Annotated in this window: 43 protein-coding genes, 2 tRNA genes, 1 pseudogene and 2 riboswitches (1 of these 48 only partly in view); of the genes and pseudogenes, 32 read left to right on the top strand and 14 right to left on the bottom strand. The window is 72.7% G+C overall.

Annotated elements, in window-relative coordinates; genetic code table 11:
• From RM590_RS30465 to RM590_RS30455, 3 genes and pseudogenes are all read left to right on the top strand, one after another.
• A pseudogene (locus RM590_RS30465) lies at positions 1-786 on the top strand (SAM-dependent methyltransferase); the annotation flags it as partial.
• A gap of 87 nt (positions 787-873) precedes the next feature.
• Positions 874-1,416, top strand: coding sequence for a hypothetical protein (locus RM590_RS30460; protein ID WP_311707992.1), 543 nt, complete (start codon positions 874-876; stop codon positions 1,414-1,416).
• Complete coding sequence (locus RM590_RS30455; protein ID WP_311707991.1) at positions 1,413-2,669, top strand: serine/threonine-protein kinase; 1,257 nt, start codon at positions 1,413-1,415, stop codon at positions 2,667-2,669. The genes RM590_RS30460 and RM590_RS30455 overlap by 4 nt, the downstream gene beginning before the upstream one ends.
• Positions 2,670-2,695: 26 nt before the next feature.
• Here the strand turns inward: RM590_RS30455 and RM590_RS30450 are convergent.
• Positions 2,696-2,767: transfer RNA gene (locus tag RM590_RS30450), tRNA-Gln, on the bottom strand.
• A 29-nt stretch (positions 2,768-2,796) separates the two neighbouring features.
• On the bottom strand, positions 2,797-3,618 hold the full coding sequence (locus RM590_RS30445; RefSeq protein WP_311707990.1) for a hypothetical protein: 822 nt from the start codon (positions 3,616-3,618) through the stop codon (positions 2,797-2,799).
• 153 nt (positions 3,619-3,771) lie between these two features.
• On the opposite strand from RM590_RS30445, the gene RM590_RS30440 reads away from it, so the two are divergent.
• From RM590_RS30440 to RM590_RS30395, 10 genes are all read left to right on the top strand, one after another.
• A complete protein-coding gene (locus tag RM590_RS30440; RefSeq protein WP_311707989.1) occupies positions 3,772-5,109 on the top strand; it encodes a sensor histidine kinase in 1,338 nt (445 codons plus the stop codon).
• The gene (locus RM590_RS30435) at positions 5,102-6,328 is read left to right on the top strand and encodes a cytochrome P450 family protein (RefSeq protein WP_311707988.1); all 1,227 of its coding nucleotides are present in this window, start codon (positions 5,102-5,104) and stop codon (positions 6,326-6,328) included. The genes RM590_RS30440 and RM590_RS30435 overlap by 8 nt, the downstream gene beginning before the upstream one ends.
• A gap of 215 nt (positions 6,329-6,543) precedes the next feature.
• Entirely contained in the window at positions 6,544-7,338 is a 795-nt protein-coding gene (locus tag RM590_RS30430) for a transglycosylase family protein (protein WP_311707987.1), read from the top strand.
• A gap of 319 nt (positions 7,339-7,657) precedes the next feature.
• A riboswitch (cyclic di-AMP (ydaO/yuaA leader) is annotated at positions 7,658-7,809 on the top strand.
• Positions 7,810-7,812: 3 nt separating this feature from the next.
• Positions 7,813-8,463: a LysM peptidoglycan-binding domain-containing protein gene (locus tag RM590_RS30425; RefSeq protein ID WP_311707986.1), complete on the top strand. Its 651-nt coding sequence runs from the start codon at positions 7,813-7,815 to the stop codon at positions 8,461-8,463.
• A gap of 205 nt (positions 8,464-8,668) precedes the next feature.
• Complete coding sequence (eno, locus tag RM590_RS30420) at positions 8,669-9,949, top strand: phosphopyruvate hydratase (protein WP_311707985.1); 1,281 nt, start codon at positions 8,669-8,671, stop codon at positions 9,947-9,949.
• Positions 9,950-10,018: 69 nt separating this feature from the next.
• Entirely contained in the window at positions 10,019-10,531 is a 513-nt protein-coding gene (locus RM590_RS30415) for an FtsB family cell division protein (protein ID WP_311707984.1), read from the top strand.
• A 42-nt stretch (positions 10,532-10,573) separates the two neighbouring features.
• Positions 10,574-11,080, top strand: coding sequence for a DUF501 domain-containing protein (locus RM590_RS30410; RefSeq protein ID WP_311707983.1), 507 nt, complete (start codon positions 10,574-10,576; stop codon positions 11,078-11,080).
• On the top strand, positions 11,077-12,027 hold the full coding sequence (locus RM590_RS30405; protein ID WP_311707982.1) for a Ppx/GppA phosphatase family protein: 951 nt from the start codon (positions 11,077-11,079) through the stop codon (positions 12,025-12,027). Before RM590_RS30410 ends, RM590_RS30405 begins: the two co-directional genes overlap by 4 nt.
• 329 nt (positions 12,028-12,356) lie before the next feature.
• Complete coding sequence (locus tag RM590_RS30400) at positions 12,357-13,778, top strand: NAD(P)/FAD-dependent oxidoreductase (RefSeq protein WP_311707981.1); 1,422 nt, start codon at positions 12,357-12,359, stop codon at positions 13,776-13,778.
• 202 nt (positions 13,779-13,980) lie between these two features.
• Positions 13,981-15,288, top strand: coding sequence for a cyclopropane-fatty-acyl-phospholipid synthase family protein (locus RM590_RS30395; RefSeq protein ID WP_311707980.1), 1,308 nt, complete (start codon positions 13,981-13,983; stop codon positions 15,286-15,288).
• 66 nt (positions 15,289-15,354) lie between these two features.
• Here the strand turns inward: RM590_RS30395 and RM590_RS30390 are convergent, their stop codons facing one another.
• Both RM590_RS30390 and RM590_RS30385 read right to left on the bottom strand, forming a co-directional pair.
• Positions 15,355-17,901, bottom strand: coding sequence for an ABC transporter permease (locus RM590_RS30390; RefSeq protein ID WP_311707979.1), 2,547 nt, complete (start codon positions 17,899-17,901; stop codon positions 15,355-15,357).
• 312 nt (positions 17,902-18,213) lie between these two features.
• A complete protein-coding gene (locus RM590_RS30385) occupies positions 18,214-18,993 on the bottom strand; it encodes an ABC transporter ATP-binding protein (protein WP_311707978.1) in 780 nt (259 codons plus the stop codon).
• Positions 18,994-19,369: 376 nt separating this feature from the next.
• Here RM590_RS30385 and RM590_RS30380 point away from each other — a divergent pair.
• Together RM590_RS30380 and RM590_RS30375 are read left to right on the top strand one after the other, a co-directional pair.
• A tRNA-Leu gene (locus RM590_RS30380) sits at positions 19,370-19,451 on the top strand.
• Between the two features lie 263 nt (positions 19,452-19,714).
• A complete protein-coding gene (locus RM590_RS30375; RefSeq protein ID WP_311707977.1) occupies positions 19,715-20,575 on the top strand; it encodes a Bax inhibitor-1/YccA family protein in 861 nt (286 codons plus the stop codon).
• Between the two features lie 56 nt (positions 20,576-20,631).
• Here the strand turns inward: RM590_RS30375 and RM590_RS30370 are convergent, their stop codons facing one another.
• The 4 genes from RM590_RS30370 to RM590_RS30355 form a co-directional block, all read right to left on the bottom strand.
• On the bottom strand, positions 20,632-20,970 hold the full coding sequence (locus RM590_RS30370; protein WP_394814005.1) for a hypothetical protein: 339 nt from the start codon (positions 20,968-20,970) through the stop codon (positions 20,632-20,634).
• 4 nt (positions 20,971-20,974) lie between these two features.
• Positions 20,975-21,886 carry a hypothetical protein gene (locus tag RM590_RS30365; protein WP_311707976.1) on the bottom strand — a complete coding sequence of 304 codons (912 nt, stop codon included), beginning with the start codon at positions 21,884-21,886 and terminating at the stop codon, positions 20,975-20,977.
• A 265-nt stretch (positions 21,887-22,151) separates the two neighbouring features.
• Complete coding sequence (locus tag RM590_RS30360; RefSeq protein ID WP_311707975.1) at positions 22,152-23,372, bottom strand: acetyl-CoA C-acetyltransferase; 1,221 nt, start codon at positions 23,370-23,372, stop codon at positions 22,152-22,154.
• A gap of 70 nt (positions 23,373-23,442) precedes the next feature.
• Positions 23,443-24,486, bottom strand: a complete 1,044-nt coding sequence (locus RM590_RS30355) for an SGNH/GDSL hydrolase family protein (protein WP_311707974.1) — start codon at positions 24,484-24,486, stop codon at positions 23,443-23,445.
• A 125-nt stretch (positions 24,487-24,611) separates the two neighbouring features.
• Between RM590_RS30355 and RM590_RS30350 the strand changes: the two genes are divergently transcribed.
• Positions 24,612-25,997, top strand: a complete 1,386-nt coding sequence (locus RM590_RS30350; RefSeq protein ID WP_311707973.1) for a cystathionine beta-synthase — start codon at positions 24,612-24,614, stop codon at positions 25,995-25,997.
• A gap of 304 nt (positions 25,998-26,301) precedes the next feature.
• Here RM590_RS30350 and RM590_RS30345 read toward each other — a convergent pair whose 3' ends face one another.
• Positions 26,302-26,739 (bottom strand): hypothetical protein, encoded by a 438-nt coding sequence (locus tag RM590_RS30345; RefSeq protein ID WP_311707972.1) that lies wholly within the window; start codon positions 26,737-26,739, stop codon positions 26,302-26,304.
• Positions 26,740-26,814: 75 nt separating this feature from the next.
• Between RM590_RS30345 and RM590_RS30340 the strand changes: the two genes are divergently transcribed.
• A complete protein-coding gene (locus RM590_RS30340) occupies positions 26,815-27,657 on the top strand; it encodes a MurR/RpiR family transcriptional regulator (protein ID WP_311707971.1) in 843 nt (280 codons plus the stop codon).
• Between the two features lie 42 nt (positions 27,658-27,699).
• Here the strand turns inward: RM590_RS30340 and RM590_RS30335 are convergent, their stop codons facing one another.
• Positions 27,700-29,010, bottom strand: a complete 1,311-nt coding sequence (locus RM590_RS30335) for a type III PLP-dependent enzyme domain-containing protein (protein ID WP_311707970.1) — start codon at positions 29,008-29,010, stop codon at positions 27,700-27,702.
• Between the two features lie 103 nt (positions 29,011-29,113).
• Between RM590_RS30335 and hutU the strand changes: the two genes are divergently transcribed.
• The 6 genes from hutU (at position 29,114) to RM590_RS30305 (ending at position 36,358) form a co-directional block, all read left to right on the top strand.
• On the top strand, positions 29,114-30,772 hold the full coding sequence (gene hutU, locus RM590_RS30330) for a urocanate hydratase (protein WP_311707969.1): 1,659 nt from the start codon (positions 29,114-29,116) through the stop codon (positions 30,770-30,772).
• A 44-nt stretch (positions 30,773-30,816) separates the two neighbouring features.
• The gene (locus RM590_RS30325) at positions 30,817-32,001 is read left to right on the top strand and encodes an allantoate amidohydrolase (RefSeq protein ID WP_311707994.1); all 1,185 of its coding nucleotides are present in this window, start codon (positions 30,817-30,819) and stop codon (positions 31,999-32,001) included.
• On the top strand, positions 31,992-33,344 hold the full coding sequence (locus tag RM590_RS30320) for a formimidoylglutamate deiminase (RefSeq protein ID WP_311707968.1): 1,353 nt from the start codon (positions 31,992-31,994) through the stop codon (positions 33,342-33,344). The genes RM590_RS30325 and RM590_RS30320 overlap by 10 nt, the downstream gene beginning before the upstream one ends.
• Positions 33,345-33,358: 14 nt before the next feature.
• Positions 33,359-34,534 (top strand): imidazolonepropionase, encoded by a 1,176-nt coding sequence (hutI, locus tag RM590_RS30315; RefSeq protein ID WP_311707967.1) that lies wholly within the window; start codon positions 33,359-33,361, stop codon positions 34,532-34,534.
• A 92-nt stretch (positions 34,535-34,626) separates the two neighbouring features.
• The gene (locus RM590_RS30310) at positions 34,627-35,913 is read left to right on the top strand and encodes an MFS transporter (RefSeq protein WP_311707966.1); all 1,287 of its coding nucleotides are present in this window, start codon (positions 34,627-34,629) and stop codon (positions 35,911-35,913) included.
• 58 nt (positions 35,914-35,971) lie between these two features.
• The gene (locus RM590_RS30305) at positions 35,972-36,358 is read left to right on the top strand and encodes a VOC family protein (RefSeq protein ID WP_311707965.1); all 387 of its coding nucleotides are present in this window, start codon (positions 35,972-35,974) and stop codon (positions 36,356-36,358) included.
• Here RM590_RS30305 and RM590_RS30300 read toward each other — a convergent pair.
• Both RM590_RS30300 and RM590_RS30295 read right to left on the bottom strand, forming a co-directional pair.
• Positions 36,348-37,028: an MOSC domain-containing protein gene (locus RM590_RS30300; RefSeq protein WP_311707964.1), complete on the bottom strand. Its 681-nt coding sequence runs from the start codon at positions 37,026-37,028 to the stop codon at positions 36,348-36,350. The two genes, RM590_RS30305 and RM590_RS30300, sit on opposite strands and share 11 nt — an antisense overlap.
• A 58-nt stretch (positions 37,029-37,086) precedes the next feature.
• Positions 37,087-38,034, bottom strand: a complete 948-nt coding sequence (locus tag RM590_RS30295; RefSeq protein WP_311707963.1) for a zinc-binding dehydrogenase — start codon at positions 38,032-38,034, stop codon at positions 37,087-37,089.
• 137 nt (positions 38,035-38,171) lie between these two features.
• Between RM590_RS30295 and RM590_RS30290 the strand changes: the two genes are divergently transcribed.
• Positions 38,172-38,900, top strand: coding sequence for a TetR/AcrR family transcriptional regulator (locus tag RM590_RS30290; RefSeq protein ID WP_311707962.1), 729 nt, complete (start codon positions 38,172-38,174; stop codon positions 38,898-38,900).
• Between the two features lie 22 nt (positions 38,901-38,922).
• On the opposite strand, the gene RM590_RS30285 is transcribed toward RM590_RS30290, so the two are convergent.
• Positions 38,923-39,855 carry an RNA polymerase sigma factor SigF gene (locus RM590_RS30285; RefSeq protein WP_394814004.1) on the bottom strand — a complete coding sequence of 311 codons (933 nt, stop codon included), beginning with the start codon at positions 39,853-39,855 and terminating at the stop codon, positions 38,923-38,925.
• Positions 39,856-40,075: 220 nt separating this feature from the next.
• Here RM590_RS30285 and RM590_RS30280 point away from each other — a divergent pair, with 220 nt between their 5' ends.
• From RM590_RS30280 to RM590_RS30265, 4 genes are all read left to right on the top strand, one after another.
• Complete coding sequence (locus RM590_RS30280) at positions 40,076-40,456, top strand: STAS domain-containing protein (protein WP_311707960.1); 381 nt, start codon at positions 40,076-40,078, stop codon at positions 40,454-40,456.
• A 170-nt stretch (positions 40,457-40,626) separates the two neighbouring features.
• Positions 40,627-41,115, top strand: coding sequence for an ATP-binding protein (locus RM590_RS30275; RefSeq protein WP_311707959.1), 489 nt, complete (start codon positions 40,627-40,629; stop codon positions 41,113-41,115).
• A gap of 63 nt (positions 41,116-41,178) precedes the next feature.
• Positions 41,179-41,856 carry a response regulator transcription factor gene (locus RM590_RS30270; protein WP_311707958.1) on the top strand — a complete coding sequence of 226 codons (678 nt, stop codon included), beginning with the start codon at positions 41,179-41,181 and terminating at the stop codon, positions 41,854-41,856.
• 13 nt (positions 41,857-41,869) lie between these two features.
• Complete coding sequence (locus tag RM590_RS30265; RefSeq protein WP_311707957.1) at positions 41,870-43,114, top strand: ATP-binding protein; 1,245 nt, start codon at positions 41,870-41,872, stop codon at positions 43,112-43,114.
• Between the two features lie 6 nt (positions 43,115-43,120).
• Here RM590_RS30265 and RM590_RS30260 read toward each other — a convergent pair whose 3' ends face one another.
• On the bottom strand, positions 43,121-43,612 hold the full coding sequence (locus RM590_RS30260) for a GtrA family protein (RefSeq protein WP_311707956.1): 492 nt from the start codon (positions 43,610-43,612) through the stop codon (positions 43,121-43,123).
• A gap of 183 nt (positions 43,613-43,795) precedes the next feature.
• Between RM590_RS30260 and RM590_RS30255 the strand changes: the two genes are divergently transcribed.
• From RM590_RS30255 to RM590_RS30240, 4 genes are all read left to right on the top strand, one after another.
• A complete protein-coding gene (locus RM590_RS30255) occupies positions 43,796-44,938 on the top strand; it encodes a 5-(carboxyamino)imidazole ribonucleotide synthase (protein ID WP_311707955.1) in 1,143 nt (380 codons plus the stop codon).
• Positions 44,935-45,456 (top strand): 5-(carboxyamino)imidazole ribonucleotide mutase, encoded by a 522-nt coding sequence (gene purE, locus RM590_RS30250; protein ID WP_311707954.1) that lies wholly within the window; start codon positions 44,935-44,937, stop codon positions 45,454-45,456. The genes RM590_RS30255 and purE overlap by 4 nt, the downstream gene beginning before the upstream one ends.
• Complete coding sequence (locus RM590_RS30245; RefSeq protein WP_311707953.1) at positions 45,453-46,649, top strand: dipeptidase; 1,197 nt, start codon at positions 45,453-45,455, stop codon at positions 46,647-46,649. The genes purE and RM590_RS30245 overlap by 4 nt, the downstream gene beginning before the upstream one ends.
• 335 nt (positions 46,650-46,984) lie before the next feature.
• Positions 46,985-47,168: riboswitch (cyclic di-AMP (ydaO/yuaA leader) on the top strand.
• A gap of 3 nt (positions 47,169-47,171) precedes the next feature.
• Positions 47,172-47,720, top strand: partial view of a M23 family metallopeptidase gene (locus tag RM590_RS30240; protein WP_311707952.1) — the 5' portion only. The gene runs 315 nt beyond the window's last position; only the first 549 of its 864 coding nucleotides appear in the window; it begins with the start codon at positions 47,172-47,174; its stop codon lies beyond the right edge, outside the window.

Raw genomic sequence — 47,720 nt, 5'->3', positions numbered from 1 at the left:
CGCAAACCCGGCCCCACCCCCACCCCCGACCCCCGACTCCTCGTCATCGACGCCGCCACCACCCACCGCCCCCCCGACCGCGGCCGACTCGACTGGACCACCCTGAACCGCACCATCCTCGACGCCTGGACCACATTCGACCGCGACGGCGACCTCCCCGAACAACCCGGCATCCACCGCTCACTGCCCGTCATCGACCTCCTCGACGACGAAGTCGACCTTGCCCCCGGCCGCCACCTCCCCCCACCCGCCGAAACCACCGGCACCGCCGCCCTCGCCACCGTCCACCAAAACCTGCGCAACACCCTCCGGCGCACCCACGACCTCGCCCCCGGACCCACCGCCCCCACCCAGGCAGACACCGACACCGCCCCCCACTGGTCCACCATCACCATCGGCGAACTCGCCCGCACCGGCGCCCTCGAAATCCACACCGCCACCACCCGAGTCATCACCGACCAGCCGGAGACCGAGCAACCCGACCGCCACACCTGCCTGCTACGCCCCGACCCCGAAGCCCTCGACCCCTGGTTCCTCGCCGGCTTCCTGCGCTCCACCGCCAACACCCGCCAAGCCAGCAGCTACGCCTCCACCGCCACCCGCATCGACGTCCGCCGCCTCAAAGTCCCCCGGCTCCCCCTCACCGCCCAACGCCGCTACGGCCGCCGCTTCCAAGACCTCGCCGCCTTCGAAACCGCCCTCCAACACGCCGCCGACCTCGGCCGCCAACTCATCCAAGGCACCGTCGACGGCCTCACCGACGGCACCCTGACCCCCGGCGACTGAACCGCACCCCCACCAATCCGGATATCATCCTTTCCCCAATACAGCGGAACGAACGGGCTCCAACGGAACCCGAGGGGGAGTGTGCTGATGTACGGCCCGCCACCCGCACAGGAACCCACGCTCCCGCACCCCCGCCCGCCGGCACACCCCCCGACAGACGCCAAAACCCTCATCGTCCGCTGGCTCTTCGCCCTCATCCCCATCGGCACCCTCGGCCTCCTCGCCTGGGTCCCCTCACTCCGCTTCGCCATCCTGCGCGGCCGCGGCATCGACTGGGCCGTCTTCGGGCTGTTCTGCTCCCTCACCGCCGGCGAAATCCTGCTCATCGCCTTCGTCCCCGACGACGAAAGCAACTACAGCGCCTTCGCCGGCTTCTACGCCCTCAGCTTCTTCATCGGCGCCACCATCCACGCCGTGCGCGCCGACCGCTTCCCCCGCCACCCACCCGCGCACCACCCCTACGCACACACCCCCGCGCCCGCACCCCCGCACGCCCACACACTCCCCACCGCACCGCTCCCCGCCGCGCCACAGGCTCCCGCGCCACAGCCCACCTCGCCGCGCATGCGCCAAGTCGCCTCCGAACTCGACGAACTCGGCGCCTACCTCCGCAAACAGGAGGGCAGATGACCGGCCGGCTCCTCGCCGGGCGCTACGAGCTCACCGAACCCCTCGGCAAAGGCGGCATGGGCGAAGTCTGGGCCGGCCACGACACCGCCCTCGGCGGCCGACGCGTCGCCGTCAAACTCCTCCACGCCGACCGGCTCGCCTCCCTCTCCGGCACCAACGACCCCGACGAACTGCGCCGCAGATTCCTCCGCGAAGCCCGCGTCACCGCCCGCATCGACCACCCCGGACTCGTCGCCGTCCACGACGCTGGCCAGGAAGGCGAGGAACTCTTCCTCGTCATGCAACTCGTCGACGGCTGCGACCTCGGCGACCACCTCGCCGAACACGACCCCTACCCCTGGCACTGGGCCATAGCCACCCTCGCCCAGCTCTGCTCGGCCCTCGCCGCCGTCCACGCCGTACGGATCATCCACCGCGACCTCAAACCCGGCAACGTCATGATCCGCCCCGACGGCCGCGTCACCATCCTGGACCTCGGCATCGCCGCCGTCCGCGGCGACGGCGAGGACACCCGCCTCACCCGCACCGGCACCCTCCTCGGCACACCCGTCTACATGGCCCCCGAACAAGCCGTCGGCGAACCCCCCGTCGGCCCCGCCGCCGACCTCTACGCACTCGGCGCCATCGGCTACGAACTCCTCACCGGACGCGTCCCCTTCACCGCACCCAACGCGGCCGGGCTCCTCTACAAGAAGCTGCACGAAGAGCCCGTTCCACTCGCCCACCTGCGCCCCGACGCCCCCGCCGGCCTCACCGCGCTGATCGCCCGGCTGCTGCACCGGGACCCCGCCGCGCGGCCGGCCGACGCGCACCAGGTGTTCGCCGCCCTCACCCCGCTACTGCCGCCCGCACCGCCCCACGCCGAGGCGGTCCCGATGGACCCCACGCGCCCGTTCTGGCACCCCCTGACCCCCTGGCCCGCCCCCCGCCACCGGGAGCCGGACCTGGCCGATGCCCTGGAGCGGATCAAACAACTGCTCGCCCTCGGCCAGTACCCGCAGGTCGCCGACCTCCTCAGCCGCACCCTGCCGCTGGCCGTGGCGCGTTACGGCGACGCCTCCCCGATCGTGCGCAGCCTGCGCAAGCAGTACGCGGCGACGCTGCTGGACCTGGGCCACTACGCCCACGCGCTGCCGGAAATCCAGCGCCTGGCCCACGAGTTCACGCTGGAACGGGGCCCCTACGACGCGGTGGTGCTGCAACTGCGGGCGGATGAGCAGCTCTGCCTGCGGCAGTTGGGCCACACGGTCTGAAGTCGTGTGGCCCTCGGCAAAAGGGGCTCCCCTGCCAGGACTCGAACCTGGACATACGACTCCAAAGGACGCAGTGCTGCCTATTACACCACAGGGGATGGCAAATCGGACAAAGCGCCCTGGTGGGTCACGAGGCCCGATCGACACCCAACACTATGCCAGTCCACCAGCCCTCGATGCGACGGTAAAGATCGGCCCCGTTCAGTACACGCACGATCAGACAGCCGCGATAGCCGTCTCCCACGTTCTTCCGGACGGTCCGGGGGTTGTGCTTCTTCAGCGTGGTCTTGCCGAACTGCGCCGGCTCCGCGCCCGTGAGCTCCGCCCAGTACCGCTCGGCCGCCGTCACGTCCGCCGACTCATGGATCTGGACCGAGAACCGGAGGCGCTCCCGTTCGACACCGAGGAGCCGCAGCCAGGCCAGATACACGGTGATCATGTCCGGGTCGCTGTTGATGAAGGCGACGATCTCGCGCACGGCGTGCGGCTTGCTCTTCGATCCTTCCGACCAGTAGAGCCCGACCCCGATCAGGAACAGCTCCCGGTCACTGAGGCGGCCGACCTCGGCCTGGGCGACAAGGGTGGTGGCGCGGCGCCGGAGCGCCTGTTCCCTGCGGTGCGGGGCCCAGCGCGCTTCCGCCATCCGGCGGGCGCGTTCGGGGGAGGTGGTGGGCTTCGGCAGGTCGCGGACCCAGAGTGAGACGGAGCTCTTGGCGACGCCCAGTTCGGCGACGATCTCGTCGTAGGTCTTCCCGGCGGTCCGCAGCGCGCGTGCCTGTGTCCGCAGGTCATCCTTCGCGTTGGGCCGCTTTGTCCAGGCGGCCGGTGGTTCGCCCGCGAGTAGCGGGGTGAGGGAGCCGGTGCTGCGGAGTCCCAGCCGGGCGGCGATTTCTCTTTTGCTCAGCCCTTGGTGGCGGAGGGTGATGGCTTGGTCGCGGAGTTCGTCCATGAGGGGATGATCGCTGGGTGGGGGTGGGGGGTGGGTCGAATCGGGGAGCGATTCAATAGTTCGAGTGAGGGGGGGAACGCTGGGTTGTCCCGTTGCGTGACCTCCTGGCAGCCCGACTGAAAACGGGTGGATCTCGCCCGTAGTCTGGTGATTATGAATGCGACGGGGGCGGCGGCCACGGCGGAGCGGGGCTTCGAGCTGTGGTGGTGGACGCGGCGGCGCAGCGTGGCGTTGGACGGTGGGTTGGCGCTGGCCTCGGCGGTGGAGTGTGCGCTTCGGGGGGTGGCGTTCGCGGACCGGACGGGGTTGCCGGTGTGGCTGGTGGTGGTTCCGGGGGCGCTGGCGGGGTTGATGCTGATTGTTCGGCGTCGCTGGCCGTTGGCGGTGGTTTTGGTGTCGGTGGCGGTGCTGCCGGCGAATATGGGGGGGATGCTGGCCCTGGTGGGGCTGTACACGCTGGCGACGACGGAGGCGCCGCGGCGGATCATCGGCGCGGTGGCGTGTATGGAGGGCGTCGGGGCGATCATTGTGATGTTCCTGTTGCTGGACCAGGATCCGGGGTTGCGGGAGCAGTCGTTGCCGGTGTGGTTCCGGCCGTTGATGTCGGTGTTGTTCGGGGTGGCGTGTGTGGTGCCGCCGGTGTTGCTGGGCATGTATGTGCGGGCGCGGCGGCGGTTGGTGGAGTCGTTGCGGGATCGGGCGCATGGTTTGGAGCGGGAGCTGTCGTTGTTGGCGGAGCGCGCGGAGGAGCGTGCGGAGTGGGCGCGAGGTGAGGAGCGGCGGCGGATCGCGCGGGAGATGCATGACGTGGTGGCGCATCGGGTGAGTTTGATGGTGGTGCATGCGGCGGCGTTGCAGGCGGTGGCGGCGAAGGATCCGGAGAAGGCGGCGCGGAATGCGGCGTTGATCGGGGATATGGGTCGGCAGGCGTTGACGGAGTTGCGGACGATGTTGGGGGTGTTGCGGGCGGGGGAGTCGGGGTCGTCGGGTGGTGAGGGGTCGGATGCGCCGTCGCGGTTGGCGGAGATCGTGGCGGTGGGTGCCTCTTCGGCGCCGGCGAGGGTCCGGCGGGAGCAGGTGGAGGAGCGGGGGCCGTCGTTGACGGAGGTGGCGGTGTTGGTGGATCAGTCGCGGGCGGCGGGGATGTCGGTGGATCTTGCGGTGGAGGGGGAGCCGCGGGGTTATGCGGAGCAGGTGGAGTCGACGGCGTATCGGGTGGTTCAGGAGGCGTTGACGAACGTGCACAAGCATGCGGCGGGTGCGGCGGCGGAGGTGCGGTTGGCGCATCGGGAGGGTGAGGTGGCGGTGCTGGTGCAGAACGAGGCGCCGGTGGGTGGTGGTGGTGCGCGGTTGCCGAGTGGGGGGAATGGGCTGGTGGGGATGCGGGAGCGGGTGACGGCGTTGGGTGGGGGGTTTGTGTCGGGGCCGACGGACAGTGGTGGTTTTCGGGTGTCGGCGGTGATTCCGGACCGGCGGTCGGCGCGTGGGTGAGCGGCCGGCGCTGTTCGGCGAGGGGTTCGCGGCGGATCCGTATCCGGCGTACGCGTGGTTGCGGGAGAACGCGCCGGTGTATCGGGCGGTGTTGCCGAGTGGGGTGTCGGCGTGGTTGGTGACGCGGTATGCGGATGCCCGGCGGGCGTTGGCGGATCCGCGGTTGAGCAAGGATCCGGGGCGGCATCGGGCGGCGGAGCACGCGTCGGGCCGGGTGGGGATTCCGGGGGAGCGTGGTGCAAATGTGATGACGCATCTGCTGAATATTGATCCGCCGGATCACACGCGGTTGCGGCGGTTGGTGTCGAAGGCGTTCACGCCGCGGCGGGTGGCGGAGTTCGGGCCGCGGGTGCGGGAGTTGTGCGATGGGTTGGTGGATGGGTTCGCGGGTCGGGGTGCGGCGGATCTGATTGACGAGTTTGCGTTTCCGCTGCCGATTTACGCGATTTGTGATTTGTTGGGGGTGCCGGCGGAGGATCAGGAGGACTTCCGGCGGTGGGCGGGGATGATGCTGCACACGGCGGGGAAGCGCGGTGGGGTGGGGCGTGCGGTGCGGCGGATGCGGTCGTATTTGGGGGAGTTGATTCATCGGAAGCGGGGTGAGTTGGGGGATGACCTGATTTCGGGGCTGATCCGGGCGTCGGATCATGGGGAGCAGTTGTCGGAGGAGGAGGCCGCGGCGATGGCGTTCATTCTGCTGTTCGCGGGCTTCGAGACGACGGTGAATCTCATTGGCAACGGGATGCTGGCGTTGTTGCGGAATCCGGGTGAGCTGGGGCGGTTGCGGGCGGGGGTGCTGGCGGGGGATGAGGGGTTGCTGGCGTCGGCGGTGGAGGAGTTGTTGCGGTTCGACGGGCCGGTGGAGTTGGCGACGTGGCGGTTCGCGAGTGAGCCGTTGACGCTGGGGGGTGCGCGGGTGGGGCGGGGGGATCCGGTGCTGGTGGTGCTGGCGGCGGCGGATCGGGATCCGGAGCGGTTCGCGGCGCCGGATGTGCTGGATCTGGGGCGGGTGGACAATCCGCATCTGGGGTATGGGCACGGGATTCATTACTGTCTGGGGGCGCCGTTGGCGCGGCTGGAGGCGCGGACGGCGTTGGGTGTGTTGTTGCGGAGGCTGCCTGACGTGCGACTGGCTGTCGATCCGGGGGAGTTGAGGTGGCGGGGTGGGCTGATCATGCGGGGGCTGCGCTCACTGCCGGTGGAGTTCGGGCCCGAGTGATGACGGCGCGTCACCGGTGTGATCTGCGTGTGATCTCCATGGGATCGGCTTGTGATCGTGTGTGGGGAGGGCTAGGTTCCCCCTCAACCGCATCACTGTTCGCTTGGGAGGCCCATCAGATGCGCTCCGGGACTGGTCGTCATCGTCGTCCGCGACAGGCTCCGGCCTTTATTGTCGCCGCGGGCGTCACGGGCGCGGGGATCGCGCTGCCGTTGATGAGCGCGGGATCGGCGCAGGCGGTGGGGGACGAGACGTGGGACAGGGCCGCCGAGTGCGAGAGCGGCGGGGTGTGGAGTGCGAACACCGGCAATGGCTATTTCGGTGGTCTTCAGTTGACGCTGGGCATGTGGGAGGAGTACGGCGGGCTGGAGTTCGCGGCGCGGCCGGATCTGGCCAGCCGGGCGCAGCAGATTTCGGTGGCGGAGCGGATTCTGGAGGATTTGGGCAAGGAGGCGTTCCCGGCGTGCGGGGTGCTGTCGGGTTTGTGGCAGGAGTTCCGGGAGGAGCGCGGGGACGAGGTGGACCGCGCGGAGGAGGCCGAGGAGGCGCAGGCCGAGGAGGAGATCGGCGGCGCGGAGGAGTCGGCGGCGCCGGAGGCGGGGGCGGGCGAGGAGGAGGCGGGGCCGGCCGGGCCGGCGGAGAAGGAGCCGGAGGGGTCGGCCGGGGAGCCGGATCCGTTGCCGTGGGAGCGGCCGGAGGAGGCGCCGGCGGAGACGCCGGAGGCGGGCGGGGGGCTGCCGGAGGGGGAGCGCGCGGAGTCGTCGGGGAGCGGGCGGCACCGGGGTGAGCCGGACCCGGCGGAGGCGGAGAGGGCGGGTGAGGCGGGTGAGGGGAGGCACGCGGAACGCCATGAGGTCCGGCGGGGGGACACGTTGTCCGCCATCGCGGTGGAGTACGGGGTGCCGGGGGGTTGGCCGGCTCTCTACGCGATGAACGAAACGGTCATAGGTGATGATCCGGACTACATACTCCCGGGTCAGGAGCTGGACTTGACGGTTACGGGCCGTTAGGGGCCGGTCCGCCGGAGCTATTTCACTTCATGCCAAGTGTGACCATCATCTCCTTGTTTCCCGGGAGTGCCCGACTCGTCCGCCCTGTCTCTCCCGTCACTGACCTGCACTGATGTCCCTTTTGGTGCGTCAAGGGCCGCCACGCCGACGATCTTCTTCGTTCTTGAATCGTTAGCTGGCCTGTGTTTAGTGTCCCTCCGCCCGGCTCTCATGTCGGGCACCGAGGCCGTAACGCCGAATCCTGCCGCCGGCCGAGGGGACCACCATCGCGCACCACCGCAGGCAGGAGCGGGGGACCCAGACCACGACCCGGCGCACCACGAGCACCGGGCCGCGGACGCCGCGGCGGACCGTTCACCGGTCCGTAGGCGGCTTGGGGTGAAGCCCCGAGGGCCGCGAGGCTCCCGGGGCCGGGCAACTCACCTGACCCGAACCCGACAGCTCACCTCGCAGGCGTCGGTGAGAAGGAACGTCATGCTGTTCACGGGCAAGGGCCGTCACCGCCGTCCGTCCAAACCGACCCGGTTCGCCGCGGCCGCCACCGTCACCGGTGCCGCGGTCGCCATCCCGTTCATCGGCGCCACCGGCGCCAGCGCCGCCTCCGTCGAGACCTGGGACGCCGTCGCCCAGTGCGAGTCCGGCGGGGACTGGTCCATCAACACCGGCAACGGCTTCTACGGCGGCCTCCAGTTCACCCAGTCGAGCTGGGAGGCGGCCGGCGGCACCCAGTACGCGGCGCGCGCCGACCAGGCCACCAAGGAGCAGCAGATCGCCACCGCCGAGCAGCTCCTCGCCATGCAGGGCCCGGGCGCCTGGCCCGTCTGCGGCGCGCAGGCCGGCCTGTCCGCCGGCGGCCCGGCCGCCGAGGTGGACACCAGCGGCTCCGCCGCGACCGAGGAGCCCGCGGAGGAGGCCCCGGCTCCCGAGGCCCCCGCCGAGGAGGCTCCCGCGCCCGAGGCTCCGGCCCCGAGCTCCGGCGGCGACTACACCGTCCGGTCCGGCGACACCCTCTCCGGCATCGCCGAGGAGCACGACACCACCTGGCAGCAGCTCTACGCCGACAACGCCCGGGTCATCGGCGACGACCCGGACCTGATCATCCCCGGCCAGGAGCTCAGCCTCTGACCGAAGTGCCCCGGTGCGGGCGGCCCGCCCGCACCGGGTTTTCTTCACCTTGTAAACAAAAAGATGAGACCCGCTCTGAGCAGGGTTTTTGGCCCCGCTTCAGACTCTGACGGCGAGCTGACGGGCGGTGCCGGTCCGGAAGGCGGTTAGGCTCAGAGGGCTTAAGACGCCAACTGAAGAACCACTCGGACCTAAGGAGAACCTCGTGCCGTCCATCGACGTCGTCGTAGCCCGCGAGATCCTTGACTCGCGAGGCAATCCCACGGTCGAGGTCGAGGTCGGCCTCGACGACGGCAGCACCGGCCGCGCCGCGGTGCCCTCCGGGGCGTCCACCGGCGCCTTCGAGGCGCTGGAGCTGCGCGACGGGGACCAGAGCCGTTACCTCGGCAAGGGCGTGGAGAAGGCCGTTCTCGCCGTCATCGAGCAGATCGGCCCCGAGCTGGTCGGCTACGACGCCACCGAGCAGCGGCTGATCGACCAGGCGATGTTCGACCTGGACGCCACCGCCGACAAGTCCTCGCTGGGCGCCAACGCCATCCTGGGCGTTTCCCTGGCCGTCGCGCACGCCGCCTCGGAGTCCCGCGATCTGCCGCTCTTCCGCTACCTCGGCGGGCCGAACGCGCACCAGCTTCCGGTCCCGATGATGAACATTCTGAACGGCGGCGCGCACGCCGACTCCAACGTGGACATCCAGGAGTTCATGATCGCGCCGATCGGCGCGGAGTCCTTCTCCGAGGCCGTGCGCTGGGGCGCCGAGACCTACCACACCCTCAAGAAGGTGCTGAAGGAGCGCGGCCTGGGCACCGGGCTGGGCGACGAGGGCGGCTTCGCGCCGAACCTCTCCTCCAACCGCGAGGCGCTGGACCTGATCGTCGAGGCGATCCAGAAGGCCGGTTACACCCCCGGCCAGGACATCGCGCTCGCCCTGGACGTCGCCGCCACCGAGTTCTACTCGGAGGGCGCCTACACCTTCGAGGGCAAGTCCTACAGCGCGCAGGAGCTCACCGCGTACTACGCCGAGCTCGTCGCGGCCTACCCGCTGGTGTCCATCGAGGACCCGCTGAGCGAGGAGGACTGGGAGGGCTGGCAGGCGCTGACCGCCGAGCTCGGCGGCAAGGTGCAGATCGTCGGCGACGACCTGTTCGTCACCAACCCCGAGCGGCTCCAGCGCGGCATCGACTCCGGCGCGGCCAACGCCCTGCTGGTGAAGGTGAACCAGATCGGCTCGCTCACCGAGACCCTGGACGCCGTCGAGCTGGCCCAGCGCAACGGCTTCAAGTGCATGATGTCCCACCGCTCCGGCGAGACCGAGGACGTCACGATCGCCGACCTGGCCGTCGCCACCAACTGCGGCCAGATCAAGACCGGTGCGCCCGCCCGTTCCGAGCGGGTCGCCAAGTACAACCAGCTCATGCGGATCGAGGAGATCCTCGACGACGCCGCGGTGTACGCCGGACGCAGCGCGTTCCCGCGCTTCCGCGGCTGACACCGGCCATGTGCCCCCGTCCCCGCCATCCGTCCCGTACGGTGGCGGGGACAGCCATGGGGACAGGCGATGCGCGAACGAGGAGGCGACGTGGCCGGTGACCGGGACCGGTTCTCCACCGCCACCAGGCTCAGGGCGCTGGGCGAGCAGGCCGCGGCCCGCGTGTACCGCGCGCAGAACCGGCGGCTGCGCCGCCCGCCGCGCCGCAGCCGCCTCACCGGCCGCGCCGCCGTCCTCGCCCTCGTGGTCTGCTCGTTGATCGTCGCCCTGGCCTATCCGCTGCGCCAGTACATCCAGCAGCGCGCGGAGATCGACGACATGCGGCGGCAGGGCGAGCTGGAACGGGAGCGGGTCGAGGAGCTGCGGGACCAGAAGGCGCGCTGGCAGGACCCCTCCTATGTGGAGCGGCAGGCCCGCGAGCGGCTGAACTACCTGCGGCCCGGCGAGACCGGCTACATCCTGCCCGAGGAGCCGGGCGGTCAGGACGAGGACGACGACCGCCGCACCAGCGGCGCCCCGGCCGCCCGTCCCTGGTACGAGAGCCTGTGGGACGGTGTGGACCGGGCCGACCGGACGCAGTAGCCGACCGGCCGCAACACCCATACCCGCGAAGAGAGTTCATCCGTGGATACGCCAACTCCGGCCGATGTCGCCGCCGTCCGGGAGCAGCTCGGGCGCCCGCCGCGCGGCCTGCGCGCCGTCGCGCACCGCTGCCCGTGCGGCAACCCGGACGTCGTCGAGACGGCCCCCCGTCTGCCGGACGGCACGCCGTTCCCGACGACCTACTACCTGACCTGTCCGCGCGCCGCCTCCGCCATCGGCACCCTGGAGGCGGAGGGCGTGATGAAGGAGATGACCGCCCGGCTGGCCGAGGACCCCGAACTGGCCGCCGCCTACCGCGCCGCGCACGAGGACTACCTCGCGCGCCGGGACGCCATCGAGGTGCTGCCCGGCTTCCCCAGCGCGGGCGGCATGCCCGACCGGGTCAAGTGCCTGCATGTGCTGGTCGCCCACGCGCTGGCGGCCGGCCCCGGGGTCAACCCGCTGGGCGACGAGGCGCTGGCCATGCTGCCCGAGTGGTGGCGCAAGGGCCCCTGCGTGGGGGCCGGTCCGGAAGGGGACGAGGCATGACGGCAGCCGCCGCGATCGACTGCGGCACCAACTCCATCCGCCTGCTGATCGGCGACGCCGACCCGGCCACCGGGCGGCTGACCGACCTGGACCGGCGCATGGAGATCGTGCGGCTGGGGCAGAGCGTCGACCGCACCGGCCGGCTGGCCCCCGAGGCGCTGGAACGCACCTTCGCCGCCTGTCGCCAGTACGCCGTGGCCATCGCGGACCACGGCATCACCCCGGACCGGATCCGGTTCGTCGCCACCTCCGCGTCCCGCGACGCGGAGAACCGCGACGACTTCACGCGCGGCGTGAAGGACATCCTCGGCATCGTGCCCGAGGTGATCAGCGGCGACGAGGAGGCCCAGCTCTCCTTCACCGGCGCCACCCGGGAGCTGGCCGGGCACCCCGAGGCGCGGCCGCCGTTCCTGGTCGTCGACATCGGCGGCGGCTCCACCGAGTTCGTGCTCGGCGACGCCGCGGTGACCGCCGCCCGCAGCGTCGACATCGGCTGCGTCCGCCTCACCGAGCGGCACCTGCTGCGCGACGGCCGGCTCACCGACCCGCCCGCGGCCGAGCAGATCGCCGCCCTGGGCGCGGACATCGACGCCGCGCTGGACCTGGCCGCCGAACGCGTGCCGCTGGCCGGGGCGGGCACCCTGGTCGGCCTGGCCGGCTCCGTCACCACCCTCGCCGGGATCGCGCTGGAGCTGCCCGCCTACGACTCGGCCGCCATCCACCACTCCCGCCTCACCGCGGCCCGGGTCGCCGAGATCACCACGCGGCTGCTGACCGCCGACCACGCCGAACGGGCCGCGATCCCCGTCATGCACCCCGGCCGGGTGGATGTCATCGGTGCCGGCGCGCTGATCCTGCACAAGATCGTGGAACGCACCGGCGTGCGGGAAGTCGTGGTCAGCGAGCACGACATCCTCGACGGAATCCTCTTCACCGCGGCCTCGTAGGGGGCCGTCGGCGACCGCCGAAGTCGCCCGGCGACCCCGGGAAAACAGACCTCGTGAAGTTTTTCACATGATGCGGGCCCGCCGCGGGCCCCAGGGGCGGCCGGGCGGCCCCCCGGCGCCCGTTCCGGGGGATTCGGGGCGCCACCGGCGCGCCGCGGGCGCCGCCGGGACCGCCGGGCGCCACCCCCGCCACCTGGGCCGTTGCCCGGAAACGGGGTGCGGGACCCGTCCCGTTCCCGAAGAAAGGGGCGCAGTGTAGCAGAATGCCCCACCATGCTTGTGAAGCCCCTCACGAGCCCCCCTTTAGACCCGGGTGGATACTCGATGGCATGAGCACCACGGAGCGTCCCCGAATTCTCGTCGTTGGTGGCGGGTACGTCGGACTGTACGCAGCCCGCCGCATCCTGAAGAAGATGCGCTACGGCGAGGCAACCGTCACCGTCGTCGACCCGCGTTCGTACATGACCTACCAGCCCTTCCTCCCCGAGGCCGCGGCCGGCAGCATCTCCCCGCGCCACGTCGTGGTGCCGCTGCGGCGTGTGCTGCCCAAGGCCGAGGTCCTCACCGGCCGGGTCACCTCCATCGATCAGGACCGCAAGGTCGCCTCCGTCGCGCCGCTCGTCGGCCAGCCGTACGAGGTGCCCTTCGACTACCTGGTGGTGGCCCTCGGCGCGGTCTCCCGCACCTTCCCGATCCCCGGCCTCGCCGAGCAGGGCATCGGCATGAAGGGTGTCGAGGAGGCGATCGGGCTGCGGAACCACGTGCTGGAGCAGCTCGACAAGGCTGACTCCACGACCGATGAGGACGCCCGCCGCAAGGCGCTGACGTTCGTCTTCGTGGGCGGCGGCTTCGCCGGCGCGGAGACCATCGGCGAGGTCGAGGACATGGCGCGCGACGCCGCCAAGTACTACCCGAGCGTCAAGCGCGAGGACATGCGGTTCGTCCTCGTCGACGTGGCCGACAAGATCCTGCCCGAGGTGGGCCCGAAGCTCGGCGAGTGGGGTCTGGAGCACCTTCAGAAGCGCGGCATCGAGGTGCACCTCAAGACCTCGGTCGTCTCCTGCGTGGACGGCCACGTGGTGCTGAGCAACGACGTGACCGCCGACTCGAACACCATCGTGTGGACGGCGGGCGTCAAGCCCAACCCGGCGCTGGCCCGCTTCGGACTGCCGCTCGGCCCGCGCGGGCACGTGGACACCCTGCCGACCCTCCAGGTCAACGGCACCGACTACATCTGGTCGGCCGGCGACAACGCCCAGGTCCCGGACCTGGCGGCCCGCGCGGCCGGCCAGGAGAACGCCTGGTGCCCGCCGAACGCCCAGCACGCGCTGCGCCAGGCCAAGGTCCTGGGCGACAACGTGATCTCCGGGCTCCGCGGCTTCCCGCAGAAGGAGTACAAGCACGCCAGCATGGGCGCGGTGGCCGGGCTCGGCCTCCGCAAGGGCGTGGCCATGATCAAGCTGGGCAAGCTGACCTTCCGCTTCCGCGGCCGGCTCGGCTGGTATCTGCACCGCGGCTACCACGGCATGGCCGTACCCACCTGGAACCGCAAGATCCGGGTGTTCGCCGACTGGACGCTGGCGCTGTTCCTCAAGCGCGAGGTCGTCTCGCTGGGCGCCATGGAGCACCCGCGCGAGGAGTTCTACGAGGCGGCGGCCCCGGTCACCGCGGCGGCGGCCAAGAAGCCGGACGCGGCGGCCGGCGCCGGCCGGCCGGAGCAGTCGGCCAAGCCGACGGCGAAGGCGAGCTGACAGGCACGTTCCGAGAGGGGCGGGCGGCCACCGGGCCACCCGCCCCTTTTTCGTCTGCGCGCCTCCTGCGCCGGGCGGGGTCGCGACGGGTAAGCGGAAACCGGGAAATGAGGGAATTCCGCGCCCGAATGAGGGCGTTCCATCAAGCCTAGGTGCCAAGGTTGATGAGGATGATTGTCCTCATTCCAGGAGGTGTGTCCGCATGGCCGTCGCCCCTCGGCTCGCCGCGCTCGTCGAGCAGTCCCTCGGTATGCCGTTGCCCGTCCGCCTCCGGGCGTGGGACGGCAGCGAGACCGGACCACCGGACGGGCCGGTGCTGGTCGTGCGGCACCGGCGGGCGCTGCGCCGGCTGCTGTTCAAGCCGGGCGAACTCGGCCTGGCCCGGGCCTGGGTCGCCGGCGAGCTGGACGTCGAGGGCGACCTGTACGCGGCGCTCCGGGTGCTGCTGGAGCCCATCCAGTCCGGCCGGCCCGTCCCCGCGCGGGAAAAGCTGGCCATGGGCCGGGAGTTGCTGCGGCTGGCCGGCCGGTCGCTGCCGGTGCCGCCGCCCCCGCCCCGCGAGGAGGTGCGCCGGCGCACCGGCCCGCTGCACTCCCAGCGCCGGGACCGGGCGGCCATCAGTCACCACTACGACGTCGGCAACGAGTTCTACGAGCTGGTCCTGGGCCCGTCCATGGTCTACTCGTGCGCCCTGTGGAGCCCGGACACCGGTGACCTGGCCGAGGCGCAGGCGGCCAAGCTCGACCTGATCTGCCGCAAGCTGGGCCTGCGCCCGGACCAGCGGCTGCTCGACGTCGGCTGCGGCTGGGGGTCGATGGTCCTGCACGCGGCCCGGCACTACGGGGTGCGGGCCGTCGGCATCACGCTCTCCGAGGAGCAGGCCGCCCACGCCCGGGAGCGGGTGGCCAAGGAGCACCTGGAGGACCGTGTCGAGATCCGGGTGCAGGACTACCGCGAGACGGCCGACGGCCCGTTCGACGCCATCTCCTCGATCGGCATGGCCGAGCACGTGGGCGCCGCCCGCTACCGCGAGTACACCGACCGGCTGTTCGCCCTGCTGCGGCCGGGCGGCCGGCTGCTCAACCACCAGATCGCCCGCCGCCCGCTGCCGGACGAGAAGAGCTACCGGGTGGACCCGTTCATCGACGCCTATGTCTTCCCCGACGGCGAGCTGGCCCCGGTCGGCCGCACCGTGTCGCTGCTGGAGCGGTCCGGCTTCGAGGTGCGGGACGTGGAGTCCCTGCGCGAACACTACGCCCTGACGCTGCGCCAGTGGGTGGCCAATCTGGAACGGAACTGGGCCGAGGCCGTCCGGCTCACCGGCCCCGGCCGCGCCCGGGTGTGGCGCCTCTACATGGCGGCCTCCGCGCTGGCGTTCGAACGCGGCGGCATCGGCGTCAACCAGATCCTGGCCGTTCGCCCGGTGGCGACCGGCGCGTCGGTGCTGCCGCTGCGCCCCCGCGCCTGGGTGGAGACGGCGGACGACCGCGGCCATGAGCTGCGCGCCTGAGCCGCGCCGCCTGAGCCATGCGCGGGCCGGGTCCCGGCTCCCCGGGGTCCGGCCCGCGCGCCGCGGTCAGTCGGCCTTGATCGCCGCGAGCATGTTGAGCCGGGCCGCGCGGCGGGCCGGCCACAGCGCGGCCAGGATCCCGACCAGCGCGGCCAGGGTCAGGAAGACCGCCATCCGGCTCCAGGGCAGGACGAGTTCGAACGTGCTCAGGTAGCCGCTCAGCAGCTCGCCGACCGCCCAGCCGAAGAACACGCCGAGGCCGACGCCCAGCACCCCGCCGAACAGCGCGATCACCACCGACTCCAGCCGCACCATCCGCTTGGTGGACCGGCGGTCCAGGCCGATGGCGCGCAGCATCCCTATCTCCTGGCGGCGTTCGAAGACGGACATCGCCAGGGTGTTGATGACGCCGAGCACGGCCACGACGATCGCCATGGCGAGCAGCCCGTAGAGCATGTTCAGCAGGAGGGTGAACATGAAGGCGATGTCCTCGGAGATGTCCTCCTTGTCCTGGACCTGGATCGCCGGGTTGTCGCCGAGGGCCGCCTCCAGCGCCGACCGCGTCGCCTCACCGGCGCCGTCCGCGGTGCGCAGCATCACCTGGAAGTCCTGGACGCGCTCCATGTGCGGGTCGAGCGCGGCGCTGTCGAGCATGACGCCGCGGATCATCTCGTTGCCCTCGTAGAGGCCCGTGATGGTCAGGCTGCCGGTCGCGCCGTCCTCGTAGGTGACGGGGAAGGTGTCGCCGACCGTCCAGCCGAAGTCCTCGGCGGTGTCGGTGTCCACCACCGCGTTCTCGCCGCCGAGCCCGGCCCAGGAGCCGGCGGTGAAGTCCACGTTGACCAGCTCGTCGATGGACTCGCCGTCGACGCCGGTGAGATACGCGGTGTCGGGGTCGCCGTCGAGCAGCGCGGGGGAGCTGCGCAGCCCGGTGATGGCGGTGACCTCGGGCTGCTCCGCCAGCGTCGTCGCGACGTCGGGTGACAGCGGCGCGAAGTTCGCCATGGAGACCACGTAGTCCGAGGTCAGCGACTCGGTGGCCATCTTGTCGACACTCTTGGCCATCGAGTCGGCGATCACGGTGATGCCCGTGATCAGCGTGAGCCCGATCATCAGCGCGGAGGCGGTGGCGGCGGTCCGGCGCGGGTTGCGCACCGCGTTGAGCCGGGCGAGCTTGCCGGAGACGCCCGCCACGCGCAGCAGCGGCGCGGCGGCGGCGATGACCGGGCGGGACAGCAGGGGCGTCAGGACGAACACCCCGATCACCAGCAGTCCGGCGCCCAGGCCCATCGTGGTGCCCTTGTCGTCGGAGCCGGTGCCCGCGATCACCAGGGCGGCGCCGGCGCCGGCGAAGAGTGCGCCGATCGTGTTCCGCAGGAGCAGGCCGCGGGTGGTGGGGGCGGCGTGCACGCTGTTCATGGCGGCGACCGGCGGGATCTTGGCGGCGCGGCGGGCGGGCAGGTACGCGGCGAGCACGGTCACGCCGACGCCGACGGCCAGCGAGGCGAGCACGGCGGACCCGCCGATGATCAGCGGCCCGTCGGGGATGGTGATGTCGAACGCGTTCATCAGCGAGCGCAGGCCGGCGGCGATGCCGATGCCCGTGCCGAACCCGGCCAGCCCGGCGACCGTGCCCACGGCCAGCGCCTCGATCAGCACCGAACGCGTCACCTGGCGGCGGCTGGCGCCCACCGCGCGCAGCAGCGCGAGCTCCCGGGTGCGCTGGGCGACGAGCATGGTGAACGTGTTGGCGATGATGAACACGCCGACGAACAGGGAGATGCCGGCGAACGCGAGCAGCGCCGTGCGCATGCCGCTGGTCGCCTGCTCGATCTCCCGGGCCTGGTTGTCCGCGAGCCGTTGCCCGGTGACGGCCTCGGCGTCGGCCGGGACCAGCGGGGCGACCGCGTCCTTCAGCTCGTCCTGCGAGGTGCCGTCGGCGGCCCGGAGCGTGATCCGGGTGTACTCGCCGGGCGCGGTGTAGAGCTGCTGCGCGGTGGCGGTGTCGAAGAGGACGAGGGAGCCGCCGGCGGCCACCGAGCCGTCCTCGGTGGTGAAGATGCCGGTGATCGTCTCCTCGCGGACGGGGCCGTCCACGGAGACCCGCGCGGTGTCGCCGACCCGGTAGCCGGAGCGTTCCGCGGTGGCGGCGTCGATCGCTATCTCGCCGCCGGTCCGGGGCGCGCGGCCCTCGGCCATGGGGTAGCGCTCGTCGGTGCCCGTTTCGTCCGGGCCCGCGTAGTAGTTGGCGCCGCTGGTGTCCCAGCCGTCGCCGACGAGGTCGCCGTCCGGGCCGGCCAGGGCGGCGAACCCGGAGACCTCGCCGGTGACGGAGGCGACGCCGGGCAGCGCGCCGGCCGCGTCGAGCAGGTCCTGGGGGAGGTTCGCCGGGTCGCCGGGTGTGGACTCGACGGCGTCGCTGTCGTCGTCGGGCTGGACGGCGACATCGACGTGGGTGAGCCCCTCCTGCGAACTGCGCTGGAATGCCTCGGAGATGGTGGCCGTGAAGACCAGCGTGCCGGAGACGAACGCGACGCCGAGCAGCACGGCGAGGGTGGTCATGAGCAGCCTGGCCTTGTGCGCGAGCACGTTGCGCAGGGCGGTTCTGAGCATGGGAGCACCTGAGGGTGTGTGGGTGAAGGTGAGGGTGGGGGTGGGGGTGGTGTGCGCCGGGGGCGGTGAGCCGCGCGAACGCGCCTAGGGCCTGTATCGAGTTCCCGGTCGGATCAGCCCGCGGCGTCAGACGCGGTGCCCCCCCCAGGCCCTTGGGGGCCTGGGAGGTACCCCCAGCAAGGCACCGGATCGCAGCTCATACTCGGCCGTATTCGCGCGATTCGGTTGGGGGCACCTCCCAGACGGAGTCTGGGGGAGCGGCGAGGTGCCGTGACTGGCGTCGCGGGCCCGGGCGGGAACTCGATACAGGCCCTAGCTGAGGCGCCCCTTGGCGTCGAACCGTTTCATGTGCTCCAGCACGCGCTCGGCGGTCGGGTCGGGCATGTCGTCGACGAGCCGCCCGTCGGCCAGGAAGACGACGCGGTCCGCGTAGCCGGCGGCGACGGGGTCGTGGGTGACCATGACGACGGTCTGGCCCAGCTCGCGCACCGAGTTGCGCAGGAAGCCGAGTATCTCGGCGCCGGCGCGGGAGTCCAGGTTCCCCGTGGGCTCGTCGCCGAAGATGATGTCGGGCCGCCCGGCCAGCGCGCGGGCCACGGCGACACGCTGCTGCTGGCCGCCGGAGAGCTGGGCGGGCCGGTGCCGCAGCCGGTCGGACAGGCCGACGGTGGCGATGACGCGGTCCAGCCACTCCTTGTCGGGCTTGCGGCCGGCGATGTCCATGGGCAGCCGGATGTTCTCCAGGGCGTTGAGCGTGGGCAGCAGGTTGAACGCCTGGAAGATGAAGCCGACCCGGTCCCGGCGCAGTTGGGTCAGCCGCTTGTCCGACAGGCTCGTCAGCTCGGTCTCGCCGATGCGCGCGGAGCCCGCGGACACCGTGTCCAGGCCGGCCATGCAGTGCATGAGCGTGGACTTGCCCGAGCCGGAGGGGCCCATGATCGCGGTGAACTCCGCCCGCCGGAACGCGACGGACACCTGGTCCAGGGCCACGACCTTCGTCTCGCCCGCCCCGTAGACCTTGGACAGGCCAGTCGCCCGGGCGGCCACCTCGCCGGTGGGGGCGGTGGAGTTGGGGGCGGGGAAGGTGGACACGGCGCGCTCCTGACGGGTGACTGACGGATCCCATCCATCCTGACCGCGCCGCCGCCGCGGCGGGATCCCTCCCGGTGCCGGTTCCGAGGAGTTCTTCAGGGCTACGCGTGCCCGTCGCCCGTCATACCTGAGGAGGAGGGCACCCCTGAGTACCTAAGTGGCTGCGGAGGGTTGATTTGCGTCATCCTTCGGCCGCCTCCGCCGCCGCCCCGGTGGGGGAGAGCGGCCTGTGACCGGGCCGTGGCCGGCTGATGAGCCATCAGTGGCTCATAAAATCAGACAACGTCGGCCTGGGGCACCGGTGTTCGGGCGAATCTGCCGGATAAGCTCGGAGGAGACACTGGCGCGTACGCGCCCGGTACGGCTTGGGATCTGTGCCCGGATGGTGGAATGCAGACACGGTGAGCTTAAAACTCGCTGGCCTTCGGGCCGTGCCGGTTCAAGTCCGGCTCCGGGCACCCCAGAGCGTACGGCCGCCGACCCGCTGAGCGACCACCACCCGTCGAGAGCCGCCGGCCGCGCACCGGCCCTGGCGAAACCGATACGGAGAAACGGGTGATGCCGCGGGCCCCCGGCCCCGTAGCCTTCCTCCTGTCGCACAGGCGCGGAGGGGAACCATCACGCCCCTTTCGCTCGTTTCTACGAGTGCACTACCGTGCAGTCTTTGCTAACGCATTACTCTGGTAGTCAAGGCCGTACGGTTCGGCCATGGAGGAGTGAGATGAGGAGTAGCAACCCGGTCTTCACGCGTCGGGGGTTCAGTCGGGACGGTGGCTACGCCGGCTTCAACGCCGGACCGCAGCTGCAGACCGGGAATCCGTACGCGGGGAGCCCGTCCAACCCTTATGCGCAGCCGGGTAATCCGTATGCGCAGCCGCAGGTGGATCCCCACGGCGGGTATGTGCAGCCGGGCGCCCCCGTGCGCTCCGGTGTGATGACGATCGACAGTGTCGTCTCCCGCACCGCCCTCACCCTGGGCACCGTGGTCGCCGCCGCGACCGTCGCCTGGCTCACCGACATGCCCGTGGCGCTCGGTGTCGGCTTCGGCATCGTGGCGATGGTCCTGGGCCTGTGGCAGTCCTTCAAGCGCGAGGCCTCGCCCGCGCTGATCATGGCCTATGCGGTGACCGAGGGCCTCTTCCTCGGCTCCATCAGCAACGCCATCAACGCGGTCGCACCCGGTGCGGCCATGCAGGCAGTGATCGGCACCATGGCGGTCTTCGCCGGTGTGCTGTTCATGTACAAGCAGCGGATCATCCGTGTCACCGCGCGGTTCACGAAGTTCGTGCTGGCGGCAGCCGTCGGCTTCGTGCTCCTGTCCCTGGTGAACCTGGCCGTCGCCCTCATCGGTGACGGCAACGGCCTGGGCCTGCGCGACGGCGGCCTGGGTGTCCTGTTCGGCATCGCGGGCGTGGTGCTCGGCGCGTGCTTCCTGGCCCTCGACTTCAAGATGGTCGAGGACGGCATCGCCTACGGCGCCCCGGAGAAGGAGTCCTGGCTGGCCGCCTTCGGGCTGACCCTCACCCTGGTGTGGATCTACCTGGAGTTCCTGCGGCTGGTCGCCATCCTGCAAGGCGACTGACGCCCGCAGAGCGAGTAGGGCCCCCGGCGGGACAGCGTCCCGCCGGGGGCCCTCGCTCATGCGCCCGCGCGCAGCAGCTCCAGCGCGGCGGCCAGCTCCCGGGCGGCCGCCGTCTCGTCGGCGGACTCCCGCAGCGCCTGGGCCAGATCGTGGCCCGCGACCGCGAGCTGGTCGCCGACCGACCAGATCCCGGCGTCCGGCAGCACACGCGGCGGCACGCCGGGCCGTTCCAGAAGCTGGGCCCGGCGCGCGAGCTCCCGGGTCAGCTCCAGCCCGGCCGCCCCGGCGCCGCGCCGCAGGCGGCTCTCCGGCATGGTCCGCAGCCGCTCCGCCGCCGTGTCCACGGCCGCGTCGAGCGTCTCGATGCCCGGCGGCCGGTCCCGTTCTCCCGTCACGCGGTCACTCGCTCGGCCGGGACGTCGCCACGACCCGGTCGGCCAGCAGGTAGACGCTGTCCGGGCCGCAGGAGAACGTGAGCGCGTAGGCGCCGGAGACGCCCGAACCGCCCATCAGCACCGGGCGTTCCCCGGCGCGCAGGGCGGCGGTCAGCCGGGCGGCGGCCTCCTGGTGACTGGGGGACAGGCAGAGCGTGGTGCCGTCGGCGAAGAGGAAGACATCGAGCGTGCCCAGCGGCCCGTGCCGGACGTCGGACAGCGGGGTGCGGGCCTCGGCGAGCCGGGCGAGCCGGTCGGCGGTGCGCCGGTACTCCTCGGCGGGCGAGCGCTCACCGCCCTCCCGGGCGGCGGGCTCGCCGGAGAGCGTGAAGCCGGGGTGCGAGGGATGGCGGCGGCGGGCGGCGGCCAACTCGGCCGATTCGCCGCCCTCGGCGGGCTCGCTGCCGGGCGCCTCGCCGGCGGCCTCGGGAACCGCCTCGGCCGTGTCCTCGCCGGGCTGCCGCGGCACGAACGCCGAACCGTCCCGGGAGGTGGCCGGAAAGCCCGAGTCGCTGAGCAGATAGCGCTCCAGCAGGGCGTCCAGCAGCTCCTCGTCGGCCTCCGCCACCTCGTATCCCAGGCCGCCGCGTCCGGCCAGCAGCGCGCCCGGCCCCTCGCTCTCCCGCGCCTCCTGCTCCGCCCAGTAGGCACGGGCCTCGGCCAGCTCGCGCTCCCGCTCGTCCGCCAGGGCCTCGGCGACCGCGCAGCGGATCTCCTCCGGCGGCACGGAACGGGCCGCGGGCAGCGCGCGTCCGGACAGCTCGCGCCGGAGCGCGGTGAGCTCCGCGCGCAGGCCGCGCGCGGTGTGCAGGGCCGCGGCGCCCAGGGCGACGGCGGTGCCAGCGGCCACCAGCAGGATGACGGATATGGCGCTCACGGACTCGCTCCCAGTGCTCTTGGTCCCTGACTTCTTATCCCAGGTTTCCGGGGCGCGGCCAACGGCGTGCAGTGCAGAACGTCACGAACAGGACAGGTCTTTGGTCCGAAACGCGCCCCCTGCGCCTCGTTGACCTGCGTGTTTCCGAGCGGGGTCGGCATGGATCACATCCCGGGCCCGCTTCGGTATCGCCCGTATATACCGGGTGACGCGGGTCACACCCGCATCACCCCTCACATGCGCATCTCCCGGCGGAGCCGGGTCCTCAGGAGAGGCGCTCCACGATCATGGCCATTCCCTGGCCGCCGCCCACGCACATCGTCTCCAGGCCGATCTGCTTGTCGTGGCGGCGCAGGGAGTTGATCAGCGTAGTCGTGATCCGCGCCCCCGTCATGCCGAACGGGTGGCCCAGCGCGATCGCGCCGCCGTGGACGTTCAGCCGGTCCGGGTCGAGGCCCAGGTCCCGGTAGGAGGGGATGACCTGGGCGGCGAAGGCCTCGTTGATCTCGGCCAGATCGATGTCGTCGACGGTCATCCCGGCGCGGGCGAGCGCCTGCCGGGTGGCCGCCACGGGGCCGAAGCCCATGATCTCGGGGGAGAGCGCGGAGACGCCGGTGGCCACGACGCGTGCCAGCGGCGTGATCCCCAACTCGCGCGCCCGGGTGTCGGACATGACGATCAGCGCGGCGGCGCCGTCGTTCAGCGGGCAGCAGTTGCCCGCCGTGACCAGGCCGTCGGGGCGGAACACCGGCTTCAGCGCCCGGACGCCGTCCAGGGTGACGCCGGGGCGGGGGCCGTCGTCCGCGGTGACGACCGTGCCGTCGGGGGTGGTGACCGGGGTGATCTCCCGCTCGAAGAAGCCGTCGGCGATGGCCTTCTCGGCGAGGTTCTGCGAGCGGACGCCGAACTCGTCCATCTCCTCGCGGGTCACGCCCTTCAGCCGGGCCAGGTTCTCCGCGGTCTGGCCCATCGCGACGTAGATGTCCGGCAGTTCGCCCGTCTCGCGCGGGTCGCGCCAGTCGGCGCCGCCCCGCTCGGCGCGCTCGGCGGTGCGGGCCTCGGCCGCGGCGAACAGCGGGTTGTGCGTGTCCGGCATGCCGTCCGAGGTGCCCTTGACACTGCGCGAGACCATCTCGACGCCCGCCGAGACGAAGACGTCGCCCTCACCCGCCTTGATCGCGTGGAACGCCATCCTGGTCGTCTGGAGCGAGGACGAGCAGTACCGCGTGACGGTGCAGCCGGGCAGCTCGTCCAGGCCGAGCTGGACGGCGACGACCCGGGCCAGGTTGTGCCCCTGCTCGCCGCCGGGCAGCCCGCAGCCCAGCAGCAGGTCGTCGATGTCCGCCGGGTCGAGCTCCGGCACCCGGTCCAGGGCGGCCCGCACGATCGTGGCGGTCAGGTCGTCGGGGCGGAGGTCCTTCAGGGACCCCTTGAACGCCCGGCCGATGGGGGAACGGACGGCGGAGACGATCACTGCTTCGGGCACGGCGGACCTCCCGGCGGCTGCGCACACGGCGTGCGTGCGAGACGTGCGTACTGGGCTTCTTCCCGAAAAGTTACCCGCAGGTAGCGCCGGGTGTCACGTCCTGCCCCGCGGGCACGCCGTCCTCCCGTAGCAGCGGGCGCCGCCGCCGGAGCCTGAGCATCGCCCACGGCGTGCGGCGCCCGGCGTCCTCCGCCGCGCTGACCTCCGTGCCGCTCTCGGCCACGGCCGCCGCCGCGGCGTCCGCCACCGGCAGCAGCCGCTCCCGGCGCCGCGCCTCGGTCCGTTCCTCGGCGGGCCAGGCGCCCACCGCGTCGCACAGCGTCGGCAGCACCGCCATGGCGGCCGTCGCGTACCCCTCCGCCGAAGGGTGGTAGCGGTCGGGGCCGAACAGCTCCCGGGGGTTGGCGGCGAACTCCGGCCCCAGCAGCGTGCCCAGCGACACCGTCCGCCCGCCCAGCTCCACCACCGCGATGGTCTGCGCCGCCGCCAACTGCCGCGACAGCCGCCGGGCGATCCAGCGCAGCGGCTGCCCCACCGGCTCCACCGAGCCCAGGTCCGGGCAGGTGCCGACGATGACCTGGCAGCCCGCGGTGCGCAGCCGGGAGACCGCCTCGGCGAGGTACTTGACCGAACGGGCCGGCGGCACGCGGCCGGTGACGTCGTTGGCGCCGATCATGATCACGCACACGTCCGGCACCGGCGCCCGGCCCGGCTCGGTGAGCAGCAGCGACACCTGCCGTTCCAGATCGGCCGAACGCGCCCCCGACAGCGCCACGCTGTGCAGCTCCACCGGGCGCTCGGAGACGGCGGCGAGCCCGGACGCCAGCAGCGCGCCCGGCGTCTGACCGGCCCGCCGCACGCCCAGCCCGGCGGCCGTCGAGTCGCCCAGCATCGCCAGCCGCCAGGGCGGCCCGGCCGTCGCGGCGAACGCGGTCCCGTAAATGCCCTCCGCGACCGGGGGTTCGTCGTCGCCGAGCCCCTTGCCCACCCGCCGCCTGGCCCAGCGCATCTCGGTGAGCACCAGCCCGGCCGCCGCGCCCCCCAGCAGGCCGATGCCGCCGCCGCCGTACGCCGCCGCGGTCGCGATCCGCCGCGCCACCCTCGCCCTTGACATGGCCCGTTCCCCGCTTCGTCGGTCCTGCTCTCCACTTGTGTGGTGCCCAGCGCGGACGGTCCCGCAACGCAATAGGGTGCTGTCCTGGCAGGCGGAGAACCCGCCCCGGAAACGCGGAGAACCACGTGCAGTATCACGAGTCGATGATCGATCTTGTCGGCAACACCCCGCTGGTCAAACTCACCGCGGTGACCGCAGGCATCGAGGCCACCGTGCTGGCCAAGGTGGAGTACTTCAACCCCGGCGGGTCGGTGAAGGACCGGATCGCCCTGCGGATGATCGAGGCGGCCGAACGCTCCGGCGAGCTGCGGCCCGGCGGCGTCATCGTGGAGCCGACCTCCGGCAACACCGGCGTCGGCCTGGCCATGGTGGCGCAGCGCAAGGGCTACCGCTGCGTCTTCGTGTGCCCGGACAAGGTGTCCACGGACAAGATCAACGTGCTGCGCGCGTACGGCGCCGAGGTCGTCGTGTGCCCCACGGCCGTCGATCCCGAGCACCCCGACTCGTACTACAACGTCTCCGACCGGCTGGTCCGCGAGACGCCCGGCGCCTGGAAGCCGGACCAGTACAGCAACCGGAACAACCCGCTCTCCCACTACGAGACGACCGGCCCCGAGCTGTGGACCCAGACCGACGGGCGCATCACGCACTTCGTCGCGGGCGTCGGCACGGGCGGCACGATCACCGGCACCGGCCGCTATCTGAAGGAGGCCAGCGGCGGCCGGGTGCGGGTCGTCGGCGCGGACCCGGAGGGCTCGGTGTACTCGGGCGGCTCCGGCCGGCCCTATCTGGTGGAGGGCGTCGGCGAGGACTTCTGGCCGGACGCCTACGACCGGGAGATCGCCGACGAGATCGTGGCCGTCTCCGACAAGGACTCGTTCCGGATGACGCGGCGGCTGGCCCGCGAGGAGGGCCTGCTGGTGGGCGGCTCCTGCGGCATGGCGGTGGTCGCCGCCCTGGAGGTGGCCCGGCGGGCCGGGCCGGACGACGTCGTGGTGGTGCTGCTGCCGGACGGCGGGCGCGGCTATCTGAGCAAGATCTTCAACGACGAGTGGATGGCCGACTACGGCTTTCTGGAGGGTGGCGAGCCCCAGACGCGCGTCGGCGACGTGCTGCGCCGCAAGGAGGGCGGCCTGCCGTCCCTGGTCCACATGCACCCCGACGAGACGGTCGGCCAGGCCATCGAGGTGCTGCGGGAGTACGGCGTCTCGCAGATGCCGGTGGTCAAGCCGGGCGCCGGGCACCCGGATGTGATGGCCGCCGAGATCGTCGGCTCCGTCGTCGAACGGGAGCTGCTGGACTCGCTGTTCGCCAAGCGGGCCGCGCTGGAGGACCCGCTGGAGCGGCATCTGAGCCCGCCGCTGCCGCACGTCGGCTCCGGGGAGCCGGTCGCCGACCTGATGGCCGTGCTCCAGGAGGCGGACGCGGCGGTCGTTCTGGTGGAGGGGAAGCCGACGGGAGTGGTCAGCCGGCAGGATCTGCTGTCGTTCCTCGCGGCCGGTGAGAAATAGGCGCGACGGGCAAGAGATCCCGAAGTGTCACGGCTGGGCAACGCGTCGTTAACACCCGTCCGGCAGAGTTCTGCGTGTCGGCACCAAGGACCTCCGGAGCGGCTCCCGGACCTCCCTGGTCGCCCGGACACGAGGCCCCGACCCGGCCCGTGTCCCCGCGGGGACCGCCGTCGTCCCGCCCCTGGTGTTCACACCGGGGTGCGGCGGTCCCCGCCAACCACTTCCTCTCGTCGGCTTTACGGCCGCTTCCCCGCGCACGCCGAGACGGGAGCCGGTCATCCGGCCCCCGCCCGCGCTCTCCGTCTCAGTCCCAGTCGTCGCTTCCGGGCCGGCCGCGGCGCAGCACGTTCCGCCCGACGTAGCAGGCGTTGACCCCCACGATCCCGCCCCAGCAGATCAGCAGTCCGGCGAGCCCGGTCTGCACCGCCGCGATCGCGGACAGCGGAATCGCCAGCACCAGCGACAGCGCGGCCAGCCCGAACGCGGCGCCGGGTCCATGGTTCTCCGCACCGCCCTGCGGCGGCCGGCCGCCCCGGGCGATCACCATCTGCTGCTCGGCGAGCTGACGCCGTACCCGCTTGTCCACCGTGCTGTCGATGCGCTGTTCCACCTTTTCCAGGAATGATTCGACGAGCTCGGCCTCATAGGTCTCCCCGAGCTCCTTGCGTGTCTGCACGGCGGCGTCGAGATCGCCCCTGAGATCGGAGTCACGGTTGAGATCGGATTCCCGGCCACTCATCATGGGCACACCGTACGGCGCCCCCGCGGTCACTGACACTAGGGATAACCCCCATTTCGGCTGCATAGAATTATGCGGATGACTGAGGCGAGCACGCGACTCTCGCGGCTGTTCGAGGGGCACCGGCTGACACCCACCCAGCGGCGCATCGCGCAGTGCATGGTCCGCCGGGCGGACGACGCGCCGTTTCTCTCCAGTGTGGAGCTCGCCGAGCTGGCCGGGGTGAGCCAGCCTTCGGTGACCCGTTTCGCGGTGGCGCTCGGCTTCGACGGCTACCCGGCGCTGCGCCGGCGGCTGCGCGAGTCGTTGCGCGACGGGGGCGTGGGCCCGGGCGGCGCGCGCTCCTCGGCCAATGTGTACCAGCGCGCCGTGCTCGCCGAGATCGACCAGCTTCGCCGCCTCGCCGCCGAACTGGGCGACCCCGCCCGGGTGGAGGAGGCCGGCCGGCTGCTGGCCGCCTCCCGGCCGCTGCCGGTGCTCGGGCTGCGCGCCGCCGCGGCCGAGGCGCACGGATTCGCCTACTTCGCGGCCAAGGTGCACCCCGGCGTGCTGCTGCTCGACGAGGGCGGCTCGGTGCTCATCGACCGGATCGAGGCGGCGGCCGGTGACGGCGCCACCGCCCTGCTGTGCTTCGCGCTGCCGCGCCACCCCCGGGAGGTCGCCGACGCGCTGGCCGTGGCGCGCGGGGCCGGGCTGCGGGTGGTGATCGTGGCGGACAGCACCGTGGCCCCGGTCGCGCGCCCCGGCGATCTGGTGCTCTCCGCCGGGGTGAGCACGGCGCTGTCGTTCGACACGGCGTGCGCCCCGGCGCTGCTGGGGCGCGCGGTGCTGGAGGCGATGTGCGACGCGCTGCCGGACGCCCAGGCGCGGCTGGAGCGGTTCGACACCCGGGCGGCCGAGCGCGGGCTCTTCTTGGAATAGGCACAGCCTGGAATAAGCAGAGCTTGGACCAGTGGGTGGCCCTCAGCAGTCCCCGCCGTACTCCGCCACCAGTTCGTCCATCGTCTGCGGGCGGCGCAGCGTGGTGAGCACCGCCGGGCCGTCGTCGTCCGCCGCGTAGCCGTAGACGCCGGGGCGCGGCAGCGCGTTGTAGCCGAACGGGGTGGAGAAGTAGTACGCGCCGGTGTCCAGCAGCGCGACCAGATCGCCGGGGGACAGCTCGGGCAGCGGGCGGTCGCGGGCGACCAGGTCGCCGGCGAAGCAGCAGGGCCCGGCCACGTCCTGGCGCACGAGCGGGCCGGACTTCGGGCGGCCCTCGGCGTCGTAGGCGGCCACTCGGATCGGCCAGGACTCCGGCACGAACACGGTGCGCACCGCCACCTGGGCGCCCGCGTGGGTGAGGGCGATCGGCCGGCCGCCGGCGGACTTGGTGTACTCGACGCGGGCCAGGATGAACCCGGCCTTGGCCAGCAGGGACCGGCCGAACTCGGTGACCAGCCCGTACCGGCCGTCGAAGAGCCCGGGCACCGTCTCCCGCAGCAGCCGGGCGTACTCCCGGAACGGGGGCCCGTTGTCGTCGGAGGTGAAGTCGACCGGCAGGCCGCCGCCTATGTCGAGGGTGTCGATCTGGCGCCGGCCGGCCGCCTCGTTGATCTCCTCGGCCAGCTCGTAGGTGGCCCGCACGCCCGCCGCCATCGCGCCCAGCGCCATGCCCTGGGAGCCGACGTGGCAGTGCAGCCGGGTCAGCCAGGGCCGGTCCAGGAACGCGCGCCGCACCCAGTCGCGGGCGCCGGGGTCGCGCAGCGCCACGCCGAACTTCGAGGTGGCGGTCGCGGTGCTCATCGCGTCGATGGTGCCGCCGCCCAACTGGGGGTTGATCCGCAGGCCGAGCGGGCCAGCGGGCGGCGGGCCGGAGCCGGCGAGGGCGTCCAGCCGGGTGAGTTCCTGCGGGTTGTCGGCGTTGAGCGCGATGCCGAGGGAGACGGCCTCGCGCAGCTCGGCGGGGGTCTTGGCGGGGGAGTCCAGAACGATGCGGTCGGGGGCCACCCCGGCGGCGCGGGCCAGGGCCAGTTCGCCGGGGCTGGCCACCTCGCAGCCGATGCCGAAGCCGTCGAGCAGCCGCAGCACGGGGACCAGGGAGCCGGCCTTGACGGCGAAGGTGTGCAGCACCGGTTGGCCGGGCGCGGTGACCTCGGCGAAGGCAGCATGGAGAGCGGTGGCCGCGTCCTGGACCGCGCGCAGGTCCAGCAGGGCGGCCAGCGGCTGGTCGTCGGTGAGGAGGCCGCGGGCGAGGACAGCGCGGACGGCCAGGTCGCGTCGGGTGGGCAGAACCATGCCACCAGCCAAGCACGGGTCGGGGGCGAGCGGCGGACGCCCCGTTGACTGGAAATATTCAGCATCTACAGTGAATGAATATCTCTCACCGGGGAGGCAGGCCATGGCAGGACCTCGACCCGTGCGCGCGCCGCGCGGCGGCGCGCTGACCGCCCGGGGGTGGGCCCAGGAGGGCGCGCTGCGGATGCTCCAGAACAACCTCGACCCCGAGGTGGCCGAGCATCCCGACCAACTCGTCGTCTACGGCGGCACCGGGCGGGCGGCCCGCGACTGGCGCTCGTTCGACGCGATGGTGGCCACGCTGAGGACGCTGGGGCCGGACGAGACGATGCTCGTCCAGTCCGGGCGGCCGGTGGGCGTGCTGACCACCCACGAGTGGGCCCCGCGCGTTCTGATCGCCAACTCCAACCTGGTGGGCGACTGGGCCACCTGGGACGAGTTCCGCCGGCTGGAGAAGCTGGGGCTGACCATGTACGGCCAGATGACGGCCGGTTCCTGGATCTACATCGGTACCCAGGGCATCCTCCAGGGCACGTACGAGACGTTCGCGGCGGTGGCGGCCAAGCGGTTCGGCGGGACGCTGGCCGGGACCATCACCCTGACCGCCGGGCTGGGCGGGATGGGCGGCGCGCAGCCGCTGGCGGTGACCATGAACGGCGGGGTCGCCGTGTGCGTCGACTGCGATCCGCGCGCGATCGACCGGCGCATCGGGCACGGCTATCTGGACGCGCGGGCGGACACCGTGGAGGAGGCGCTGAAGGAGGCGGTGCGCGCCCGGGACGAGCGCCGGGCGCTGTCGATCGGCGTCCTGGGGAACGCGGCCGACGTGCTGCCCCGGCTGCTGGCCGCGGGCGCGCCGGTGGACATCGTCACCGACCAGACCAGCGCCCATGACCCGCTGGCCTATCTGCCCCTCGGCGTGGACTTCGCCGACATGGCCGCGTACGCCGCCGCCGAGCCGGACACGTTCACGCGCCGGGCGCGCGAGTCGATGGCGCGGCACGTGGAGGCGATGGTCGGCTTCCAGGACGCGGGGGCCGAGGTCTTCGACTACGGCAACTCGATCCGCGGCGAGGCGCGCCTCGCCGGGTACGAACGGGCCTTCGCCTTCCCGGGGTTCGTGCCCGCGTACATCCGGCCGCTGTTCTGCGAGGGCAAGGGGCCGTTCCGGTGGGCCGCGCTCAGCGGCGACCCGGCGGACATCGCGGCCACCGACCGGGCGATCCTGGAACTCTTCCCGGAGAACGAGTCGCTGGCGCGGTGGATCACGCTGGCGGGGGAGCGGGTGCGGTTCCAGGGCCTGCCGGCCCGGATCTGCTGGCTCGGCTACGGCGAACGGGAGCGCGCGGGGGAGCGTTTTAACGACATGGTGGCGCGCGGCGAGCTGGCCGCGCCGGTTGTGATCGGCCGCGACCATCTGGACTGCGGCTCGGTGGCCTCCCCCTACCGGGAGACCGAGGGCATGCGCGACGGCTCGGACGCCATCGCCGACTGGCCGCTGCTGAACGCCATGGTGAACGTGGCCTCCGGCGCCTCCTGGGTCTCCATCCACCACGGCGGCGGCGTCGGCATGGGCCGCTCGATCCACGCCGGCCAGGTCACGGTCGCCGACGGCACCCCGCTGGCCGGGGAGAAGATCCGCCGCGTCCTGACCAACGACCCCGGCATGGGCGTGATCCGCCATGTGGACGCCGGCTACGAGACGGCCGAGCGGATCGCCGGGGAGCGCGGCGTCCGGGTGCCGATGCGGGAGCTGCCGTGACGGCGCCGGGCGGCCCGGCCGCGCGGCCCGACGGCTTCACCGCGATGTGGGCGGCGCTGGGGCCGGTGGGGCGGATGGCGCGCGGCGGGTACCGGCGGTTCGCCTGGACCGGGGCGGACGCCGAGCTGCGGGCCTGGTTCCGGGAGCAGGCCGAGGCGCGGGGGCTGCGTTACGAGGTGGACCGCAACGGCAACCAGTGGGCCTGGCACGGCGATCCGGCCCGGGGCGATGCCGTCGTCACCGGGTCGCACCTGGACTCGGTGCCGGACGGCGGCGCGTTCGACGGGCCGCTCGGGGTCGTCTCCGCGTTCGCCGCGCTGGACCTGCTGCGGGAGCGCGGCGTCGCCGGGCGCCGGCCGCTGGGCGTGGTGGGCTTCGCCGAGGAGGAGGGCGCCCGCTTCGGCGTGGCCTGTCTCGGCTCCCGGCTGACCTGTGGCCTGCTGGCGCCCGACCGGGCCCGTCGGCTGACCGACGCGGACGGCGTCCCGCTGGCCGCCGCCCTGGAGCGGGCCGGGCTGGACCCGGACGCCCTGGGGCCCGATCCCGAACGGCTCGCGCGGATCGGCGCGTTCGTCGAGCTGCACATCGAGCAGGGCCGCGCGCTCGCCGGGCTGGACCGGGCCGTCGGCGTCGGCTCGGCCATCTGGCCGCACGGGCGCTGGCGGTTCGACTTCGGCGGCGAGGCCAACCACGCCGGCACCACGCGCGTCGAGGACCGCCGCGACCCGATGCTCACATACGCCCACACGGTGCTCGCCGCGCGCAAACGGGCCCGGCTCGCCGGTGCCCTCGCCACGTTCGGCAAGGTAACCACCCGGCCCAACGCGGTGAACGCGGTGCCCGAGCGCGTCACCGGCTGGCTGGACTCCCGCGCCCCCGACGCCGCCACCCTGGAAGCTCTGGTCGCTGACATCGAGCGGTCGGCGGCGGAGCGCGGCGGCCGGGACGGCGTCACCGTGGAGGTCACCCGCGAGTCGCACACGCCCGGCGTCGAGTTCGCCCCCGGGCTGCGGGACGGCATCGCCGCCCGGCTCGGCGGCGCACCCGTCCTGCCCACCGGCGCGGGACACGACGCCGGGATCCTCGCCGCGGCCGTGCCCACCGCCATGCTGTACGTACGCAACCCGACCGGTGTCTCGCACGCGCCCGGTGAGCACGCCGACACCGACGACTGCCTGGCCGGAGTCACCGCGCTGGCCGACGTACTGGAGGGCCTGGTGTGTCGCTGACCGCACAGAAGTACTGGACCGAACACGTTTGGCTGAATGGCACCGTCGAGCCCGGCGTGGTGATCACGACCACGCCCGCGGGCCTGATCTCCTCCGTGGCCCTGGGCGCGGAGGAGCCCCCGGCCGGTGCCGTCGCGCTGCGCGGACTGACCCTGCCGGGCCTGGCCAATGTGCACAGCCACGCCTTCCACCGTGCCCTGCGCTCCGCCGTCCAGGTCGGCAGCGGCACGTTCTGGACGTGGCGCAAGGCCATGTACGACACCGCCTCCCGGCTGGACCCGGACACCTGCTTCGAGCTCGGCCGCGCCGTCTACGCGGAGATGGCGCTGGCCGGGATCACCTGCGTCGGCGAGTTCCACTATGTGCACCACGCGCCCGGCGGCGTCCGCTACGACGACCCCAACGTCATGGGCGAGGCGCTGATCGCCGCCGCCGCGGAGGCCGGGATCCGGATCACGCTGCTGGACACGTGCTATCTGGCGGCCGGCTTCGGCGAGGGGCCGGTCCGGACGCAACTGCGGTTCTCCGACGGCACCGCGGACGCCTGGGCCGAGCGCGCCGACGCGCTGCGCGGCGACGGCAACACGCGGATCGGCGCCGCGATCCACTCGGTGCGCGCCGTGCCCGCCGAGGCGCTGGCCACCGTCGCCGCCTGGGCCGAGGACCGCAAGGCCCCGCTCCACCTCCATCTCTCCGAGCAGCCCAGGGAGAACGAGGACTGCCTGCGCGCCCACGGCCGCACCCCCACCCGGCTGCTGGCCGACCACGGCGTGCTGGGTCCGCGCACCACCGCCGTGCACGCGACCCACCTCACCGCGGAGGACATCGAACTGCTGGGCGGCAGCGCGACCATCGCCTGTCTGTGCCCCACCACGGAACGCGACCTGGCCGACGGCATCGGCCCCGCCGCCCGGCTGCGCGCCGCGGGCAGCCCGCTGTGCCTGGGCAGCGACAGCCACGCCGTGATCGACCCGTTCGAAGAGGCCCGCGCGCTGGAGCTGCACGAGCGCCTGCGCACCCAGGTCCGCGGCCACTTCACCGCCGAGCAGTTGACGCGCTCCGCCGCCGAGCACGGCCACGCCGCGCTCGGCTGGCCGGAGAGCGGACGCCTGGAGCCCGGCGGCCTGGCCGACTTCACCACCGTGGCGCTGGACTCGATCCGCACCGTCGGCCCGCCGCCCCGGCTCGCCCTCGAGGCGGTCGTATTCGCGGCGACCTCCGCCGATGTGCGGCACACGGTGGTCGGCGGCCGGCACATCGTGCGGGACGGGACGCATCAGCTCGTGCACAATGCCCCGCGCGTCCTGCACAAGGCCGTGGCCACGCTGCGGTCCCTCCGCTGAGGAGCCGCGACAGCATGCCCAGCACCGCCATCACCGGCATCGGCCAGCTCATCACCAACGATCCCTCCCTCGGCCGCGGTCCGCTCGGCACGGTCCCGGACGCCGCGCTCGTCATGGAGGACGACCGCGTCGTGTGGACCGGCCCCTCCAGGAGAACACCCGCCACTGACAGTCACCACGACGCCGCCGGCCGGACCGTGCTCCCCGGCTTCGTCGACGCGCACTCCCACCTGCTGTTCGCGGGCGACCGCACCGAGGAGTTCGCCGCCCGGATGTCCGGCCGCCCCTACACCGCGGGCGGCATCCGCACCACCGTCGCCGCCACCCGCCGGGCCACCGACGCCCAACTGGCCGCCAACCTGGCCGCGTTGCTGCGCGAGATGCTGCGCCAGGGCACCACCACCGTGGAGACCAAGTCCGGGTACGGCCTCACCGTCGAGGACGAGGCCCGCGCGCTGCGCGTCGCGCGCGCCCACACCGAGGAGGTCACCTTCCTGGGCGCGCACGTCGTTCCGCCCGAACTCGCCGCCACGCCCGACGCGTACGTGGCGCTGGTCACCGGCCCGATGCTCGACGCCTGCGCGCCGCACGCCCGCTGGATCGACGTCTTCTGCGAACGCGGCGCGTTCGACGCCGACCAGGCCCGCGCCGTGCTCACCGCCGGCCTGGCGCGCGGCCTGTCCGCCCGGGTGCACGCCAATCAGCTCGGCCCGGGCCCCGGCGTGCGCCTCGCCGTCGAGCTGGGCGCGCGCTCGGCCGACCACTGCACCCACCTCACCGACGCCGACGTGGCCGCCCTCGCCGACAGCGGCGGGCGCACGGTGGCCACCCTGCTGCCCGGCTGCGAGTTCTCCACCCGCGCGCCCTACCCCGACGCGCGCCGGCTGCTGGACGCGGGCGCGGTGGTCGCCCTGGCCACCGACTGCAACCCCGGCTCCTCGTTCACCAGTTCCATGCCGTTCTGCGTCGCCGTCGCCGTCCGGGAGATGGGCATGACCCCGGAGGAGGCCGTCTGGTCCGCCACCGCGGGCGGCGCCGCCTCGCTCGGCCGCACGGACATCGGCCGCCTCGCCCCCGGCGCCCGCGCCGATCTCGTGCTGCTGGAGGCGCCCTCCCCGGTCCACCTCGCCTACCGCCCGGGGGTCCCGCTGGTCGCGGCCGTGTGGCGCGGCGGCCGGCGCGAGGTCTGACCCGGGCGGCCATGGCGCCCGGCGGTTCCGTTCGGCAGGGTGTACGACGAACGAATGAACGAAGGGGGGCGCGGGTGGGGACCGGAACTCCCGTGGCACGCCGCGGCCTTGGCGCCGCCTTCTGGAAGCTGTGGTCCGCCGGCGCCGTGTCCAACCTCGGCCAGGGCGCCTCCGCCGTCGCGTTCCCCTGGCTGGCGACCACCCTCACCACCAACGCGTTCCTCGTCGCGCTGACCGGGGTGGCCATACGCCTGCCGTGGCTGTTGTTCAGCCTGCCCGCCGGGGCGCTGGCCGACCGGCTGGACCGGCGCCACCTGATGCTGTCGATGAGCGCGGCGCGGGCGCTGATCGTGGGCACCGTCGCGCTGCTCGTCGCGCTCGACACCATGTCGCTGCCGCTGCTGTGCGGCTGCGCCCTGGCGCTGGGCTTCGCGGAGGTGCTGTTCGACAACACCTCCCAGGTCCTGCTGCCGTCCGTGGTCTCCCGGGACCGGCTCGCCGCGGCTAACGGCCGGCTGATGGCCACCCAGATGGTGTCGGACGAGTTCCTCGCCCCGCCGCTCGGCGGCGCGCTGATCGGCCTGTCGCTGGCCGCGCCGTTCGCGTTCGACGCGACCACCGCGGCCGTTTCCGTGCTGCTGCTCCTCCTGCTGCGCGGCCGCTTCCGCGCCCGGGTGGAGCCGACGGCCGGTGCCAACGGGCAGGCGGCGCCGCGCCGTTCGATGCGGGCCGAGATCGCCGAGGGCGTGCGCTGGCTGTGGGGGCACGCGGTGCTGCGGCGGCTGGCGATTTCGCTGGCTGTGATCAACGGCGCCACCGCCGGCGCCATGGCCGTCCACGTGCTGTACGCGCAGGAGGTGCTGGGCCTGGGCCCGCTGGGCTTCGCCCTGCTGAGCTCGGCGGCGGGCGTCGGCGGCCTGCTGGGCGGAGTGCTCGCCGGCGGCGTGACGCGGCGGATCGGGCCGGGCCGTTCGCTGCTGGTGCTGCTGGCGATCGAGGTGACCGCCTATGGCACGGCCGCGTTCGCCTCCAACGCCTACCTGGTCGGAGCTGCCATGGGGGCGACCGGATTTGGCGCCGTTCTCTGGAACGTCACCACCGTCTCGCTTCGTCAGACGATCATTCCCGATCGGCTGCTGGGCCGGGTCAACAGCGTGTACCGGCTGCTGGGCTGGGGCTCCATGCCGCTGGGCATGGCGGCGGGCGGCGGCCTGGTGACGCTGGTGGAGGCGGAGTGGAGCCGGGAGGCCGGGCTGCGCGCGCCCTATCTCGCCGTGACGCTGATTGTCGCGGCGCTCGCCGTCTATGTGCGCCGCCATCTGCACGAACGCGCCCTCCGCGAGGCGCTGGCCGGAACGGAACCGGCGGGCGACCGATGAGTTTCCGCTCCCGGTCCGGTCTGCCCGGGTGATGCCATCACCTACCGAGGAGCGATCAATGACGACCACGACGGGCAAGAATCCGCACCTGGGCGGTCTGGTCCTGGGCAGCACCGACCCGGAGCGGCTCTACGAGTGGTACCGGGCGGCGTTCGCGCCGGACGCCGAGAAGGTCTCGGAGCCGGTGCTCGCCCTCCAACTGGGCGGCACCTGGCTGATCTTCGAGCGGCGCGACGACGTGGCGCCCCGGGCCGCCGAGCCGGGCCGGGTCCTGTTCAACTTCGAGGTGGACGACATCCGCGCGGCCGAGGCCCGGCTGAACGAGCTCGGCGCGCGCTGGATCCGCCCCGTCACCGAGCCCGTGCCCGGCGAGCCGGTGGTGCTGGCCACCGTCGAGGACCCCGACGGGAACTACCCGCAGCTCGTCCAGGACATCAGCGAGTAACGTCCCCGGCTGCCGCCCACTGGCGGGCGAGCGCCAGCTTCTCCGGGTGCAGCGCCTCGCCCGCCGCGATGACCCGGGGCCGCAGCTCGGGCGCGCTCGTCTGGGCGCGGAAGAGGAACGAGACCGACACCTCGTGATCGGGCCGGTGCACGATCTCGACCGGGTCCCCGGCCCGGATCGTGCCCGGCTCGATCACGCGGAAGTAGGCGCCGGGCGCGGCGTCGTTGGTGAAGCGCTTGACCCATCCCCGCTCGCCCAGCCAGTCGGCGAAGGTGCGGCAGGGGATGCGCGCGGAGGTCGCCTCAAGGACCAGGTCCGGGCCGACGCGCCAGCGTTCACCGATCCGGGTGTCGCTGACGTCGATGCCCCGGGTGGTGAGGTTCTCGCCGAAGACGCCGTCGCCCAGCTCGCGGCCCAACTCCCGCTCCCAGCGGTCGAGATCCTCCCGGGCGAAGACGTAGACGGCCTGGTCGTCGCCGCCGTGGTGGCGCCGGTCGCAGATCGCGTCCCCGGCCAGGCCGCCGCCCGCGACCCCCCGCGGCCCGGGCGCGGCCACCGCCACCGGCGAGTCCACCGGGCGCTTGTCGATGCCGGTCAGGCCGCCTTCCGCGTCGGTGAACGCGACGGCTTGGGCCCGGCCGAGGTTGACGGACAGCACTGTGCGCAGCATGCGGGCACCCTAACCGCTGGTCCCCGCCCGCGGCACCGGCCACCGGCGCGCACCCGCCTCAGCCCGCCGCCGGAATCTCCAGCACGGCCTTGCCGGACACCTTGCCGGCGGCCAGCGCCGCCGTGGCCTCCCGCACGCGCGTCCACTCGCCCCGCCAGCCGATCTGCGCGTCCAGCTCGCCGCGCGCCAGCAGCCCGGCCAGCCACGTCAGATCCTCGCCGAGGCCGTCGGAGTCCCGGAGCAGGTAGTAGGAGGTGATGACGCGGTCGTGGCCCAGCAGCCCGGAGAAGTGGCCGAAGGGGAACGACTCGCCCCCGTCCGAGGTGTGCCCCATGGAGATCAGCACCCCGCGCTCCGCCAGCGCCGCGTACGCCTGCACCATCGTGTCGCCGCCCACCGTGTCGATCACGCCGTGCACCGGCGCGCCCAGCCGGTCGGCCAGCCCCTCCGTGCCGACGATCACCTCGTCCGCGCCCAGCTCCCGCAGCGTCTCCTCCTTGGCCGGGTCGGTGGTGGCGGCGATGACGTGCGCCCCGGCGCGCGCGCCCAGTTGGACGGTGTACCGGCCGACGCCGCCGCCCGCGCCCGTCACCAGCACCCGCCGCCCCAGCACCGGGCCCAGCCGGCGCAGGCCGCGCAGCGCCGAGCCGGCCGCGACCGGCAGGGTGCTGATGGCGCCGGGGTCCGCGTCGTTGGGAGCGACGCCCAGCACGTCGGTGTCCACCGCGCGCAGTTCGGCCCAGGCGCCGCCGTCGCCGAGCGCCACCACCGGGGTGCCGGCCACGGGTCCCGAGCCGTCCGCCGCCGCCCGGACCACCACGCCGGCCGCGTCCCAGCCGGGCACGGCGCCGTTCTCGCCGTTCGGGATGACGTAGGTCACCTCGCCGTAGTTGAGCGAGAACGCCGTCACCCGGATCAGCGCCTGGTGCGGCGCCGGCTCGGGGTCGGGGGCCTCGGTGAGGGCGAGTGCTTCCGGTGCCGAGTGGTCGATCGTCCAGGCGCGCATCGTGACTCCTTGGTCCGGCTCCGGCGGGATCCCTCATGATCCGCCGGCCGCTCGGAGCACAATATGCCAGTGACCGGCATTAGCTGGCAACGGGCAAACGCCTTCCGCTGGCCGCACCTCCTGGGTAGACTCCGCCCGTGACCACCGACACCGGCCTGACGCTCCGCGAGCGCAAGAAGCTGCGCACCCGGCGCGCGCTGGTGGAGGAAGCGCTCCGGCTGTTCACCGAGCAGGGGTTCGGCGAGACGACGCTGGACGAGCTGGTCGACGCGGTCGACGTGTCCCAGCGCACCTTCTTCCGCAACTTCAGTTCGAAGGAGGATGTGGCGCTCGCTCCCGAGAAGGAGCTCTGGACGACGTATCTGGCCGAGCTGGAACGCCGGCCGCCCGGCGCCTCGACGCTCGCCGACTACCAGGACACCCTGTTCGCGGCCATCGGGCAGATGACGGAGGGCTGGGAGCGCCGGTTCCTGGCCAGCCGCGCGCTGTGCGACCGCACCCCCGCGCTGGTGGCGCACAGCCTGCGGCACTGCTCGGAGATCACCGAGCGCGCGCTGGCCGTTGTCGCCGCGCGCCGACCGGCCCCGGACGCAGCCGCCGCGCTGCACGACCGGCTGCTGCTGGAGCTGATGCTCGCCGCCTGGCGATGGGCGATCGGCCAGTGGGCGGCGGCCGGCGAGGTACCGTGCGCGGACGACACCACCTGCCGTGCCGAGCTGCGCGCCCATGTGCGGCGGGCGTTCGGGGCCATCCCCGGCACCGCCCGCCTGGCGTGCCCGGAGCACAGTCCGGAGCACGGTCCCGAGCGCGACCCCGGACATGGCGAGGCCCCCCGGACCGCGTCCGGGGGGCCTGAGCCTCGCTGATCCACTCCTCGACCAGCGGCTTCTACTCTTCGACCATCAGCCCGCGCCGCAGCCTGCCGAGCGTGCGGGCCAGCAGGCGGGAGACGTGCATCTGCGAGATGCCCAGCTCCTCGCCGATCTCCGACTGGGTCATGTTCGCCACGAAGCGCAACGACAGAATCTTCCTGTCGCGCGGCGACAGCTCCGCGATCAGGGGCTTGAGGGACTCGATGTACTCGATGCCCTCCAGCCCGTGGTCCTCGTAGCCGATGCGGTCGGCGAGCGCGCCCTCCGCGTCGTCCTCCTCGGGCTGCGCGTCCAGCGAGCTGGCCGTGTAGGCGTTGGACGCGGCCATGCCCTCCACGACCTCGTCCTCGCTGATCTCCAGCCGGGCGGCGAGCTCGGCGACCGTCGGGGCGCGGTCCAGCTTCTGGGCCAGCTCGTCGCCCGCCTTGGCGAGGTCGAGCCGCAGCTCCTGAAGCCGTCGCGGCACCCGGACCGACCAGGAGGTGTCGCGGAAGAAACGCTTGATCTCGCCGACGATCGTCGGCATCGCGAAGGTGGGGAACTCCACACCCCGGTCGGCCTCGAAGCGGTCGATCGCCTTGATCAGACCTATCGTGCCGACCTGGACGATGTCCTCCATCGGTTCGCTGCGGGAACGGAAACGGGACGCGGCGAACTTCACCAGCGCCAGATTCAGCTCAACCAGGGTGTTCCGTACATACGCGTACTCATGGGTGCCCTCTTCCAGGGTCCGCAGCCTGGCGAAGAGGCTTTTCGACAGGGCGCGCGCGTCGAGCGGCGCCACCTCGTCGAAGGGCGGGATCTCGGGCAACGACGCGAGCACGTCGTCCGCCGCCGCCGGGTCAGGGGCGGGGGAGGACGAGACGTCGGCGGCGGGGGTGCCGCCGGTACGCGGTTCGTGAGTACGAGGGGCCGGTGACATGGTGTGTCCTCCGTAGTTTCTCGGCATATGGCTGCCGAAGCCGTGACGTGCACTGCCGGGTGCGGCGCCTCCAAAGCCGGCTTGGGAATCCGATGTCCTCTAGACCTACCGGTCTCGCGGCGGCCATGGCAAGTCTGCTACGCCCGAATTCCGAAGAAGGTCGGGCTTGTTCGGGTGTCGGGCCGTCGCGTCAAGCACTAAGGTTTCGAACCTAGCCAGGAACGCGTCCCGAACTGAAGGGGGCTGCATGGACCGCGGGATGCCGGGCGAGGCGCGCCGGCGCCAGTTGACGGTCGATGTGCGCCGCATGGGCTCGGGAGCGGTGGTCACGCCCGCGGGAGAGCTCGATCACCACTCCGCCGAGAAGCTGCGCTCGCCCCTCGACGAGTGCGTCGCGGACGGTTGTTACCCGATCGTTATCGATTGCTCCGCGCTGGAGTTCTGCGACTCCACCGGGCTCAATGTGCTTCTCGCCACACGCATGGACGCGGAGGCGGCCGGCGGCCAGGTTCATCTGGCCGGAATGCGCCCAATTGTCGCCCGGGTCTTCGAGATAACAGGAGCCGGTGCGGTCTTCACACTGCACGGCAGTCTCGACGACGCGCTCGCCGCGCTCCCGGCGGACTGACGCCGGACCCGGGCCCGCTGTACGGCACCCGGTCCGCCGAGTCACACTATTGCCGGGATCGGACGGGTGTGGTCACCGGCCGCAAGGGCAGAAGACCAGTCACGCCGGGCCACAGGGACGGTTCGGCCAGGCCAGCCAGCGGCGCGGCGATGCGGTGAGGGGAGGCGTGCATGGGGACCACCCGGCCTCATCCGGCAGATGAGCAGGGCCCGGAGCCACAGGCGCCGGGCACCGTCACGGATGGAATCCAACAGGTCCGCAGGCTGCGGCTGATCGGCCCCGGCGTCGTCGCGCGCGCCCGCGAGTTCGCCCGCGCCGCCCTCGGCGACTGGGAGTGGCTGCCCGCCGTCACGGACGAGCAGCGCGCCGCCGCCGAGGACGTTCTCCTCGTCGTCTCCGAACTGGTCACCAACGCCTGTCTGCACGCCGGCGGCCCCGAGGAACTGCGCATGGGCCGCGGTACCAAGGTGCTCCGCATCGAGGTCGCCGACCACGGCGACGGCGTGCCCGCCCTGCGCACCACGCGTCGCGCGGGACGCCCCGGCGGGCACGGCATGTTCATCGTGCAGCGGCTGTGCCTGGACTGGGGCGTCGCCCACGAGGCGGGAGTCCCCGGTAAAACGGTCTGGGCCGAGCTCGCCGTTCCCGTTACCGACTGACCCCCGGTCACCCCCTGCTCGGACTGCCCCCGCGGGCAAAGCGTTGCGGTCTACCATCGGCCCATGACCCGAGTACTGCTCGCCGAGGACGATGCATCCATCTCGGAGCCGCTGGCCCGAGCGCTGCGCCGCGAGGGATACGAGGTGGAGGTGCGGGAGGACGGTCCCGGAGCGCTGCGAGCCGGACTGCGCGGCGACGTCGATCTGGTCGTGCTCGACCTCGGGCTGCCGGGCATGGACGGCCTGGAGGTCTGCCGCCGGCTGCGCACCGAGGGGCTGGGGCTGCCCGTTCTCGTGCTCACCGCGCGCGCCGACGAGGTGGACACCGTGGTCGGCCTCGACGCGGGCGCCGACGACTACGTCACCAAGCCCTTCCGGCTCGCCGAGCTGCTCGCCCGCGTCCGCGCGCTGCTGCGCCGCGGCAGCGCCGAGACGGCCCCCGCCCCCGCCGTGCACGGCATCCGCATCGACGTGGAGTCGCACCGGGCGTGGATGGGCGACGAGGAGCTGCACCTGACCGCCAAGGAGTTCGACCTGCTGCGGGTGCTCGTGCGCGACGCCGGCCGGGTCGTCACCCGCGAGCAGCTCATGCGCGAGGTGTGGGACACCACATGGTGGTCCTCCACCAAGACCCTCGACATGCACATCTCCTGGCTGCGCAAGAAACTGGGCGACGACGCCGCCAACCCCCGCTACATCGCGACCGTCCGGGGAGTGGGATTCCGCTTCGAGAAGAGCTGACGGGGGCCGGGACGTGCGTCGCCGTCTGATCAACTCCACACTGGCCGTGGTGCTCATCGTGATCGCCGTCTTCGGCGTATCGCTGTTCTTCGTCGAGACCCGCACCATCGAGAACAGCGCGCGGAACCGGCTGGAGTCCGAGGTTGCCCGGGTGCTGGCCGAGGTCGACAGCCGGCTGGCCGCCGGCGAGCCGGTCACCGAGCAGGAGATGCGCTCCTCCGCGCCCGCCGACCGTTTTGTGCGGATCGAGCTGCCGGACTCGCCGCCGGTGCTGCTGGGGGAGCCGCCCGAGGGCGACGTGATGAGCGCCGAGGCGACCGGCGCGCACGGCGAGACCGTCACCGTCGAGCAGCCCCGGAGCATCGTCAGTAACGAGATCGGGCGGATGGTCACGATCATCCTGGTCGTCTCGCTGCTGGCCGTCGCCGCCGCCGCGCTGCTCGCCGTCCAGCAGGCGCACCGGGTGGCCGCGCCGCTGACCGATCTCGCCGAGACCGCCGAACGGCTCGGCTCCGGCGACCCCCGGCCGCGCCACCGCCGTTACGGGGTCGCCGAGCTGGACCGGGTCGCGGACGTGCTGGACGCCAGCGCGGAACGGATCGCCCGCATGCTCACCGCCGAACGCCGGCTGGCCGCCGACGCCTCCCACCAGTTGCGCACGCCGCTGACCGCGCTGACCATGCGGCTGGAGGAGATCATCGCCACCGAGGACCGGGACGCCGCCGCCGAGGAGGCGGCCATCGCGCTGGCCCAGGTGGAACGGCTCACCGATGTCGTGCAGCGGCTGCTGACCAACTCCCGCGACGCCCGGCTGGGCTCCGCGGTCGGCTTCGACCTCGACGAGGTCGTCGTGCAGCAGATGGAGGAGTGGCGGCCGGCCTACCGCAGCGCGGGCCGCGCGCTCGTGCGCTCCGGCAAGTCCGGCCTGCGCGCCGTGGGCACGCCGGGCGCCGTCTCCCAGGTGCTGGCGTGCCTCGTGGAGAACTCGCTGATGCACGGCGCGGGCACGGTGGCGCTGCGCACCCGGACCACCGGGAACCAGGTCGTCGTCGAGGTGACGGACAACGGCCCGGGCGTGCCGAGCGAACTGGGCGCCCGCGTCTTCGAGCGCACGGTCAGCGGGCGGAACTCCACGGGCCTGGGACTCGCCGTCGCCCGGGACCTCGCGGAGGCGGACGGCGGCCGGCTGGAACTGCTCCAGCAGCGGCCACCCGTCTTCGCACTGTTCTTGAGTCGTGAGGCCGAAGAGGCGTGCTGAGGCGCCTCAGTTGCCGGGGGAGCCGGCCGTGGCCGGTTCCGGGGTGGCGCCGGGGGCCGGCGCGGGGGCGGTGCGGAACACCCAGGTGCGGTAGGACCAGAAGCGGAACAGCGAGCCGATGCCCAGCCCGATCACGTTCTTCGCGAGGTTGTCCGCGAGCGGCGAGGTGAAGCCCAGGCCGTAGTGCGACAGCGCCAGCACCCCGTTCTCGATCACCATGCCCACGCAGGAGAACAGCAGGAAAAGCCCGGCCTCCCGGCTGCGGCCGGTCTTGTCGCGGTGCCGGTAGGTCCAGTACCGGTTCCCCAGGTAGTTGGCGCAGATGGCCGCCGAGGTGGCGATGACGCCGGAGCGGATGGGCGCCAGGCCGGCGGCCTGGCCGCACAGGTTGAACACGACGACGTTCACGAGGAAGCCGAAGGCGCCCACGGTGCCGAACTTCGCGGCCTCCTGGGCGATGCCGCGCAGGCGGTCGCGGAGCGTGCGCCGGTCGCTCATGGCTGCCATGCTAACCAGCCGGTTCCCGGCGGCCTCGGCCGATGCGCATGTATGCCCTTCTGCTGAGTTCTCCCGCGGTTGCCTCGCATCGCCCCCGCGCGACCGTGAACAAGGACGTGCGGCGGCGCCACGCGGTTCCGCCCGGCCGGTCGGCGCCGGACGGGCGGCCGTTACGCTGGGTGTGTGACATTCCCGGTGATCGGCATGGTCGGAGGCGGTCAGCTCGCCCGCATGACCCACGAGGCGGGCATCCCCCTCGGCATCAGATTCAGGCTGCTCAGCGAGACGCCACAGGACTCGGCGGCCCAGGCCGTGCACGATGTCGTGGTCGGCGACTACCGCGATCTCGACACGCTGCGGTCGTTCGCGCAGGGGTGCGACGTGGTCACGTTCGATCACGAGCATGTGCCGACCGAGCATCTCCGGGCGCTGGAGGCGGAGGGCATCGCCGTCCGGCCGGGCCCCGACGCGCTGGAGCACGCGCAGGACAAGGGCCTGATGCGGGCGCGGCTGACCGAGCTGGGCGTGCCCTGCCCCCGGCACCGGATCGTCGCCGACCCGGCCGATGTCCGGCGCTTCGCGGAGAACGAGGTCGGCGGCTTCCCCGTCGTGCTCAAGACCGTCCGCGGCGGCTACGACGGCAAGGGCGTGTGGGTCGTCGGCTCCGAGGCCGAGGCGGCCGAGCCGTTCCGGGCCGGGGTGCCCGTGCTGGCCGAGGAGAAGGTCGACTTCACCCGCGAGCTGGCCGCCAACGTCGTCCGCTCGCCGCACGGGCAGGCCGTCGCCTACCCCGTCGTGGAGTCCGTCCAGGTCGCCGGCGTCTGCGACACCGTCATCGCCCCGGCCCCCGGCCTGCCCGACGCGCTCGCCCTCGCCGCCCAGGAGCTGGCGCTCACCGTCGCCCGCGAGCTGAACGTCGTCGGCCATCTCGCCGTGGAGCTGTTCGAGACCGCCGACGGCCGGGTCCTGGTCAACGAGCTGGCCATGCGCCCGCACAACTCCGGCCACTGGACGCAGGACGGCGCCGTCACCTCCCAGTTCGCCAACCACCTGCGCGCCGTGCTCGACCTGCCGCTGGGCGACCCGCGCCCGCGCGCCCGCTGGACCGTGATGACCAACGTCCTCGGCGGCGACTTCCCCGACATGTACCCGGCGTTCCTGCACTGCATGGCCCGGGACCCGGGGCTGAAGATCCACATGTACGGCAAGGATGTGAAGCCGGGCCGCAAGGTCGGGCATGTCACCACCTTCGGCGACGACCTGGCCGACGTCCGCGAGCGGTCGCGGCACGCCGCCGACTACCTCAGAGGAATCATCGACGAATGAGCAGTCTCCCGCCGCAGGTCGGCATCGTGATGGGCTCCGACTCCGACTGGCCCGTGATGCGGGCCGCCGCCGACGCGCTGGACGAGTTCGGCGTGGTCTACGAGGCCGACGTCGTCTCGGCGCACCGCATGCCGCACGAGATGGTGGCCTACGGGGAGCAGGCGGCCGGCCGCGGCCTGAAGGCGATCATCGCCGGCGCGGGCGGCGCGGCCCATCTGCCCGGCATGCTGGCGTCGGTCACCACGCTGCCCGTCATCGGCGTCCCGGTGCCGCTGGCGCACCTGGACGGCCTGGACTCGCTGCTGTCCATCGTGCAGATGCCCGGCGGGGTGCCGGTCGCCACGGTCTCCGTCGGCGGCGCGAAGAACGCCGGGCTGCTCGCCGTCCGCATCCTGGCCGCGCACGACCCGGCGCTGGCCGAGCGCATGCGCGACTACCAGCGCGGGCTGCGCGAGCAGGCCGCCGAGAAGGGCCGCCTGCTGCGCGCCGGCCTGGCCGCCGGCGGGGACGCGTCGTGACCACTGCGGCCGGGCTGGCCCGGGCCCGGGAACTGCTGGCCGAACACCCCGTCGTGGACGGGCACAACGACCTGCCGTGGGCGTTGCGCGAGCGCGTCGGCTACGACCTGGACCGCTGCGACATCGCCGCCGACCAGAGCGGCCAGGTGCACACCGACCTGCCGCGGCTGCGGGCGGGCGGCGTGGGCGCGCAGTTCTGGTCGGTGTACGTCAGCGCCGTGCTGTCCGGGGACAGCGCGGTGAGCGCCTGCCTGGAGCAGATCGACGTCGTCGGGCGGCTCCAGGACCGTTACCCGGAGCACCTGCGGCCCGCGCGCACGGCGGACGACATGGCGGCGGCCCGGGCCGAGGGCCGGATCGCCTCGCTGATGGGCGCCGAGGGCGGGCACTCCATCAACAACTCCCTGGCGACGCTCCGCGCCTTCCACCGGCTCGGCGTCCGGTATATGACGCTGACCCACAACAACACGATCGACTGGGCGGATTCGGCGACCGACGAGCCCCGGCACGACGGGCTGAGCGCGTTCGGCGAGGAGGTGGTCCGGGAGATGAACCGCATGGGGATGCTGGTGGACCTCTCGCACGTCGCCCCCGCCACGATGCGCGACGCGCTGCGGGTGACCGAGGCCCCGGTGATCTTCTCGCACTCCTCGGCCCGCGCGGTGTGCGACCACCCGCGCAACGTGCCGGACGACGTGCTGGCCGCGCTGCCCGCCAACGGCGGCGTTGCGATGGCCACCTTCGTGCCGAACTTCGTGCTGCCCGCCGCCGTCGAGTGGTCCATCGGCGCCGCCGAGAACCTGCGGGCGCACGGGCTGCACCCGCTGGACACCACCGAGCGCGCCATGGCCGTGCACCGGGCGTACGAGGAGGCGCACCCGCGCCCGCACGCCACCGTGGCCACGGTCGCGGACCATCTGGACCACATGCGCGAGGTGGCGGGCATCGACCACATCGGCATCGGCGGCGACTACGACGGGACGGCGTTCCTGCCGGACGGCCTGGAGGACGTGACGGGCTATCCGCGGCTGATCGCGGAGCTGCTGGAGCGGCGCTGGTCGCCGGCGGATCTGGCGAAGCTCACCTGGCACAACGCGGTGCGCGTGCTGCGCGACGCCGAGGCGGTCGCCCGGGATCTGAGCGAGCGCCGCGCCCCCTCGGTGGCGACGATCGACGCCCTCGACGGCGAATAAGACATTGCGAACATCCCGCCCGATAAAGGTCTTTGTGGCGGGCGCCGTGACCGAGTTCACTCGCGGCTTTTCCTTCGTCGGCGCGGTCCGGCTGTCGAATTCGCGAGTGCCCTCAAGTGACGGGTATTCAGGGAAAGTTGGCGGAACGGGCCGCTTCCGGCGTCCGTGCGCTCGGTAATGGAATCCTTGCGCAACGTCACCGAAAGCGTGTCCCGCTATTTCCGATCATGGGCTCGGCGCGGCCTCTTTCTTGTCTTGCCCGAATTAATCGGTTTACGGTGCTCCTCGCGCCGCACCCGCGGCCTTCCGCTCCGGACGCCGAGTCCTGTCACCGGCAGCGGAAAACGCAGCAATTCCCGTGACAGGAGCGGGGGAACCACTTTCGCCGGAGCGTTTCCGACGCGCCGGCTCGGGGTGAAGCCGCCGGCGAATTCGAGTCCTTGGGCCCGAATTCACGGCGGCCGGGCATCTCCGGCCCGAACCCGACAGCTCACCTCGCAGGCGCTGGAGAGGAGCACCCCTATGTCCGCACGCGGACGTCACCGCCGCCAGCGCGTCCGGCGCATCTCGCGCGTTTCCCTCATGCTCACCGCCGGTGGTGCCGGCGTGGCCCTGCCGCTCATCGCCGCGGGCGGCGCGAGCGCCGCTCCGGCCGCCGAGACCGCCGTCACGGCCGCCGCCCCCAAGGCCGTCGAGGCCCTGGCCCCGGCCGCCGCCCCGGCGGCCCAGCCCGCCGGGACCTACACCGTGGTCGGCGGCGACACCCTGTCCAAGATCGCCCAGGCCGAGGACGTCGAGGGCGGCTGGAAGGGCCTGTACGACGGCAACCGTGAGGTCATCGGCGACGACCCGAACCTGATCATCCCCGGTCAGGAGCTGTCCCTCGCCGGTGCCGAGGCCGCCGCCGAGGCCGAGCCCCAGGCCGCCCCGGCCGAGGAGCCAGCCCCCGAGCCGGAGCCCGCGCCCGCCGAGGAGTCCGCCGGCGGCTTCACCGCCCCCGTCGAGGGCGCCCTGGGCACCGCCTACGGCGTCGCCGGCTCCTCCTGGTCCTCCGGCTACCACACCGGCGTG

Source organism: Streptomyces litchfieldiae (genome assembly GCF_031845365.1).
Taxonomy (GTDB): Bacteria; Actinomycetota; Actinomycetes; order Streptomycetales; family Streptomycetaceae; genus Streptomyces; species Streptomyces litchfieldiae.
Note: the sequence above shows the minus strand (reverse complement) of the source record. Positions and strands in the feature narration are given on the sequence as shown.

Bases quoted from the DNA above. Each gene is read 5' to 3' on its own strand.
- RM590_RS30455 (WP_311707991.1), top strand. From the start codon at position 1,413: ATGACCGGCCGGCTCCTCGCCGGGCGCTACGAGCTCACCGAACCCCTC.
- RM590_RS30430 (WP_311707987.1), top strand. From the start codon at position 6,544: ATGAGCGCGGGATCGGCGCAGGCGGTGGGGGACGAGACGTGGGACAGG.
- RM590_RS30270 (WP_311707958.1), top strand. From the start codon at position 41,179: ATGACCCGAGTACTGCTCGCCGAGGACGATGCATCCATCTCGGAGCCG.
- RM590_RS30325 (WP_311707994.1), top strand. From the start codon at position 30,817: ATGTGGGCGGCGCTGGGGCCGGTGGGGCGGATGGCGCGCGGCGGGTAC.
- RM590_RS30305 (WP_311707965.1), top strand. From the start codon at position 35,972: ATGACGACCACGACGGGCAAGAATCCGCACCTGGGCGGTCTGGTCCTG.
- purE (WP_311707954.1), top strand. From the start codon at position 44,935: ATGAGCAGTCTCCCGCCGCAGGTCGGCATCGTGATGGGCTCCGACTCC.
- RM590_RS30260 (WP_311707956.1), bottom strand. From the start codon at position 43,612: ATGAGCGACCGGCGCACGCTCCGCGACCGCCTGCGCGGCATCGCCCAG.
- RM590_RS30300 (WP_311707964.1), bottom strand. From the start codon at position 37,028: ATGCTGCGCACAGTGCTGTCCGTCAACCTCGGCCGGGCCCAAGCCGTC.
- RM590_RS30460 (WP_311707992.1), top strand. From the start codon at position 874: ATGTACGGCCCGCCACCCGCACAGGAACCCACGCTCCCGCACCCCCGC.
- RM590_RS30405 (WP_311707982.1), top strand. From the start codon at position 11,077: ATGACGGCAGCCGCCGCGATCGACTGCGGCACCAACTCCATCCGCCTG.
- RM590_RS30285 (WP_394814004.1), bottom strand. From the start codon at position 39,855: ATGCCGAGAAACTACGGAGGACACACCATGTCACCGGCCCCTCGTACT.
- RM590_RS30445 (WP_311707990.1), bottom strand. From the start codon at position 3,618: ATGGACGAACTCCGCGACCAAGCCATCACCCTCCGCCACCAAGGGCTG.
- RM590_RS30440 (WP_311707989.1), top strand. From the start codon at position 3,772: ATGAATGCGACGGGGGCGGCGGCCACGGCGGAGCGGGGCTTCGAGCTG.
- RM590_RS30280 (WP_311707960.1), top strand. From the start codon at position 40,076: ATGGACCGCGGGATGCCGGGCGAGGCGCGCCGGCGCCAGTTGACGGTC.
- RM590_RS30415 (WP_311707984.1), top strand. From the start codon at position 10,019: ATGCGCGAACGAGGAGGCGACGTGGCCGGTGACCGGGACCGGTTCTCC.
- RM590_RS30355 (WP_311707974.1), bottom strand. From the start codon at position 24,486: ATGTCAAGGGCGAGGGTGGCGCGGCGGATCGCGACCGCGGCGGCGTAC.
- hutU (WP_311707969.1), top strand. From the start codon at position 29,114: ATGGCAGGACCTCGACCCGTGCGCGCGCCGCGCGGCGGCGCGCTGACC.
- RM590_RS30375 (WP_311707977.1), top strand. From the start codon at position 19,715: ATGAGGAGTAGCAACCCGGTCTTCACGCGTCGGGGGTTCAGTCGGGAC.
- RM590_RS30400 (WP_311707981.1), top strand. From the start codon at position 12,357: ATGAGCACCACGGAGCGTCCCCGAATTCTCGTCGTTGGTGGCGGGTAC.
- RM590_RS30275 (WP_311707959.1), top strand. From the start codon at position 40,627: ATGGGGACCACCCGGCCTCATCCGGCAGATGAGCAGGGCCCGGAGCCA.
- RM590_RS30425 (WP_311707986.1), top strand. From the start codon at position 7,813: ATGCTGTTCACGGGCAAGGGCCGTCACCGCCGTCCGTCCAAACCGACC.
- RM590_RS30295 (WP_311707963.1), bottom strand. From the start codon at position 38,034: ATGCGCGCCTGGACGATCGACCACTCGGCACCGGAAGCACTCGCCCTC.
- RM590_RS30340 (WP_311707971.1), top strand. From the start codon at position 26,815: ATGACTGAGGCGAGCACGCGACTCTCGCGGCTGTTCGAGGGGCACCGG.
- RM590_RS30395 (WP_311707980.1), top strand. From the start codon at position 13,981: ATGGCCGTCGCCCCTCGGCTCGCCGCGCTCGTCGAGCAGTCCCTCGGT.
- RM590_RS30335 (WP_311707970.1), bottom strand. From the start codon at position 29,010: ATGGTTCTGCCCACCCGACGCGACCTGGCCGTCCGCGCTGTCCTCGCC.
- RM590_RS30345 (WP_311707972.1), bottom strand. From the start codon at position 26,739: ATGATGAGTGGCCGGGAATCCGATCTCAACCGTGACTCCGATCTCAGG.
- RM590_RS30390 (WP_311707979.1), bottom strand. From the start codon at position 17,901: ATGCTCAGAACCGCCCTGCGCAACGTGCTCGCGCACAAGGCCAGGCTG.
- hutI (WP_311707967.1), top strand. From the start codon at position 33,359: ATGCCCAGCACCGCCATCACCGGCATCGGCCAGCTCATCACCAACGAT.